The organism is Campylobacter concisus, from assembly GCF_902460715.1.
GTDB classification, from domain to species: domain Bacteria; phylum Campylobacterota; class Campylobacteria; order Campylobacterales; family Campylobacteraceae; genus Campylobacter_A; species Campylobacter_A concisus_AK.
The window spans coordinates 924733-982403 of record NZ_CABPUX010000001.1 but is presented as its reverse complement, the minus strand read 5'-3'; the positions used below and the strand labels follow the sequence as shown (position 1 = coordinate 982403).

Sequence of the window (57671 nt, the reverse complement as noted above, 5' to 3'; positions counted from 1 at the left end):
GGACAACTAGCGTAGTAAGAGAGCGCATAGAGGACGCCTTTAGAAGTAATGGCTACCAAGTCATAAAAAATGAAAACGAAGTAGATAAGGATACGATAAGCGTAAATGCAAAGATAGAAAAACTTTGGACTTACTTAACGCTTGGAGCGGTAAAAGTTGGTCTAAATGCCGATATAAGCACCACTTTAAGCGTAAATAATAAGGAGCTAAGCACGGTTGTAAAACGCAAAGAGGAGTACATGTTGGTAAATCAAAATGACTATGCAAATATCATCAAAAGCTCTCTAGCTGAGTACAAAGAGAAGCTTGCTAAGCAGATAAGCGAGCTAAATTTAGAATAAATTTTAGGCTAGCTACTAAATTTATAGTGGCTAGCTTTTAAATTTCAAGGCAAATTTCACTTTTTATAAGGGATTTTATCAACGGCGTTTGCTTTTTTAAAGCCATTTAGCCTTAGCCTGCAACTATCACAAAGCCCGCAAGCCTCGTCCTCGCTCTCGTAGCAGCTCCATGTAAGCTCTATTGGTGAGCCAAGCTCAAGCGACTTTGAGACGATATCAGCCTTGCTTAAATTTACAAGCGGTGTGACGATCTCGCAAGAAAACTCAGCCGATGTGCCTAAATTTATCGCCTCATTTATGCTTTTTATAAAGCTCTCTTTGCAGTCAGGATACCCAGAGCTATCCTCCTCGACCACGCCTATGTAGATCGCCTGCGCTCCTTCTTTTTCAGCAAGTGCTGCGGCGATTGAGATAAATACGCCATTTCTAAACGGCACGTAGGTGTTTGGCACGTCCTTGCTAACGCCATCTTTTCTTATCTGCATACTAGTATCAGTTAGCGAATTTCCGCCTATTTGAGCGATGAAGCTAACGTCTAAATTTATCTTTTTGACCACGCCAAGTCGCTCACAAATCTCGTCAAACGCGCGCTTTTCTCGCTTCATTGTTCTTTGATTATAGTCAAAATGAAGTGCGACCACATCATATCCAGCCCTCTTTGCCATCACAGCGCAAAGCGTGCTATCCATACCGCCGCTCATTATACAAACTGCTTTTTTCATATTTTGCCCTTTAAATTTGCTAAAATTATACAAAAATTTACTAAGGACAAGCCAAAAATGATACTTTGCGAAGAAAGTTATCCTGAAATTTTAGATCAAATTTGCTCACATCTAACGCCCGGTGAAGTTGAGTTAGTTTTTATCAACAAAGATGAGATGAGAGAGCTAAACAGATCCGAGCGTGGCATAGATAAAACCACTGACGTCTTAAGCTTTCCCCTTGAGTTCATCGTCCATGCCCCACTTGGCTCGGTAGTCATAAACAAAGATATGGTAAAAGAAAAAGCAGCCGAACTAAATCACAGCGAAGATGCCGAAACTGCGCTACTTTTCACACATGGCTTGCTGCATATCTTAGGCTTCGATCACGAAAAAGACGACGGGCAGATGAGAGAGAAAGAGTGCGAAGTGATAGCTAAATTTAACTTGCCAAAGAGCCTAATCGTAAGAAGCGAGGACGTTAGGCTCATTGATCTAATAAATAAAAAGGGCTGATAAAGCCCCTGATTTATACAGCCTCTTTTTTTGTCTCTAAATTTTCAACTTTTGGCGCAAAAGCCTTGTTTATCTTTCTTATCCAGATAACAAGCGAGATAAATAAGATAAAGTAAAGTATGTAGCTAGCGATAGGCCAGCTGGTGTTTGTGCCGCTATCTTTTATAGAGATGGCGTTTCTAAACTCGTTTAGCATAGAAATTCTATATCCATAGTATTTGATAGTGACGTTTTTATCGCTATTTGTAAAGCCTTGAGCCTTGGCTTGGATGTCGGCTGAGTTAAATTTAAAATAAAATGGAAACCCCCACGCCGTATCTTCGTTTCTATAAGCCATAACTTTTTCAGCATTTTTTGCATCTTTTGTGTAGATAAAATAGACATCTCTTACAGGCCCATCGGCTGGGTTTTTGGCGTCTATTATGCCATCTTTATCCATGCGTTTTACGTCGCCGCCAGTTATCTGCACGCTTGCGTAGTGCGGAAATGAAAAATCAACTAAAAACGCCAAAAACAGGTGCAAAAGCACGACAAATGTAACGCAAATTCTTTTTAAAAATGTCATCATTTCTATCCTTTAAATTTGCACTATTTTATGAAAATATAGCTTAAATAAAGGGGCAAAGCGTCCCCATAAATTTAAGCCTTTTTATTAAGCATAAATTTTAAAAGCTGAGCAAAGAAGCAGATGCCACCGATTATCAAAATCGTATCGCCAAGCATCCTTAACCATCTTAAATTTTGCAAGTGTGACTGTTGTAAAAGCTCAGCACTTCTTGCATACCACATGCCCTGCTCCAAGCTTGCAAATGCTTGATAGATGCCTATTGGAAGTAGTGAAAGCACGATCATTAGCATAAGTCCTGCATTTAGTCCCCAAAAGCCAACTTTCATCAAATTTTCATCAAATTCTTGCCCTTTATATAGATAAGTAGCCACAAGCCAGACAAAGCCAAGTGCCAAGAATCCATAAACGCCAAATAGCGCTGCGTGCCCGTGAACTGGCGTTGTATTTAGTCCTTGGATGTAAAATAGCGAGATCGGAGGATTTATCAAAAATCCAAAGACGCCAGCGCCTAGCATATTCCAAAAGGCAACTGCGATGAAGCAATAAAGTGGCCATTTAAGCGTTTTAGCCCAGCTTTGAGCAAACTGAAGTTTGTAGTGCTCATACGCCTCAGCGCCAAGTAAAACTAAAGGCACGACCTCAAGCGCTGAAAAACTAGCGCCAACTGCCATTATAGGAGTTGTGGTGCCTGCAAAGTAGAGGTGGTGAAATGTGCCTGGAATGCCGCCTATCATAAAAAGTGACGCACTTGCAAGCGTTTGAAATGTCGCAAATCTTTTTGAGACAAGACCCAGTGAGACAAAGACAAAGGCGAGCGAAGCTGTCGCAAATACTTCAAAAAAGCCCTCAACCCAAAGATGCACGACCCACCAGCGCCAATACTCCATCACTGGCAATGGGCTTCTTTGTCCATAAAATAGCCCTGCTCCGTAAAATAAGCCAACCGCAACCGCTGACATAGCAAAGATAGCTAGTAAATTTTTATCGCCTTTGTTTTTAAACCCGCCTGCAAATCCACGAAGAAGCAGAAGCATCCAGATGACAAGACCGACAAATAAAATAATCTGCCAAACACGTCCAAGATCGATGTATTCATATCCTTGATGTCCAAGCCAGAAGCTTAAATTTATAGGCATGATGTTTGCGATAGCTAAATATTCGCCCACAAAACTGCCAACTACAAGGATAAGTAGAGCGTAAAAGAGCAGATCAACACCAAGCTTTTGAAATTTTGGATCCTTGCCGCCATTTATGATCGGAGCTAAAAATAGTCCAGCCGCTAAAAATCCAGTCGCTATCCAAAAGATACTAGCTTGTATATGCCACGTTCTAGCAAGCGAATAAGGGATGTAGGCTGATAAATTTATGCCATAAAATTCTTGCCCTTCGACTGTGTAGTGAGCTGTAAAGCCGCCTATTAAAATTTGAAACGCAAAAAGAGCTAATGTGACAAAGAGATACTTTTTAAGTGCCTTTTGTGACGGCGTTAAATTTAGCTTTTTAAGCGGATCTTCGCTAATTGGCTCAAGCTTTTCATCATCTTTTTTGCCGTAAAATGAGCTAAACCAAACAAGAAGTCCAACGCCAGTTAGAAGTATCACGACGCTTGCGATCGACCAAAAGATATTCTCACTTGTTGGCACATTATCGATTAGCGGTTCGTGCGGCCAGTTGTTTGTGTAAGTTGCCTCGCTACCAGGCCTGTTTGTCGCTGTCGCCCAGGCTGACCAGAAGAAGAAGTTGTTTAGATCAGCTCTGTCGCTTGCACCTGGGAGCGTGTTTTCTTTCATTGCATACGCTTCTCTTAAAGATTTAAACTTAGGATCATCTCCAAAAAGCGCAGCATACTCGCTAGCTACTTGACTTATAGCTTTTAGTCTATCGGCGCTTAGCACAAATTTATCGTCCTTTACGCTATTTTCTCTATACTCTTTTTTAAGCAAAACCTTTAAATTTGCCTTTTGCTCATCGTTTAGATCAGCGTATTTTGAGTGATAAATTTCGTCTGCCTTTATCTGCAAAAATGCAACTAGCTCTTTATGAAGCCAGTCGGCACTCCAATCAGGCGCTTGATATGCCCCGTGCCCCCAAACAGAGCCAACCTGCATACCGCCTATGCTTTGCCAAGCCTCTTGACCTTTGTAGATACTCTCTTTGTCGATTACGACCTTGCCATTTTCATCAGTAAAATTTACAACTGGAGGCGAATTTCTATAAACCTCAACGCCGTAGTAGCCTAAAATACTAAAGCAAACTACCAGCACAGCAACAAGTGCGAGCCAGTATCTTTTGTATTCACGCATTGATTCTCCTTTTTTAAAATTTAGGAGAAAGTTTATCTCATTTCAAAATAGTGACTAATGACATATATCAATAAAAGGAGAATATTTATCCTATTAGTTTTATAGAAATTTACAAAATATGCAAATTTTTCACAATGTATATGCAAATTTTACATAACATTAATGTAAATAACAGTAATATATCAACCAAACTATTTCACACGAAAAAAGGAAAAAATATGCAAATGAATTTCATGCACAAAGTGGCTAAAATAGGCCTTGTTGCTTCACTTTTTGCGGCTCTTAGCCTAAGCGCAGCTGAGTCTGCTAGAAGCATCACAGATATGAAAGGCGTCAAAGTAAGCGTGCCTGAGAAGGTTGAGAAGATCGCTGCATTATGGAATGCAAACAACGAGATCATCCTAGCACTTGGCGGTATGGATAAGGTTGTAGCCACAACTGATCTGATCAAAACCAACAAGTGGTTTGAGCATGTCTATCCAAAACTTAAAAATTTGCCAGCTGCACTAAACGGCAAAGACCTTCAGATCGAAGAGCTTGTTAAGCTTGCCCCTGATGTTATCGTGGTATCAAGCAAAAACTACCAAGATGAACTTATCAAAAACGGCTTTAGCGCGGTAAATTTGATCTTTAGAGACTATCCAGATATGGAGAAAAGCATCTACGCAACAGCTGAAGTTATAGGCACTGATGACGCTAGAAAAAAAGCTGAAAAGCTTGCTAATAAAATCCACGATAACTCTGAGTTTGTAACAGCAAGAACAAAAAACATCCCTGACGCTAAACGTCCAAAAGTACTTCACCTTCTTGGCGGAGCGAATTTGCTAAAAATTGATGGTACAAACACTATCCAAAACACTTGGATCAAGCTAGGTGGCGGTGTAAATGCTATCCAAACTGAGGGTTCAATGATCGAAGTTAGCGCTGAAGAGATCATCAATGCAAACCCTGATATCATCATCGTTGGTGGCAATGACACAGACGCACAGATCAAAAAGATAAAAGAGCACCCTGCATTCTCTGGCTCAAACGCTGTTAAAAACGGCAAAGTTTATGGCAACCCAAAAGGTGTATTTAGCTGGGATAGATATGGTGCTGAAAACGTGCTTCAAATTTTATGGGCAGCAAAGACTATCCAACCAGATCTATTTAAAGATGTCGATATAAAAGCAAAAACAAAAGAATTTTATAAAGAGTTCTTAAATCACGATCTTACCGACACAGAGTATGGCTATATCTTAAAAGGCCTAAATCCAGACGGTAGCAGTAAATAAGATATGAAAAACGCAAATTTTTCAATAGTTGTTATCTTTTTAGCTCTACTAACGCTTCTTTGCGCCTTTGTCGCACTGGGCGTTGGTAGATTTTACATACCATTTAACGACGTCTTTAGCGTGCTAGCTCACAGCTTTGGTTTTGGAGATGGCGCAGCTAGCAACATCACAAACGTGATAGAAAATTTACGTATCCCACGTATCATCGCAGCTATCCTTGTTGGAGCTGCTCTTAGCGTGAGTGGTGCAGCCTATCAAGGCGTCTTTAAAAACCAGCTAGTTAGCCCTGATCTTCTTGGCGTCTCGGCTGGTGCTTGCGTGGGAGCTGCAACTGCCATTATCTTTGATCTATCGCTATTTTGGGTGCAGGCTTTTGCCTTTGGCTTTGGCCTAGCAGCCGTTGCTATCACGCTAGCCATACCAAAGATGATGGGTCGCACGAGCACGCTTATGCTAGTTCTTTCTGGTATCATCGTGAGCGGCCTCATGGGCTCAGTGATCGGCTTTTTAAAGTATGTCGCCGACCCTGAGACAAAGCTGCCTGACATTGTTTATTGGCAGCTTGGTAGCCTTGCAAAGCTCGATAGTGACAACTTAAAATACATAGCTCCTGTGATGATCATCTGCGCCATTTTACTAATCGCCATGAGCTGGCGTATAAATTTGCTCTCTCTTGGCGACGAAAGTGCGGCAAGACTAGGCGTAAATGTGGCTTTTGAGCGCGCTGTCATCATCATCTGCGCTACGCTTCTTACAGCATGCAGCGTCTGCATAAGCGGCATAGTCGCTTGGGTGGGACTTCTCATGCCTCACTTAGCGCGTATGTTAGTTGGCGCAAATAACATAAAAAGCATGCCTGCAAGCATATTTATGGGTGCGATATTTTTGCTATTTGTCGATACTCTAGCGCGCAGCATAAGCGTGAGCGAAGTGCCTCTTGGCGTACTTACTGGCTTTATCGGCACGGTATTTTTCGTCTGGGTTTTATGGCGAAATAAAAAGGTTGCATGATGCTTGAAGTTAGAAATTTAAACTTTAGCTACCCAAATGGGGCTGGCAAACTAGAAAATGTAAATTTAAAGATAGGCGCTGGGGAAATTTTAACCATACTTGGTCGAAATGGAGCTGGCAAATCAACAACTCTTGGGCTAATAAGCGGCTCGCTAAAGCCAGTTTCAGGAGAGATCTTTCTTGATGGCAAAAACGTAGATAGCCTAAGCAACAAAGAGCGCGCTAAGATCATGGCGTACGTGGCTCAAAGCGAGGTTACTGAGTATGACTACACAGGGCTTGAGTTTATCACGATGGGACGCGCGGCGCACCTTGGTATCTTTGCAAGACCTAGCCAAGAAGACGAAGAGATCGCTAGAATTTACACCAAAAAGCTTGAGATCGAGTATCTTGAAGATCGTTTCATCACGCAGATGAGTGGCGGTCAAAAGCAGATGTGTATGATCGCTCGTGCGATGGCGGCGCAGCCAAAGATGATCATATTTGACGAGCCAACGAGCGCGCTTGACTTTGGCAACCAGTATAAATTTTTACGCACCGTCAAGTGGCTAAAAGAGCTTGGCTACTCAGTCGTGCTAACCACTCACAACCCTGACTTTGCCGTGCTTCTTGGCGGATATGTCGCTCTTGTAAAAGGTGATGGCGAGGTTGGATTTGGCACGGTTGATGAGATCATTAGAAGCGAAAATTTAAGCAAGCTTTACGGACTAAATTTAAACGTGAGCTACATTGACGAAGTAAAAAGAAACTGCTGCCTCACTTATCCACTATAAATTTAAGCTCTCAAAAGATAAATTCTTTTGAGAGCTTTTGGATTAGTTGTTTTCTGAATTATTTTGTTTATTTATCAAGTATTGTCTCAAGAAAGCCACTTGAATTACTGCTGGTATAGTAACCCTATAAGCAGGACCTGCTACGTCAACTAACGTCCAAAGACCTGTTATAACCCAACCTATTGGACCAGCAAAAGCTCCTATTGTTCTTACAAGGGACGCATTTACTGCAAGACTAAGACCTCTGCCTAATAACATTTTAGCAATAGTATTTGCAATAATGAGAGCAATTTTATACATAGCAAAACCACTCACCAAAATGCTTGCCTGCATAGCAGCCGTTATCGCCTGCGGTTTAAAATCGGTAGTATTTAAGCCAAATTCATTTGCTACTTGTTTCAGCTCCTCTTCATTCATTTTCTCCAAGCTATCAGATAGAATTTTCATAAACATATTTTGTTCTATCATTTGTGTGTTTTGAGCCTTAGAGTAATTAACTTTAAGCTTATCGCAAACATCGCATAAAATTTCTTTGTATTGTACGCCACCGCTTCTAAATACATTCACAAAGCTATTACCACCAAAACATTGAAGTTCGCCCATAATAAGCTCTATATATTCTTTGTGGTCTGGATAAAATCTTTTAAACAAGTCATTGCTTGTAAGATCTTGCGTAATCCTTTCATCACCTTCTTTGCCTTTTATAATATCAACGAGATCATTTAGTTCGTTGCTATCAAGCTGCCTTAAAAACTCCAAATCTGAATCAAATTTGTAAGCCATTTCTACTCCTTTAAAGATAATTCAAAAATACTATATAAATAAACCTTAATAAAATTTAAATTTAGGTAATTATTTCTTAAATAATAATATATATAAGAAATAATTACTTAGTTGATAAGTAAGTGCATTTTAAAAAGAATTCCCATAAAAAGGCAAAAAATGGGAAATAATCTATCAAAAAGAGATATTGCAGGAATTTTAAAAATTGATACAAAAACTCTTTATAATTGGAGAAAAAATAAGCCAGAGCTTTATCGTCTGATCATGCTTGGTTTTAAATTTGATGAACTTTTAAAGCAAAGTGAGAAAAATTTAAATGAGTTAAAAGAGTTAGCAGAAGAAAATCAAAATTTTAGACTAAAATAGCCACTAAACGTTATTTTTAATTTCCGCCACTCTCGCCTTTGCAGCCTGCGTGATATCATCCTCGTAGTCATAGAAGTTAAAGGTCGCTCCGTGCTGAAAAAAGCCGTTTAGTATATCGCCGCTTTGGCGGTTTTTCAGATCAAGCTCGGCCACCTTAAAGCCGTCATTTGTCGCACAAAATTCTTTTAGCCTTGCTGGCGCCTCTTTTAGCTTGGTAAATAAAAAGCAGTACCCATCGCCACCATTTCGCCCCACCCTGCCTCGCAGCTGATGAAGCGTGGCAAGCCCTAGCCGCTCAGCGCCTACGATCACTATCGTATTTAGCCTTGGCAGCGAAATACCAACCTCAACAACCGTCGTCGAGAGCAAAATTTCACCCTCTTCTCTAAAACGCCTTAAAATTTCTTCTTTCTCTTTATCCTTGCCGTGCGTGACGAAGACATTTTTGAAATTCTTTAGCCAAAAGCCCTGCGCCTCGCTTAGACTTTGATAGCTTGAGCTCTCGCTGCTCTCGACTAACGGATAGATGATGGCTACTTGAAAGCCGCCCGCAAGCTGCTTTTTGATGTGAGTTAGCAAAAAGCCAAACTCGCTAGCGCCTAAAATTTGGCTCATTATATTTTTCTTAAACGGCATCTGCTTTAAAAAGCTAAAATTTACGATCTCAGACTGAATTAAACTTAGCGTCCTAGGTATTGGCGTAGCTGAAAACTGCACGAAATTTGCTCGCTCGTCCTCGTTTGAGGCAAGCTCCTCTATCTTTTTGCGCTGGTTTGAGCCAAAGCGGTGCTGCTCATCGACCATGACAAGCGGCGAGTTTGGCAGCTCGTGAAAGAGCAGCGCATGCGTGCCAACGATCAAATTTGCCCCGCTAAAGTCTATCTTTTTCTCCCCGCTTCGCACCAGCATCACGTTCATAAAAGGCGGCAGCAGCCTCTTTGCTTCATTATAAATTTGCTCGCTTAAGATGCTTGTTGGCGCCATCAAAATGGCACTTTGCGGATAGACGCTAAGAGCAGCTGCTAGGATAACTAACGTCTTTCCGCTTCCCACGTCGCCCATTATGACGCGCCTTTTTGCCTGCGTGGCAGCAAGGTCGTCTCTGATGTCATTTATGGCATTTATCTGATCATTTGTCGGCGTAAATGGCAGGCTCTTAAGCCAAGAGCTTATGTCAAAAAGCTTGATTTTTGGACTTTTAAAGTAGGTTTTTTTCGCACTTAGCTTTTTTATGTAGTTAAAAATTTCTACAAATTTTAAAATTTCTAAGCCCTCGCCCTCGTTTTTTAGGCGGTATAAAATTTGCACGCTTTGCTCATCTAGCCTTTGCAGATCAGCTAGAAATTTAGCCTCTTTTTCATTTAAGCCCTCGGACATTAAATTTTGTAAATTTAGATATTTTAAGATGAGTTTTTTTAGCTCTTCGTCTTTTAGCTCGGTCTTAAATTTAGGCACGATCTGGCCTATTTTTGTGGTAATTTTAGGATTAACGATCTGCCACGAGCCAAAGGCGTAGGAGCAAAGCCCATATATCGCCATCTCTTTGCCGACCTTAAAAGCGCCGTAATGCCAAGACTTTGCGTTAAAAATGACGATCTTTACGCTACTTTGCCACTGCTCGCAAAAGGCAAGTGCTGTCAGCATACCAGGGCGCGAGGCGAGCGAAGTGATCTTTACATTTATGCAGACCTGCCCTTCTCTTGGGCTCTTAGCGATCGTCGTATCCTCAAAGCCCTTTGGTAGCACAAGAGCAAGGTCGAGCAGGCTAAGCACGCCTATTTTTAGAAGTTTTGCTCTGTCGCTTGCTTCAAATTTCATTTTTTAAAACGCAAAAACTTAGCTCGTTTATCTCTGCGTGGGCTTTTATGAAGCTATTTAGTTCGCTTAGTGAAAGGGCTGAAATTTTATCCAAGTCCTTTAAAAATGCCCCGAGCTCGCCATGCTCATAAAACTCGCCTTGCGCGATATCAAGGCGCTTAAACAGCGTCTCAAGCCTAAGTGGCAACGAACCAAGTAAAAATTTCTTCGCCTGCTCAAGCTCGGCCTTGCTAACGCCTTTTTTGCTAAATTTTAAAATTTCCTCTTTTATAACAGCGATCGCCTCGTCTTTTTTCTCATTTTTTGTCTGCATGTAGCCGTAAAGCTGGCTGTAAGAGAGATTTAGCAAATTTCTAGCGTAGGCGCTGTATGCAAGGCCTCTTTTCACGCGGATCTCCTCCATGAGCCTCGAGCCAAAGCCACCCTCGCCTAAAATAAATGTCGCCACTGCCGCCTTGTATTTCTCTTCAGGTTTTACATTAAACGGCGCGCCAAAGTAGATGTAGGCTTGCTCGCTTTGCCTGATGATCTCGCTGCTTTCGCACTTGTTACTTGGGCTAAAGCGCTCTAGCTTTCGCACCTTGCCAGGTTTTAGGATTTCTAAAACGCTAGCCAGCTCTTTTGTCTGCTTCTCGTCGATGTCGCCACCAAGCACGCAAAGCAAATTTGAAAGGTCTAAATGCTCGTTTAAAAATTTGCTCACATCTTCAAGCGTGATCGCTTTTATGCTCTTTTTAGTGCCGATACTAGGCTCTGAAAGCACGCTTTTTGGATACAAAAGCTCAAAAAGCCCCTGTCTTGCTACGTAGTCAAAGTCGTTTTCATTTGCTGCGATCTCGCCAAGTGTGACGGTTTTGCACCTATTTAGAATTTCTTCTGTCAAATTTGGAGCGCTTATAAGCTCTTTTAGCTTGCCACACGCAAAGACAAAGTGCTCTTTTAGGCAGTTTAGATCGATGCAAAATGTCTCAAAGCCGCAGCTTGCATTTAGGCTAATCGCTCTTACTTCAAGCTCTTTGGCAAATTTAGCCGAGCCTAGCTTCATATCGCCCTCGTTTAGTAAATTTGCACTTAGTCTTGCAAGGCCTGCTAGTTTGCCATTTTGCGAGCTACCAGCTGCTTTGAAAACTAGTTTTAGGCTCACTACTGGCATCGCTTTTGAGCTTTCAAAAACGACTGGAATTTTTACATTTTTTACATTGATATCTAAAATTTTCATCTAAAATTTCTCCAAAATATCATAGTTTGTGTTGCGTTTGGCTGGAATTTCTCCGACATCTTTTATAAGCTCGATCATCTGGTCTTGATTCATCCTAAAGCTAGCCCCTGCGGCCTTTACGACGTTTTCTTCCATCATCGTGCTACCAAGGTCGTTTGCACCAAAAAGAAGCGCTAGCTGGCCTACGTAGCTGCCCTGCGTGACCCAGCTGCTTTGGATATTTTTAAAGTTATCCAAAAAGAGCCTTGAGACGGCAAGTAGTCTTAGATAGACGTTTGAGCTTTGCTTTTTTATCTCAGGGAATTCTTGTATGAGCTTTGTATTTAGTCCTTGAAAGCTCCAAAGTATAAAGGCCCTAAATCCAGCCGTTTCATCTTGTAAATTTCTGATATGCTCCCAGTGCTCGACGATCTCGCAAGTGCTCTCAACCGTGCCAAACATCATCGTAGCAGTCGTTTTTATGCCAAGCTCGTGCGCCTCTTTGTGTATGCGAAGCCAGTCTGCGGTGTCGCACTTTTTAGGGGCGATGATATCACGCACTCTATCACTTAATATCTCCGCTCCAGCCCCTGGCATCGAGTATAGACCCTTTTCGTTTAGGCGCCTTAAGACCTCTTTTGTAGAAATTTTTGAAATTCTTGCGATGTAGTCGATCTCAACGGCTGAGAAGCCATGTATCGTGATGCTTGGATAGTGCTTGCTGATGTAGCTTACAAGCTCCTCGTACCACTCGATCTTTAGCTTTGGATGAACGCCACCTTGAAATAAAATTTGCGTACCGCCAATGGCGATAAGCTCCTCGATCTTCTTGCCGATCTCCTCAAAACTTAGCACGTAAGCGTCCTCTTCTTTTGCGTGGCGGTAAAATGCGCAAAATTTACAATCCACCCAGCAGACATTTGTATAGTTGATGTTGCGATCTACAATGAAGGTCGTAATGCCTTCTGGATGAAGCTCTTTTTTTCTAGCTAGCGCCATCTTGCCAAGCTCGTGAAGCGGTGCATTTTCTATAAGATCGATGGCTTCATTTACACTAAGTCTTTTCAAATTTAACCTTTTATTTTGCTTATTTTTGGGCGAGAGTTTAGCCAAAAATGCTTTTAAATATGATAAATCAGGCGTTATGAAAAATTAATTTTTAAAGGCTAAAATGTGAGAAATTCTTTAAAGGAGCGAGTTATGAAAAAGATGATATTTGCCGTTATCTGCGGTCTATTTTTAGTTGGTTGTGCCAAAAACGAGCCAAAGCCAGCTGGGCCTCAAGGTGCAAGTTGTGGATGTGCTCATCATCAAAAAATGATGCAAGAAAATATGCCAAGCTGCCCACATCACGGCATGCAAGGTGCGATGCATGAGCAAATGCCAGCAGGCTGCCCAGCCCACGCAAAATAGATAAAGTGCCAAATGGCACTTTATTTTAATATAACCTTATCTCCCTTGGTACCTAAAACCTGCACTTTCTCGCCGTTTTTTAGCGCTCCGTCATACTTCCAAAGAGTGCCTTTAAAATAGACCATATTTTCTCTGATCTCGCCAACTCCTGGCTCATCTAAAAACTCTTCGTTAAAGCTCTCTTTTTTAGCCATAAATTTACTCTTTAACGGCGCCTTTAATAGCGCAAGCAAGATAAAGGCAAGCACTAAGACAGCTAAAATTTGAAAGCTCCACTCAAAATTAAAGCCAAAATTTACCGCTCCAACGATGATAAAAGCTAAGCCAAAAAATAGCAGATAAAATGAAAATAGCATAAGCTCAGCCGCGCACAAGAGCGCGCCGATGGCTATCATTATAAAAGGACTTATCACGCCTTATCCTTAGCTAAGAAATTTTTTAAAACGCTAAGCGAGCCAATTAGCTCAGTCGCCTCGTAAGGGACTAAAATTTTATCTTTTGAGCTATTCTTAGCTAGCTCGCTAAATGCCCCAACCCTGTCACGAGCAAGCAAAAATTCAGCCGCATTTGCGTTTTTGCTCATGCTATCATTTATCATATCCATAGCCTCTTTTTGAGCCGTTGCGATGGCGATTTGCTCGTATTTTTTCGCATCAGCCATACGCTCGATCGCCTCTGCTTGAAGCACTTTTTCTTGTTTTAGCGCCTCTGCGTTGCGGATGAGTGCCTCTTTTTCAGCCAAGGCCTTTAGCTCGATCGCACGCTTTTCACGCTCGGCTTTCATCTGCATATTCATCGCCTCTTCGATGCCAAGTGGGACAGAAATTTCAGAAATTTCAACCCTCATGATCTTTACGCCCCAGTTGCCAGCTGCATCGCCAAGAGCCACTTGAAGTGCGGCATTTAGGCGGTCACGTGAGCTTAGCGTATCATCAAGGTTCATCGCTCCTATCTCGCCACGAAGCGTTGTCATGGCTAAATTTGCAATGGCGCGCTTGTAGTTATCAACATTATAAACCGCCATTTTTGCGTCAAATACCTTTAAAAAGACGATGCCATCGACGCTAATATTAACATTATCTTTTGTGATGACTTGCTGTTTTGTGATATCAACGAGTTGCTCTTTTATAGTTATGATCGCCCTTATCTGATCGACAAATGGGATTATGATGTGAAATCCCCCGTCAAGCACCTTGTGAAATTTACCAAGTCGCTCGATCAGCAAGTTATCTGCTTGCGATACGATCTTGATGCCAGCTTTTAAAAACAAAAATGCAAAAATAACCAAAACAACGACTAAAACGCCAAATGTCTCAACTTGCATCTTCTCTCCTTTAATTTATAATTTGTTATTTTCTTAAGTATTATAATACATTTTAAATTTTATTTTCAAAAAGGATCAGCATGAAAAATTTTATCTTTGCACTAAGTGCGGCTCTACTTTTAGCAGGTTGCGCTACGTCAAACCAAAGCGCGAGCGTCCCACAAGGCAAATGTGAAGTAAAAGGTAGCTGCATGGCTCCAGTAAGCAGCATCGAAGGCACTTACAAGGCGTTTTTACCTTGCGCTAGCTGCATGGGCATAGACTCAACCCTCACACTAAAAAAAGACGGCACATTTGAAAGTGTGATGAACTATAAGTCAAAAGACAACTACAAAGCCGTTAGCAAAGGCAAATACTCGCTCAAAAATGGCGTTATCACAACCGTTGATGAGTATAAAGAGAAGAGCTTTTATAAGATCGAGGGTGAGAGCCTAAAGATGCTTGACATGGATCAAAAAGAGGTCACTGGCGAGCTAAAAGATAAATACATCTTTAAACGCGTAAAATAAATTTTAAAGGCAAAATGATATAATTTTGCAATTTTTAAGGAGTTGCAAATGAAATATCTTTTTGCCATACTTATCTCATTTTTCATCATTGGCTGCGCAAAAAATGAAAATTTAAAGCCACAAAATCAAGAACAAACACAAAAATCAAAAGAAGAAAAACCCCTAGTCAGAGACGAAAAACCCAAAAAACCAGAAAAACTAATACTTTCAAACTCTATCTACACGAGCTACTACACGACCTTGCCATGCTCAAACTGCGAGGGCGTGAAGACCATCCTAACTCTAAATAAAGACAAAACCTACACAAAAACTATGCTTACGATGGATAAGGCTGCTACTTTGGTAGAAAAAGGTGGCACATTTGATGTCGATGAGAGCGCTATCGTGCTAAAAGATGAAAGTGGCGCGCTTAGCTACTTTGTGCCAAACAAAAACTCACTTCTTCAGCTTGATGATAAGAAAAATAAGCGAGTTGGCGTGCTAGCTCAAATTTATAACTACGAGCCGGTAAATAAGGCATACAAAGATAGTTTTTTTGCTAGATTTTCTAAATTTAAAGACAAAAATGGCTTTTTAGAGCTCGTGCTTGTGCCTAGCAAAAATGGCGCAAAGATAAGCTTTTACTCATCACTAAAAGATGGCTCGCCACTTTGCAAATTTAACTCAGAGCTGCTTTATGACAAGGGCATTTTTTACCTTTTGGATGAAAAAGGCGTGGCTCTAAGCGTGCATAAAACCGCTAACGACATCTTCATAATCGCAAACGATAAAATTTGTAAAAATGCTCACATAAGCGGACACTACAAAAGAGAAAAAGGCAGGTCTAGCCTCTTTGGCAAGGGCTTTTTTGCAAAACTTACAAACGAGTCAGCAAATGCTGATGTGATGAAATTTTATGGCGCAAAAAACATAAAAAGAGACAATACTAAAAAAGAAAATAGCTACATCGTCACAAGCAAAAACGAGAGAATTTTTGAATACACCTTGCTAAATGGCATCATCACAAGCATCGAAATTTACTCAAACGAGTTTAAAACTCCAGAAAACATCAGCCTAAAATCAAATTTCAAAGATATAAAAAACGCCCTTGTTATCTCTAAATTTCAAAGCGACGCAAACAATATCTATCTAAAAATAGACAGCCACGACATGCTCATAAAGCTTAAAAATCCGCTCGCACAAGAGATAACGAACTTAAACCAGATCCCAGACGAGGCGCAAATAGAGCAGATAACTCTCATGTGGAACCAGTAGTTTGAAAGAGTATCTTAAGCTTTTAAAGGACGAGAGAAATTTCCGCCTTTTAAGCACCATCCAGCTCATGTGCTACTTTGGTGTGTGGTTCTCGCACACTGGCATCTTTACGCTACTTATCTCGCTTGATGCTCCTGTGTGGGCGCTTACATTAAGTGCGGCGATGGCGTTTATCCCAGGCGTTGTCATCGCTCCGTTTAGTGGCATTTTGGTTGATAAATTTAGCCCAAAACCTATGCTTGTTATCATGATGGCGGTTGAGACCATAAGCGTTTTTATGCTGCTTTTTATAAATTCGCTTGATTATTTATGGCTACTTTTGCTTATCATTTTTATCAGAAACGGCGTTGGTGGGATGTATTTTCAAGTAGAGATGAGCGTGCTACCAAAAATTTTGAGCAAAGAGAGCCTAAAGCTTGCAAACGAGATCCACTCCATCATCTGGGCGGTCTCATACACCGCTGGCATGGGGCTTGCTGGCGTTTATATACACTTTTTTGGCATCAAAAGCGCCTTTTTGCTTGACGGAGCTCTTTATCTTTGCAGTTTTGGCTTTTTATATCTTTTAAAGCTAGACGAGCTAAAGCCAGAATTTATAGAAAAACCTCTAAAAATGCTCAAAAATGGGCTTAAATACCTAAAAGAAAATAGGCTCATCGTGCATCTTATATTTTTGCACGCCTTTGTTGGCATCACCGCTTATGACGCATTGATCGCGCTTCTAGCCGATTATAGATACGCAAATTTACTCTCAACTTCGCTAGTTATTGGCCTGCTAAACGCCTCAAGGTCGATCTCGCTTATGTTTGCACCGGCCTTGCTTAGTAAATTTATGAACAAAAAAACTCTCATCTACATCTACATCGGTCAAGGGCTTGGTATCATCATCTGGGCACTCTCTTTGCGAAATTTTTATCTCTCGCTAATTGGCATCATCTTTGCAGGATTTTGCACGTCAAGCCTTTGGAGCTACACCTACACACTACTTCAACAAAACTGCCAAAAAGAGTTTTACGGCAGAGTGATCGCGTATAATGATATGGTTTTTCTTGGATTTAGCGCGCTTATCTCATTTGCGATTGGCTTTTTATACGAGCTTGGACTAAGCGTGGAGATGATCGCAACCTTTATGGGAAGCCTCTTTTTCTTTGGAGCCTTTTACTACCACGTAGTTTCAAAAAGGTATGAGATAAGATAGTTGCGTCTAAATGGCTAGAAATCTAGCCATTTATATTTGCTTACTTTCTAGCAGCTTTTACCGCTTCAAGTAGCTCTTCAAAGCCTGCTTTACTTGAGTGCTCGACATCTTTTAGTATCTCGACACCTGCTAAATGCCCCTTATCTTTGTCAGCAAAAATCGCCATAGCCTTATCTAGTCCGTGATGGACATTTTCGTGGTGCGCAGCTATGCTTGAGAGAGTTCTTGGATCTTTTATGATGGTATTTTTCACATCTTTTTCATACCACTTGCCAAATCTACACTCATGCACACTTTGAATTTTATTTATCTCGCCAAGCAAAACGCCTCGGTAGCCATTTAGCTTCATGTTGATGTGATCTATCTTGCCGTTACTTACATTGACCTCGTTTGTTACGTTTAGAGCTTGATTTAGGATGTTTTGCGTGTTGGCATTTACGCTTGAGATGTTGCCCTCAAAGCCACCTAAAATTTGCATCGCATTTGCTGAAATTTTAGAGAAATTCTCGCTCATTTCGATCATTGTGTTCGCACTTTGTTTAAGGCCATTTATATTTACTTCAACCTCAAGTGTCGCCTTTTGCGTGCGCTCAGCAAGCTTTCTAACCTCGTCTGCAACGACTGCAAAGCCTCGTCCATGCTCGCCCGCACGAGCCGCCTCGATAGCAGCATTTAGCGCTAGCAAATTTGTCTGATCTGAGATGTCTTTTATGAGATTTATGATCTCAACGATAGAATTTACGCTTCCATCAAGCGAAGAGGCGTCGTTTGAGAGATCGCCGCTCATCTGGCTCACTTGCTCGATCGAGCTTAAAATTTCAGCCGTTTGAGACTTTAGCTCGCCTGTTTCTTTGAAGGTTTTTTCATTTAAATAGTTTATATTTTCAAGCATTTTTAAATTTTCTTCGATGGTTGATTGCAAAAAATTCATACCATCTTGATAGCTAGTAAGCAGCAAATTTACAGCCTCTTGCTTATCCTTAGCTTGCTCTTTTGGCTCGCAAGTTTTGGCATTTTTTAGCTCATTTTTAAGTGCTAAAATTTCAGCCTTTAAAGCTTCATTTTCTCTTTCTAAAGCTTCATTTTTACTACCAAGCTCTTTGCTTTTGCTGTCAAAAAACATTTTTCATCCTTTAAAATTTGTAAATTACGCGTAATTATAACTCTTTTTACTTAAGCCAGTTGTCTAAAATTTTAATTTGTTCTTCAACGCTTTTGTTTGCCGTGCCGCCTTTTGAAGTGCGAGCCTCTTTTGAAGCGTGCAGATCTAGAAATTTAATGGCATTTTCATCTAAATTTTCATCTACACTTTTTAGCTGCTCTTTGTTTAGCTCACTTAGATCAAGCCCCAAGCTCTCAGCCTTTGCGACAGCTTTTCCGGTGATGAAATGAGCCGTTCTAAATGGGATATTTTTCTCACGCACTAGATAGTCCGCTAGATCAGTGGCACTTAGATGCCCGGTTTTTGTCGCTTTTAGCATATTTTTTTCATTAAATTTAGCCGTTTTTATCATCTCATTTAGGATAGTAGCCGAGCTTAAAATGGTCGCAACGCTATCAAAAACGCCCTCTTTATCTTCTTGCATATCTTTATTGTAAGCAAGTGGCAAGCCCTTCATCGTAGTTAGCAGCGCTACTAAATTTCCATTTACACGCCCAGTTTTACCGCGTATGAGTTCAGCGACGTCTGGATTTTTCTTTTGAGGCATGATGGAGCTGCCCGTGCTATAAGCATCACTAATGCTTACAAAGCCAAATTCTTGCGAGCTCCAAAGTATGAGCTCCTCGCAAAGTCTAGAAGCGTGCGTCATAAAAACGCTAATGTTAAATAAAATCTCCAGCGCATAGTCGCGGTCGCTCACGCTATCCATCGCATTTTGCGTGCAGCCTGCAAAGCCAAGCTCGCTTGCAACGATGCTCCTATCTATCTTGTGCGGCGTGCCTGCAAGGGCTGCTGAGCCAAGTGGACTTAGGTTGTTTCGCTCATATGAGCTAACAAATCGCTCAAAATCCCTTTTAAACATAAAAGCGTAGGCTAGCAAATGGTAGCTAAGGCTTACTGGCTGGGCATGCTGAAGGTGCGTGTAGCCTGGCATTAGCGTATCTTTGTGGTTTTTGGCTAAATTTGTAAGCGTGGCGATGAGCACTTTGATGAGAGATGAAATTTCTAAATTTTTCTTCAAAACGTAAAATTTAAAATCAAGCGCAACTTGATCATTTCTACTTCTAGCTGTGTGCAATCTACCACCAAGCTCAGCTCCGATGATCTGGCTAAGGCGCTTCTCAACTGCCATATGTATATCTTCATCTTCTAACTTAAACTCAAATTTACCTGCTCTTATCTCAGATAAAACCTCATCAAGCCCCATTATGATCGCCTCTGACTCATCTTTTTTCAAAATTCCGCAAATTCCAAGCATCTTTGCGTGAGCCTTACTTCCAACGATATCCTCTTCAAAAAGATTTTTATCAAAATTTATAGAAGCATTAAATTCCTCAAGTAGCTTCGAGCTAGCCTCGCTAAATCTACCCTCCCACATCTTTTTGTGTGCGTTTTTCTCTTCTTTCATAGCTTTGCCTTTAATTAGTTTTGCGTGATTTTAACAAAAAGGTGCTTAACTAGGCTTTTTAAGAGCGTTTTATAAAAATAAATTTTTGATCTAAAAATAGAAATGTAATATAAAAATTATGCTAGAGTATCAAAAGAGTTATATATATAATTTATTTTTAAGGTTATTAAAATATAATTCTCACTGCAACTTTTTAAAAACTATTTCAAGTTTTTTGATTTTTTGCCGATATAGTTTTAAATGAATAAATAAACCAAGAAAGGAAGGACGATATGCAAATAGATGCCAATATGAACTCAAATGTTTTCTATCACAACGGCTACACATCTATATCATCAAGTAGCGCTAAAACCAGCATATTAGTATCTTCTGGCTATGGTACAAAAGATATCGTTAGAAGCAATGATGTGCATGTCGAACAAAGAGAAGAGGTTAGACAAAAACCTACAATTATTAGAAAAGAAGATGTCACAGAGTTACAAAAAAATTTAGAAAAATTACAAGATCAAAGAAGTGATATAGCTGATCAAATTTCAAGCATCCAACACCTGAAAGATCGTGATTCTATGCAGATGCTTCATCATCTAAATTTAGAACAATCAAGCATTCAGAATAACATTTTAAGTATTAAAACTCAGATGACAGAAATGGTACAGGCTTAAGACTAAGCCTTACCGATAATAGTTTTTAAAACCAAACAAAAATCCTCTAAAAAGTATCCCATTGACTTATAGAAGTTACTGCTAGCATTTTGTTCAAGCTCTTTTGCAAGTTGCTCGGCATAAGGTAAGAAAAACGAGAGGCTAAAAGCAGCAAGAAGCTGCATAGACTCTTTTGCCGCCTCTTTTTTTAAGATATTTGCTATCAAAATGAGCTGATTTGAGATGCTATCAACCTCACCCATTTTTGGATCAAAATTTATAGCCTTGTAAAATTGCGCCAGATCATCTTTTGCGCTTGAGAAAAAATAGCTTGCTTCAAATTTTGCCTTCAAAATGACAAAATCATCACACAAGGCCGCACTACTCTCATCTTTGATAAATTTAGCGTAAAGCTCATTTCCTTTTATGTTCGCATCGCTCTTTGTCTGCGTTATCCACGCATTTGTCTTTTTGATACGCATAAAAGATGAGACACCCAAGATACCATTAAAATTTGTAGCAAGTGCAGCCGCTACAACGCTATAAAGCTCTCCAAGTCTCAAATTTAATCCTTAAGCTTCAAATATCTAAGTCTAAGTGCATTTAGCACGACAGTGACCGAGCTTAGGCACATCGCCATCGAGCCATAAACTGGACTTAGAAGCAGTCCAAATACCGGATAGAGCACGCCAGCAGCCACTGGTATGCAAATGGCGTTATACATAAATGCCCAAAACAAATTCTCTTTTATGTTGGCAATAGTCGCATTTGCAAGCTTTACAAGCCCACTCACGCCACGCAGATCATTTTTTACAAGCACAATATCGCCAGCGCCTTTAGCGATGTCTGATCCTGAGTTCATAGCGATACCAACGCTTGCTTCTTTAAGTGATGGCGAGTCGTTTATGCCATCTCCCACAAAGATCACGCCACCTCGGCTCATTAGCTCTTTTACTTTATTAAATTTATCCTCAGGCAGCATGTTTGCGTAGTATTCGCTCACATTTAGTTTGCTAGCGATATTTGCCACTACTTTTTTATCATCGCCTGAGAGGATCACGCTTTGTAAATTTAGCCTTGAAAGCTCGTTTATAACGCTATTTGCTTCATTCTTTAGCTCGTCGCTTAGCGTTAAAAAGCCGCTAAATTTTTGATTGACCGCGCAAAGTATGACGCCGCTTCCATCATTTGTAGACTCTTTTATCGCCAAACTATCAGCTTCATTTAGCAAGATATTGTTTGCTGCAAGCAGTTTTTCGTTGCCTATTATTATCTTGTTGCTCTCATCTTCATAGACGATGCCTTGACCAACTACGTTTTGAAATTTGCCATTTAGCTTTTGTAAATTTATGTAATTTTGTTTTGCATATCTTACGATCGCCTTTGAGATCGGATGTTCGCTTAAATTTTCAGCAGATGCCACTAGCTCCAACTCTTTTTCACTCAAATTTGAGCTTTTAACGCTGATTAGCCCCTTACTTAGCGTCCCTGTTTTATCAAATGCTACAAATTTAGCATCTTTTATCAGCTCTAAAACCTCTGGGTTTTTAATCAAAATTCCAGCTTTTGCGCCGCGTGCGAGGGAGCTTACGATGGCTATTGGCGTGGCAAGACCAAGCGCGCATGGGCATGAGATGATAAGCACGCAGATCGCGCAAGAGATCGCATAGGCGAAATTTCCACTAAAAATTATCCATATTAAAAATGTAAGAACTGAGATCGCCACGACGCTTGGCACAAAGATGTTTGCTATCTTATCAGCCAGCCGTCCGATAGGCATCTTTTTTGAGCTAGCGTCGCTTAACAAGCTTAAAATTTGCGATAGTAAGCTCTCGTAAGAACTCTTTGTTACCTTGACGCTTATGTAGCCATTTGTGTTTAGAGTGCCGGCAAATACGCTATCTCCTACCTCTTTATAAACAGGTAAGCTCTCTCCTGTAAGCATCGAAGCGTCTATCTCGGCGCCACCTTGGACTATCACGCCATCGCTTGGGACGTTGTAGCCATTTTTTACGATGACGATATCGCCTACTTTTAGCTCATTTACATTTACCTCTTTGCTCTGTCCGTCTGGCATGACCAAAAAGGCGGTCTTTGGTGAAATTTTAAGTAGCGTCTTTAGGTAGTCGCCTGCCTTTGCCTTTGAGCGCTCTTCAAGGTACTTGCCAAGCAAAACAAAAGCTATTATCATCGCTACGCCTGAGACATAGACGTTTTTTAGATCATCTGGGATGAAATTTGAAAAGATCACAACAAAAAGCGAATATAAAAATGCACTGCCGCTTCCAAGAGCTACAAGCACGTTCATATCGTAGTTTTTGTTCTTGACAGCCTCTATGGCGTGTGCAAAGAAGTCTTTGCCGCTAAAAACTAGCACCAAAAATGCAAAAACTAGCATGAGTAAATTTACTAGCATATTGTGAGGTGCGAACATTTCAAGCGCCATTATCACGATGCTTGCAATAAATGCAAATATAAATTTGTTTCTTATAGAGGTTATATGCTCGTCTCTTTTGGCTTCAAATTCATCGATATTTGTCGCCACAAAGTAGCCAAGCTTTTTTATCTTTTGCTCTAAAACTTCACGCACGCTAGCGTCTTTTAGGACAAACTCACCGCTTGCATTTGCGAAATTTACATTTGCATCAAGCACGCCATCTATCTTTTTAGAAACCTTCTCGATAGCGTTTGAGCAATTTACGCAGCTCATTCCCGCTATATTTAGCTTGACTTTTAAAGGCATATCAAAGCTCTTTTATCACGTCAAATCCCAGATCAGCCATTTCTGATTTAAATTTCTCAACATCGCCATCTTTTATATCGACGCTTACTTGCCTTGGCTCTTTGCTAAGATCGACTTTTATCTCGCCAAAGTCATCTTCAAGTGCGTTTTTTATAGTGTTTGCGCAGTTTTGGCAATGCACATTATTTACCTCAAATGTTTTCATATTATCTCCTTTATCATGTGGTCGTATTCGTGTAAATTTATGATCTTTTTGGTGTTAAATTTAAAGCCAAGGCTCTCGTAAAATTTACGAACTTTTGGCTTATTTACATCAACTATCAGCGAGACCTTTTTATGTCCTAGCTCTTTTGCTTTGGTAAATGAGTGCAAGATAAGCTCTTTTGCAAGCCCTTGACCTCTAAATTTCTCATCTACGGCGATGCTATCTATATAAAACTCATCATCAAAGCACTCTTTTTCTATCTGGGCATCTTTGCCAAGAGCCTTTAGATGCTGTGAAATTTCTCTATCAAGTTGCCATGCGTCGCCGCCAAAGTAAGCACACATCGCAGCGATGATCTGCTCGTCACGTTTATAGACATAGACATTTTTATAGCTAAGTCTATTTGTCTCGCTTTTAAAAAATTTCTCCAAAATTTCATCGCTTCTTGCAGGATCGTCGTAGCCACTTAGCTTGTAGGCGATATCCTCCATCGCTAAATTTAGTAGTTTTATGCAGACTTTTGCATCTTGTTTTTGAGCATTTTTTATCATGGCATGATTATATGCCTTTAACTTAAATTTTTACCAAATATTTTTTCAAATTTACAAATTAAGCGCTTTAGCAGGCAAACTAAAAATGTTTTAAAAAAGTATAAAATTTTTTTAGTTATAATCCGTAAAAAATTTATTTAAGGATATTTATGGGACGAGCATTTGAGTACCGAAGAGCGGCAAAAGAAGCTAGATGGGATAAGATGAGCAAGGTATTTCCAAAACTTGCAAAGGCTATAACAGTAGCGGCAAAAGATGGCGGATGTGATCCGGATATGAACCCAAAACTTCGTGCAGCCATCGCAGCAGCAAAAGCTGAAAATATGCCAAAAGATAACATCGATGCGGCTATAAAAAGAGCAAATGGCAAAGATAGTGCAGATATCAAGACTATCTTTTATGACGGCAAAGCAGCTCACGGCGTGCAAATCATCGTTGAGTGCGCTACTGACAACCCAACAAGAACGGTTGCAAATGTAAAAGCGATATTTAGCAAAAATGGCGGAGAAATTTTACCAAGCGGTAGCCTTAGCTTTATGTTTACAAGAAAGAGCGTTTTTGAGCTTGAAAAACCAAGTGCTAATATCGAAGAGATCGAGCTTGAGCTGATTGATTATGGACTAAGTGACATCGAAGAAGATGAAAACGCGCTATTTGTTTATGGCGATTACGCAAATTTTGGCACACTTCATGAAGGCATAGAGAAGCTAAATTTAGTAGTTAAAAAAGCTTCACTTCAGTACTTGCCAAATCAAACCGTGAGCCTAGATGAAGAGCAAATGCTTGAGGTTGAGAGGCTTCTTGACAAGCTAGAAGACGACGATGACGTCCAAGCAGTTTATACAAATATCGAGTAAAAAGGAGCAACATGCGTTTTGATGAGTTAAAAGTTTATGATATAAATTTAGACGAACTAAAAAAAGATAAATTTGCGGTTTTAAAGACAGAAAAAGGCGATATCAAACTTGAGCTTTTTGCCGAGGATGCACCGCAAGCTGTTGCAAATTTTGTCCATTTGATAAAAACAGGCTTTTATAATGGCCTAAATTTCCACAGAGTTATACCAAATTTCGTCATCCAAGGCGGCTGCCCAAATGGCACAGGCACAGGCGGTCCTGGCTGGAGGATAAAATGCGAATGCGACAACCAAAAGGTAAAACACGAGCGTGGCAGCCTTAGCATGGCTCACGCAGGTCGCGACACTGGCGGATCGCAGTTTTTCATCTGCCACAGCAAGCAACCTCATCTTGACGGCGTGCATACAGTCTTTGGAAAGTGCGTTGATGACGAGAGCTTAAAGGTGCTTGATGCTATCAGACAAGGCGACAAGATCCTCTCAGCAGAGATCAAAGAGAGCCTATAAAAGGGGAATTTATGGAGAGTGCAAAAACGCAAAAAAGTCTCTTTGTGAGACTATTTACCAATCTCGCCATTTGGGTTGTGATAGGTATAGTTGGCGGTGTTATCGTCGGTATGGTCGCACCTGAGCTTGGCATAGCGAGCAAGCCAGGCATTGATTATTTTATAAAAGCCCTTAAAATTTTAATCGGCCCTATCATCTTTTTAACGATCGTTTCAGGCATCGTCGGACTTGAGAGCTTAAAAGATCTTGGCACCATCGGACTTAAGGCGTTTATCTACTTTGAGATAGTTAGTACGCTTGCTCTTGCTGTTGGTATCATCTTTGGCGAGACGCTTCGTCCAGGACATGGCATGAACCTTGACTACACTCAGCTTGACGCCTCAAGCGTGGCTAAATTTACATCTCAAGCTGGAAATATGGACGCAAATAGCGGCTTTTTAGCGCACACACTTCATCTTTTAAGAGGCGCTGTGCCAGTAGATGACATCTTCCCTTATGTGCATATACTTGATCCATTTATAAAGTCAAACACACTTCAAGTGCTTTTTATGGCGATAGTCGTTGCCATCGTGCTTTCACTACTTGCTCATGATAAAAAGCAAGCTTGTCTAAAACCGCTTGAATTTATCCAGCACTACGTCTTAAAGCTACTTACTTGGCTTATGCTATTTAGCCCAGTGGCGGCCTTTTCGGCGATGGCTTACTTGATCGGTAAATTTGGCATCGGAACGCTTCTTGGTATGATGGAGCTTCTTGTTGTTATGGCACTTGCAAGCTGCTTTTTCATCTTTGTCGTGCTTGGCGTCATTTGCTACTTTGCCAAGGTCAATGTCTTTAAATTTATGCGCTTTATCTCAAAAGAGGTCTTGGTCGTTTTTGCGACAAGCTCGAGCGAGACAGCTCTTGCACCACTTATGCAAAAGCTAGAAGCAGCTGGCATAAATAGAGGCGCAGTTGGCCTTATCATCCCGACTGGCTACTCGTTTAACCTTGACTGCACCAACATCTATCTAAGCCTAAGCGTTATCTTCTTAGCGCAAGCCTTCAACATCCCGCTAAGTTTTGAGCACCTAATAAGCATACTAATCGTGCTAATGATCACAAGTAAAGGCGCGGTTGGCGTTACAGGATCGGGCTTTGTCGTCCTTGCTGGCACACTAAGCGCACTTCCAAGCACTGGCATACCAGTCGTCACCGTGGCTGTGCTACTTGGCGTTGATAAATTTATGTCAGAGATGCGTGCTGTTGGTAACCTTTGCGGTAATGCCGTTGGCTGCATGATCGTTTCTATCTGGGATAAAAAGGTCGATATGGAGAAATTTAGATACGCACTAGATCATCCAGACGAATTTCACTTCCACTCATAATAGAATTTTTAAGGGGCAAACCGCCCCTTTTTATCTTAAAATTTACTTCAAAACTTAAAGTGCTTATCCCCTATTTTTACAATATCCAATGAAAATTTAGAAATTTTATTTTTAAATATAGAAACTAATATTATAATTATTGAAAATTTTAATTTGGAGGAGTTATGAAGACATTAGGCATCATAGGCGGCATGGGACCACTTGCCACGGCTGATTTATACAAGAAGATCATCGATATAACCCCAGCAACTTGCGATCAAGAGCACCTACACATCGTTATCGACTCATACGCACAGATAGAAGATAGGACAAAATTTATCATGGGTGAGGGAGAAAGTCCACTTCCAAAGCTAATTCAAAGTGCTAAACTTTTAAAAAATGCTGGGTGTGAGGCGATGCTAATGGCTTGTAATACAGCTCACTACTTTGCCCCAAGCATCGAAAAAGAGGCTGGAGTGAAAATTTTGCACATCGCAAAAGTTACAGTAGATGCCTTGCAAAAGAAATATCCACACGCTAAAAATATCGCTGTCATCGCAACAAGTGGCACAAAAAAGGCTGGCGTTTATGATCAAATTTTAAAAGAGCGCGGGCTAAAGAGCGTGGATTTTAGCAAAGAGACGCAAGATGTCATCATGGAGTGCATCTACAAAGGCGTCAAAGCTGGCAAGCTAGAAGAGTATGTGCCGGTATTTTATGAAGTGCTTTCAAACATTGAAGCTGACGTTTATATCGCAGGCTGCACCGAGATACCGATGTTTTTACCATTTATCAGTAGCGAGTATAAATTTATAGATGCGACATTTGAGCTAGCAAAAGCTGGCGTAGAATTTGGACTAGAAAAGAGAGTATTTTGATTAAATTTAGCCAGATATCTGGCTAAATTTTCGTTTTAGCTACAAAAATCCTGCTACTTATACTAAATAACAAAAACTTTTTATATTAGAAATTTTAAGATTTGGACATTGCAAAATATTTTAAATTTATCTGTAGCGTTCAGGTAGATTTAAATTTATGATATTGAGCAATTAAAATTTTTGGCTTACAAAGTAGCTTTTAGCTGTAAATTTTAGAAACTCTCGTGAAATAGATTGTTTTGCTTTAAATTTAGCTGGAGTGTTTTGGCTAAATTTTAGCTCTAACTGCAAAGACCACTTGTATTAAAATTTCTGATGTCTGGAGATTAAATTTTTCAGGCTTATAAAGAGTAATTTTTTTGGTGAGAAAATTTTAGAAAGTCTCGTTAAATTTGACCGAGCTGTTTCGCAAAATGTTTTAAATTTTATATTAGAAATTTAAAAAAAGAGCTATATTTTATAGCTCTAAATTTTTTACTATTTGATAGTTTAAATTTAAAAGCCTTGCAGGATCTTCCCACAAGGCTATAATTTTATGCTGTTGGGCCAGCTTTGGCGTACTCAACGCCCTCTTTTACATCTTCGTAACGTTTGAAATTTTCAACAAACATCTTTGCAAGCTTGTCGCGTGAAATATTGTACTCAGCTGGGTGTGTCCATGTATTTATTGGATTTAGCAGTTTTGTCTCTACACCATCAAGCTCTTTTGGAATGGCGAAGTTAAATTTATCAAAATTTTCAAATTCGCATTTTGTGATGCTACCATCAAGGATCGCATTTATGCAAGCACGAGTTGCTTTTATGCTCATACGCTTGCCAACGCCGTAAGCACCGCCACTCCAGCCTGTATTTACTAGATAGACATTAACGCCGTGTTTATCGATCTTCTCACCAAGCAGTTTTGCATAGACGGTTGGGTGAAGTGGCATAAATGGCTCGCCAAAGCAAGCGCTAAATGTTGCTACTGGCTCGGTGATACCGCGCTCTGTGCCAGCAACTTTTGCTGTGTAGCCACTTAGGAAATAATACATCGCCTGCTCTTTTGTCAGCTTCGCAACTGGAGGAAGCACGCCAAAAGCGTCAGCGCTTAAAAAGATGATATTTTTTGGATGGCCAGCGCTTGAGCTTGGCTCGTAGTTGTCGATGTGATAGATCGGATAGCTCACGCGTGTGTTTTCAGTCTTTGAGCCATCCTTATAATCAACCACGCCGTTTTCGTCAGCTACGACGTTTTCAAGTAGCGCATCACGCCTGATCGCTGCGTAAATTTCTGGCTCGCTGTTTGGATCAAGGTTGATACATTTTGCATAGCAGCCACCCTCAAAGTTAAACACGCCATCATCGTCCCAGCCGTGCTCGTCATCGCCTATTAGTTTGCGTTTTGGATCGGTTGAAAGTGTCGTTTTACCAGTGCCAGATAGGCCAAAAAATAGCGCCGTATCGCCCTTCTCGCCTACGTTTGCAGAGCAGTGCATGCTTAGCTTGCCCTCAAGTGGCAACCAGTAGTTCATCATAGAAAAAATGCCTTTTTTCATCTCGCCACCATACCACGTGCCACCGATCACCGCGACATTTTCCTCGACGTTAAATATGACAAAGACCTCTGAATGTAGCCCATCAGCCTTGTAGTCATCATTTTTTGTCTTGCAAGCGTTATATACTACAAAATCAGGCTCAAATTTAGCCAGTTCTGCTTCACTTGGACGGATGAACATATTTTTTACAAAGTGCGCTTGCCACGCTACTTCGGTGACAAAACGGACTGATTTTTGGCTCTTTTTACTAGCTCCACAAAATGCGTCTTGGATAAAAATTTCTTTACCACTTAGCTGATCTTTTGCTTTTTTAAGAAGCTTGTCAAAAAGCTCTTTTGTGATAGGCTGATTTATCTTGCCCCAAGCGATATATTTTTGGCTTGGATCTTGCTTGACAAAATACTTATCTTTTGGGCTTCTACCTGTAAAAATTCCAGTATCAACCATAAATGTGCCGTTACTTGAGACTCTGCCCTCGTTGTTCGCCTTTTCAAGCTCAAAAAGCTCGTCGTAGCTTAGATTATGATTTATCTTTTTGATCTCTTTTAGACCTAGCTCGTCTAGTTTATTTATCATGTTGTTTCCTTTTAAATTTTCGTTTCTTTATAAATTCTGACCTAAAAGTCATCAAAATGTTAATCAAATTTCGCTTAACACTATCTTTTTAAAAGTGGCAAATTTATTTAAATCTAGCCACCACTTGATTGTTCGCGACGCTTTGACCTTTCTCTACCTCAACTGAGGCTATGACGCCATCTTTTGGGGCTTTAACCTCTATCTCCATCTTCATCGCTTCAAGCACGACTATAGCCTGACCTTTTTTGACATGGTCTCCTGCGCTTACTAAAATTTTATGCACAGCGCCTGGCAAGCTTGCAACGATGTCATTTTCTGTTGCGCCTGCTACTGCGCTTTTGGCACTTTTTACGCTCTTGCCTTCAACTTCAGTGATTGATTTTACCTGGATGCTGTCGTTAAAACCTTCGCTTACTTCGACATTGTAGCGACTACCATTTACGACGACGCTATATCTGCCACTTTGAGTTTGTCTGCCCTCATTTGCCTTAGCATTTGGATCTACTTTTCTTACATTTACTTTAGCTTCGCCTTTTAAGAACGCGATGCCTTTTTCTTTACAAGCTGCTGCTATAAAGACGTTTTCTTCGGTAACTTTGATCTTATTTTGTTTTAAAATTTCTTTTACATGCGCAAGTGACTTGCTCTCATCTTTATCAGCTATATCAACTGCGTGTTTTGTGGTTGGTTTTAGTCCTAGCTGCTCGCTAGCAAGCTTAATGATCTCTTTATCAGGCGTAACTGGGGTCTTGCCAAAGTAGCCAAGCACCATTTTGCCGTATCCCTCAGCGATCTTTTTCCACTTGCCAAACATAACGTTATTAAAGGCTTGCTGGAAGTAAAACTGACTAACAGGGGTCACTGAAGTGCCGTATCCGCCCTTTTGCACCACTTCGCGCATAGCAAGGATGACCTCTGGGAATTTATCTAAGATGTTGTTATCTCTCATCATCTGAGTATTTGCGGTGAGCGCACCACCAGGCATCGGTGAAAATGGTATTAGAGGGCTTACTTGCACAGCTTCAGGCGGTAAGAAATACTCTTTTAAACAATCATTCAAAACGCTTTCGTATTTTAAAATTTTCTCCACATCAAGGCCGCCAAGATCGTAGTTTTTGCCTTTTACTGCGTGAAGCATGGTTAGGATATCTGGCTGACTTGTGCCGCCACTTACTGGGCTTGCAGCTAGATCTATACCATCAACGCCAGCTTCTAGCGCTGCAAGATAGCAAGCGACACTTACGCCTGCTGTTTCATGTGTATGAAGTCTGATGTGAGTTTTTTCTGGGAGTAGCTTTCTAGCCATTTTTATGGTTTCATAGACCTTTTGTGGGCTGCTTGTACCACTTGCATCTTTGAAGCAAACGCTGTGATATGGGATATTTGCATCTAAAATTTCTCTTAAAATTTTCTCATAAAATTTAACATCATGAGCTCCCACACAGCCACTAGGCAGATCCATCATAGTAACGACAACTTCGTGTTTTAGCCCGTGATGAGCGATCCTCTCGCCTGAATATTTTAAATTTTCAACATCATTTAGTGCGTCAAAATTTCTAATAGTAGTGGTTCCATGTTTTTTGAAAAGTTTTGCGTGAAGGTCGATTAGCTCGCGGCTACCAGTATCAAGTGTGACGGTATTTACGCCCCTGCTTAGGGTTTGAAGGTTTGCTTTTGGTCCTACGATGCTTCTAAATTTATCCATCATCGCAAAAGCGTCTTCATTTAGGTAAAAATAAAGGCTTTGAAATCTCGCTCCTCCGCCAAATTCAAAATGCTCTATGCCAGCCTCTTTGGCTGCTTCAAGCGCGGGCAAAAAGTCGTTCATAAGCACTCTAGCGCCATAAACTGACTGAAAGCCATCTCTAAAGGTCGTATCCATAACATCGATAAATTTCTTTGCCATATTTCACCTCATTAAATTTATAAATTTACTAAAAAGCGGTCATAAAAAATGGCTAAATTTGATAGAAACTCAAATTAGCCATTTTGCTTGTTTTTGGTATTTTACAACCAAAAACTTTTATATCATTTAAAAAGTGAGAGTAAGAAGTTAAATAATCCGCCGTGGCTCGCATCAAGCATCGGCTTTATCTCCATTAAAAAGACGCAGAAAAAGATTAAAACTGCTACTTGGATGATGATGTAAGGCACCACGCCTTTATAAATAGCAGCTGTTTTTATCTCAGCAGGTGCGACCGATCTTAAGAAAAATAGACTAAAACCAAATGGCGGCGTCAAGAATGAAGTTTGTAAATTCATAGCAACTAGGATCGCTAGATAGACTGGGTTTATGCCAAGTTTTGCGGCGATTGGCACCAAGATAGGAAGCACGATATATGAAATTTCAACAAAATCTATAAAAAAGCCAAGTACAAAGATAACAGCCATACTAAAGATGATAAAGCCCCACTTCTCGCCTGGTAAATTTGTCATGAAATTTTCAACTATCTCATCACCTCCAGTGTAGCTAAAGACCATAGAAAAGGCAGTTGCACCAACAAGTATAGCAAAGACTAGAGCTGTAGTTTTTACGCTCTCAGCCAAAGCCTCTTTCATCATAGAAAATGAAAATGTCCTATAAAATATTGCCAAGATGATAGCGCCAACGCAGCCAAATGCTGAGCTTTCAGTCGGTGTAGCGATACCTGCAAAAATGGATCCTAGCACACAAATAACTAGCAAAAGTGGCGGAAAGATCGCAATTAGCGCTCTAACAATCTGCTTAAATTTACTAACGCCACTCTCATCTTTTACGATAGGAGCGACCTCTGGCTTAAGATAAGCAGCTATCAAAATATAAACTATATAAACTCCAACTAGCGTGAATCCTGGCACAATGGCTTGGTGAAAAAGCTCGCCAACTGGCACTGAGAAGATGTCGCCCAAGATGATAAGCACAATAGAAGGTGGGATGATCTGACCAAGCGTACCAGCAGCGCATATCGTGCCACATCCTAGGGATTGGTCGTATTTATACTTTAGCATTACAGGCAAGCTTATAACGCCCATAGCAACAACACTTGCACCTACGACGCCAGTTGATGCTGCAAGAAGAGCTCCAACTAAGATAGTGCTTATCGCGATACCGCCACGAATTTCACCAAATAGCATACCCATGCTCTCGAGCAGCCTCTCAGCTAGCTTTGACTTTTGAAGCACGACACCCATAAAGACAAAGAGTGGAACTGCTATGAAAATTCTACTCTCCATGATAGAAAAAATCCTATAAGGCATGAAGTTAAACATATCTTTAAACACTTCTATACTGCCAAGTAGCCCATCGCCATCGCTAAGGCTCTCTACGACGCTGCCAACCATGCCAAATATCATCGCAACCGCACCAAAGGTAAATGCCACTGGAAAGCCAATGCCAAGCATCAATAGCGCGGCTATAAACATTATTAATCCCGCCATATTTTCTCCTTACTAGCTTTCTTATAGCGATTTAAATTTTTTATAAAAAAGCCGATCGCAAAAAATACAAGCACATAAAATGAAAAAGGGATCATCGCTTTTATGATCCATCTATGGGTAAGACCGCCTGGATCTGCGCTGGCCTCTGCTGAGCTGTAAGCATCTCCTACAAATCCAAATGATAAATTTGAAACCAAAAGCGCAAATGGTATGACAAAAAATACAGTGCCAAGCATATTTACAAGAGCTTTATTTCTTTCTGAAAATTTAGCATAAAAGATATCAACTCTAACATGTGCGTCCTCTTTTAGAGCATAGCTCATGCCAAGTAGAAATATCACAGCAAAAAAGTGCCACTCAAGCTCCTGAAATGCAACGTTGCCGTAAGAGAAAAAGTATCTTGCCACAACGTTAAAAAATACGTCTATTATCATCAAAGCCATGACAAACATACAAATGTAGCCGACTATATCGCCAGCTTTGTCGAAAAATTTCTCAATCTTATCCATTAAAAACCTTTAATAGTTCATTTATCATGATGATGAGCACACAAACTGGTGCTACATATCTTAGTAAAAAATACCAAGCATTAAATACAAAATCGCTCATATATGGGCTAAATAGCACATATAAAGCATCTCTTTTCATAAAATATCCTACAAATATCGCTCCGCCGATGCCACTAATAGGTAGCAAGATATTTGAAGCGGTAAAATCAAGAAAATCAAAGAAATTTTTGCCAAAGAGCATAAATTTATCGCCAACATTTTCTATATTTGATAAAAGGCACAAAAATCCCACTATGAAAATCCCAGCTCCAACTATGCTAAGAGCCTTTCTTCTACTCATGCCATACTCTCTGATCAAGAAAAATACAAATGGTTCAACTATAGAGATCGCTGAAGTGATACCAGCAAAGATAAGTGCAGCAAAAAATGCCACCGCTAAAATTTGACCTATCACACCAAGCTTAGCAAATAGCGTTGGCAGTGAGATAAAGACAAGTCCTGGTCCTTGAGACGGAGTAGCTCCAAATTCAAATATAAAGGTAAAAATAACAAGACCTATCATAATAGCAAGTGCGATATTTATAAAGACGATACTTAGCGTTGAAGTGGCTAAATTTGTATCATCACTTAAGCTAGCTGAATAGGTAATGATCGCTGCCATGCCAAGAGATAGTGTCCAAAATGCAAGTCCAAGAGCTAGCAAGAGCGAGTTAAATGAAATTTTACTAAAGTCAGGGATGAGCAAAAACTCGGCTGATTTAGAAAAGCCATCCATCGTCATAGAAAATATAAGCATAATTAAAACCATGATAAATAGGCTTGGCATCATCCAAACATTTAGCTTCTCTATGCCGCTTTTTACGCCTTTTGAAAGGATGTAAAAGCAAGCTGCAAATGCTATAACAAAATAAAGCGTCTGCTCTCCAAGACCATGCGTCAAAAGATCGTTAAATATCACTTTTGAGCTATCTATATCACTTGGCAAGCCAGAAAAAGATAGGACAAAATACTTAAACACCCAGCCTATTATCACGATGTAATATGACGAGATGATAGCTGCTGTAACCATGGCTAAAATTCCAACCAGCTGCCATAAATTTTTATTTTTAGCTGCCAGCTTTCTAAAAGCATTGACACTGTCACTCTCGCTAAGCTTGCCGATACTAAGCTCTGCCATAAAGATAGGCACGCCGACTAGAAAAGTTATCAAAAGATATAGGATAATAAACGCCGAACCGCCGTTTTCACCAACCATGTATGGAAATTTCCATGCATTGCCAAGTCCGACAGCCGATCCAGCGACTGCTAGGACATAGCCTATTTTAGAAAATTGTTCTTTTGCCATATTATGAGATCTCCCTTATTAACACCACCAGAACTAAAAGTGGAGCCACAAATCTAATTAAAAAATACCAAATTTTAAATACAACCTTGCCCATATAAGGCACAAATAGCTCTTTTAAAAGCTCAAATTTCATAAAGTAGCCAACAAAGATAGCAAACAAGATACCACCAAGTGGGAGCATGATATTTGAGCTAAGGTAATCAAGCAGGTCAAAAAAGCTCTTACCAAAAAATGTAAGTGCATCTTTAAATTCGCTTGTGCCACTTAACGCACATAAAATTCCTAAAATATAAACCACGCAAGCGACGATTAGGATCGATTTGTTTCTACTAAAATTTAGGCTTTTGCTTAAGAAAAATATAAATGGCTCAACCATCGAGATAACCGAGGTGATGCCAGCAAAAAATAGTGATATAAAAAATGTAAATGCCAAGAAATTTCCAAGCAATCCAAGCTTAGCAAATAGCGTCGGTAGCGAGATGAAAGCAAGCCCTGCGCCTTTTGATGGCTCTGAGCCAAACTCAAATGTAAATGTAAATACGATAAGGCCGATGATGACGCTTATTATGATATTTGCAAAGACGACATAGAGCGAAGAGGTAAATAAATTTGTATCATCACTTAGACTTGATGAGTAAGTAAGTATGCAGCCAATGCCAACGCACATCGTAAAAAAAGCAAGTCCAAGAGCGTTTAAAACAGCTGCTTGATCTATCTTTGAAAAATCAGGCACTAGTAGAAATTTAGCCGCTTTATCAAAGCCCTCCATGCCAAAAGAGTAGCCAAGCATAAGCAAAAGTAAGATAAAAAGAGCTGGTATAAGATAGACATTTATGCGCTCGATGCCACTTTTTACACCTTTTGTAAGGATGAAAAAGTAGGCAAAAAATGCGATACTAAAGTATAAAATTTGCTCACCTATACCATTTGAAGTGAAATTTACAAAAAGCGCCTCTGAGCTTGCCATATCTTTAGGTAGCTCGCCAAAGCTTAAAATGACGTATTTTAAAACCCAGCCAATGATGAGCGTGTAAAACGAAGCGATAAATAGTCCAGTCACCATGATAACGCCGGCAAATTTCCAAGAGCTTGCCCCTTTTGTAGCTAGACTTTTAAACGCTCCAACCGTATCAAGACGTGAAATTTTACCCATCGCCATCTCAGCAAAAAATATGCTAAGACCAACAGCAAAGGCAAAAAATAGATATATAAGGATAAATGCCGAACCGCCGTTACTGCCGACCATGTATGGAAATTTCCACGCATTACCAAGGCCGATAGCCGCTCCAATTATCGATAAGACAAAGCCAATTTTACTAAATCTTTCTGCCATTATTTACCTGCCATCTGGTAGATCATTATCGCACAAATGGCAACTGGCACGACATATCTTAAGAAAAAGTACCAAATTTCAAAAAACGCTCTTCCCATAAAATCACCAAAGAGCAGATACAAACTCTCTTTTTTAAGTTTATAACCAACAAAAAAGCTAAATACGATAGCGCCTATTGGCATCATGATATTTGATGTAAGAAAGTCAAGCGCGTCAAAAAATGGCTTACCACAAACGCTAAAAGCACTTGATGTGTCTGAATAATATGAAAGTATGCAAAAGATGCCCAAGATATAGACAAAGGCACCTATGTAAAGAAGCGCCATTTTTCTTGAAATTTCAAATTTCCTAACCAAATAATAAGCAAAAGGCTCGATCATCGAAACCGCGCTCGTGATACCAGCAAACAAGAGCGATACGAAAAATGCTACCGCCATGACATTGCCAACGATGCCAAGCTTTGCAAAAAGCGTGACAAGCGAGATAAAGATAAGGCCTGGGCCACTTGCCGTGCTATCAGCCCCATAAGCAAATATAAAGGTAAATACGACAAGCCCCATCATAATGCCTATTAAGATGTTTATAAAGATGATAGAAAGCGTTGATTTTATTAAATTTGTCTTCTCAGGTAAATTTGCAGCATATGTTGGTATGACGCCAACGCCCATAGATAGCGAGAAAAACGCAAGGCCTAGAGCCTGTAAGATAACATCTGGCGTGATCGCACTAAAATTTGGTACAAACAAAAATTTAGCCGCCTTAACAAAACCATCTCCCATGCTAAGCGCGTAAAAAAGCATGCAAACCAGCAAGACAAAAAGGCTTGGCATCATCCATATATTTAGCTTTTCTATGCCACTTTTTACGCCTTTTGAAACGGCAAAAAAGACCATCAAAAAGACTAGGCTAAAGCAAAGCACAGCACTGCTTAGATCATTTGATAAAAGCGTGTTAAACTGCTCGCCTGCAGCTTTTGTGTCAGATAAAAGTGGCGAAAAACTAAGATAGATATACTTTAAAATCCAGCCAATAACAACCATATAAAATGAAGCTATAAGTATCGCTCCGATCATGAAAAAGCCAGAGAGCGACCAGGCTTTTTTATTTTTTGGAGCAAGCTTGTAAAGTGAGCTTACGATGTCGCTTTCGCCAAGTTTGCCGATGCTAAGCTCCGCTAAAAACGCCACAAACGCGATAGCAAATGTAAGAAGCAAATATAAAATTATAAATGCCGAACCGCCATTATTTCCCACCATCGTAGGAAATTTCCAGGCATTGCCAAGACCCACAGCAGAACCAGCCATAGCAAGGACAAAGCCTATCTTTGAAAATTTCTCGTTTATCATTGAAAACCTAAGATTAAGAATAAATTAAATTCTTTCAAAGATAGCATAAAAAAACTTTCATTTTTCTAAGCCAAGAATTTTTTATAGGCAATTTAAATTTTTAGTGTTTTTATTTGAAACAAAGTTTTGTTTTTGTAATATTACGGCTCATAAAGTTTAAGTAGGGGACAGATCCGAAAGAGCTTTAAAATTTTAAAGGAGCAACGATGAAAAAGATCGTGTTTTTAATTCTTGGTCTTGCTGCATTTGCATTTGGCGCTGACGGCGAGATGATCAGATCATATTCAGTTATCGCTGGCGGTATCGGCCTTGGCCTTGCAGCTCTTGGCGGTGCTATAGGTATGGGTAACACAGCTGCTGCAACTATCAGCGGAACAGCTAGAAACCCAGGTGTAGGTAGCAAACTTATGACTACAATGTTTATCGCTCTTGCGATGATCGAAGCACAAGTTATCTACGCACTTGTTATTACACTTATCGTTCTTTACGCAAACCCAATGCTTGGCTAAGCGTAAAGCTTAAATTTAGCCCCTCTTTTGGGGCTTTTGTTCTTTTTTGCGATCATGGTGGAATTGGTAGACACGCTATCTTGAGGGGGTAGTGCCGCTAGGTGTGCGAGTTCGAGTCTCGCTGATCGCACCATCTTATCTCTCTTTCTAAATCAAAATCTTAAATTTCTAAGCTATAAAAAAGGAAAATTTTATGTTAGATAAAAAACTTGCTTTAAAACAATTACAAAATGAAGCAGATGATACCGCTATATACTCACTTCTTGAAGCTAGCGAAAAAGACAATGAGAATAAAAAAATACTTCGCAAATTAATCACCGAAGAGAGGCGTCACTATGCTTTTTGTCAAAAGATAACTGGCGAAAGCAGAAGTGCAAATTTATTCAAAGTCATCTTCTATACGATACTTGTTAAAATTTTTGGCACATCTTTTACTCTAAAATTTATGGAGTCACGCGAAGAAAATGCAGAGAAATTTTATCTTGACATCGTAGATGAATATCCTGAAGCTCGTGATATTTACGAAGAGGAGATGAACCACGAAAATAGTCTAATCTCCATGCTAAAAGACACAAAGCTCGTAAATGCTGGTGGCATCGTACTTGGCATGAATGATGCGCTAGTTGAGCTAACAGGCACACTTAGCGGCATCGCGCTTGCATTTTCAAATACAAAATCAGTTGGCGCAACAGGCCTTATCATGGGCGTGGCAGCTGCACTCTCTATGGCTGGCTCAGCATATCTCGAGTCAAAAGAAAATCCAAGCGACGAGATCAAACCGCTTACCTACTCGCTCTACACAGGCGGTTCATACATCATAACAACGGCATTTTTGATACTTCCATTTTTCATCTTTACAAGCGGTCTTTACGCCGTCTTGTCGATGTTTTTCTTTGCACTGGTTGCCATCATCACTTACAACTTTTATATAAGCGTGGCAAAGGAGCTTAAATTTTTACCAAGAGTGATTGAGATGTGCGTGATAACTTTTGGCGTTGCGATCATATCTTTTGGCATCGGCTTTTTAGTCAAACACTACTTTGGACTAGATGTTTAATCCAAAATTTCATACCAAGTGTAACTATCGTCTCCAAAATTCCCACTAAAAAGTGGCTTTAAATTTAGATCAAGGCTCAAATTTTCACCAATTTTGAAATTTGAGCTTTGATAGATAAGTAGCCACTTTACATTTGCTAGCTTGCCCTCTTTTGCAAGCTTTAAAAACTCTCCTGCTCCTTCAAACATGCTAAGGCCTTTTAGATCAAGCTCTTTTTGAATGCTGACTTTGCGATCTGGCACGCCAAAAAGTGGCAATGTTTCATCAAATTTATCATTTCTTGAGTAGATTATGACGTCTGGGTTTTTGCCATTTTTTATAAGTCTGGTATTGAGCCTTGGTCGGTCTGTCCGCACTGTGTTGCCACCGATCACTAATGTGTCTATGACGCTTCTAAGTTTATGCACATGCGTGCGGCTAAGCTCATTTGTGATGATGCCACCACTTGCCACGCCATTTTTGCTAAGGGCGATTTTTAAAAAACTAAATCCACCTTTTTGATATGCTAAAAATGGCTCAAGCAGCTTATCGCAGCGCTCTTTTAAAATGCCAAATTTAACTCTCACTCCAGCACTTTTAAGCACATCTGCACCGCCACTTGCTATTTTGTTTTCATCATGGCTGCCAATTATGACCTCGCTAAAGCCAAGCTCTTTTAGCAAATTTGCACAAGGTGGCGTTTTGCCGTGATGCGAGCAAGGCTCAAGAGTGACGTAAGCTTTTGCATTTTTTAGTAAATTTGAGTGGTTATTTAGTATAAATTTGTAGCTGAATTTTGGCTCTAAAAGGCCAAATTCACCCTCTTTTATCTTAGAGCTAAATTTGGCATTATATGCTTTTATAAAATCATCTTTAAATTTTTCACTTTTTTTGCAAAGCGCAAAGAGTATCGCTGTCGGTTCAGCGTGTAAATATCCGGCCTTTTCATGAGCCTTGCAAGATAAAATTTGCCCACTTTCATCAAGGACAAGGCACCCAACGGCTGGGTTTGGATAGGTCAGGATCTGAAATTTCCAAGCCTCGCTTAAAGCAAGATCCATGTAAAATTCGTCGTTCATCTTAACAGACTATTTTCCTATATCTTTTATCTCATCTACAAGAGTTTTTGAGATCAAGTCAATATCGGTCGGCTCATCCTGCGCATCCCACCTAAATGCAGCGATCTCCGCCAAAACCGCCATCTCTTTAAAATAGCTATATTTTGTCGTAGAGACTGGTATAGCATAAGAGACCAAAAGCCTATCTGCATTATCATAAATTTTCACGCTATAGCTAAAGTGTGGCTTGTTTAGCGCCTTGCCACCCCAGTTAAACCATCTTTCATAATCCATTTGTATCTTTATCTTGAAGCTATTCTCGTCCCCTAAAATGCCCTGCTCTTTTAGATGTTTGTTTATAAATTCCACAAATTCATCACGAAGTTCGCTTTCGTTTTTGTAGTTAGGGTTGTATTCGTATCTAGTTGGCTGATTTGTCAATGTCAGGTTAAAATCGCTCACAATGTATTTAGCCACGCCTTTTTGTATCGGCGTTGGCTCAACATTGTATTTATATCTTCCCCCGCATCCAACGAAGAAAACACATAAAACTATTAGAAATAGTATTTTTACAAATTTCATATTTTATAAATTTACGACAAGCCGTCGATCTTGCCGTTGGCATCTATCCTCATATTAACTGCAGCTGGCACTTTTGGAAGTCCTGGCATTAACATGATCTTACCGCAAACCGCGACGATAAAGCCAGCTCCCGTTCTAATGTCAAGGTCTTTTACGCTAAATGTAAAGCCCTTTGCTCTACCCAAAAGCTTCGCATCGTCACTAAATGAGTACTGAGTTTTTGCGATGCAAACTGGCAAATGGCTCAATTTTAGCTCTTTTATCATCTCAAGCTTTTTAAGAGCAGCCTCTTCAAAGACCACCTCGCCAGCTCCATAAATTTCCTTAGCGACCTTTTCTATTTTAGTTTTCGTATCGTCACTCATCTCGTAGGTGAAATTTATCTTACTTGGCTTATCGCACGCCTTTAAAACTAGCTCGGCAAGCTCAAGCGCACCTTTGCCGCCTTTTAAGAAATTCTCACAAACTGCTACTTCTACGCCAAGCTCACGGCAGTACTCTTTTACGAAATTTATCTCTTCATCGGTGTCAAAGCCAAATTTATTAAGCGCCACAACCACGTTTTGACCAAATTTACCTTTTAAATTTTCGATGTGTCCGCCAAGGTTTTCGATGCCTTTTTTAAGTGCATTCATATCTGGTTTTGTGATCTCGTCTTTATTTGCTTCGCCGTTATATTTTAGCGATCTGATCGTACTTACAAGCACCACAGCGCTTGGTTTAATCTCAGCAACCCTGCACTTTATATCTAAAAATTTCTCCGCGCCAAGCTCCGAGCCAAAGCCAGCTTCTGTGATGACGTAGTCTGCTAAATTTAGAGCTGTTTTTGTTGCGATGACTGAGTTGCAGCCATGTGCGATGTTTGCAAATGGGCCGCCATGCACGAGCGTAGGTGTGTGCTCTAGTGTTTGAAATAAATTTGGCTTGATCGCATCTTTTAAAAGTATGCAAACAGCGTCCTCGCAGCCTAGATCACGCACGTAGATAGGCTTTTTATCGCTATCGTAAGCAACCATGATGTTTGCCACGCGCTCTTTTAGATCAGAAAGGCTTGTTGCTAGACAAAGTACAGCCATGATCTCGCTTGCGGCGGTTATATTAAAGCCATCTTCTCTTGGCACGCCGTCCGTTCTGCCACCCTGACCCACAGTGATAAATCTAAGCGCGCGGTCGTTCATATCCATACAGCGCTTCCATAAAATTTTCTCGATTTTTAGTGGGTTTTCTTGATAGAGGATATTATCTATCATCGCTGAAATGAGGTTATTTGCCGAAGTTATCGCGTGAAAATCGCCAGTGAAGTGTAAATTTAGATCCTCCATAGGTGCAAGCTGCGAGTAGCCGCCACCTGCTGCTCCACCCTTTATGCCAAAAACTGGTCCCAAAGATGGCTCGCGAAGTGCTAGGCAGACCTTTTTATTAAGTGAATTTAGTGCGTCAGCTAGGCCGATCGACATAGTCGTTTTGCCTTCGCCGTATGGGGTTGGATTAGTCGCGGTGACTAAGATGAGCTTTGAGTTTGATGGCTCAAGTCTAGGAGAAATTTTAGCCTTAAATTTGCCGTAAAGCTCAAGCTCGTCTTCGTTTAAGCCTAGTCTTGCGGCAACTTTACTGATGTGTTCAAGTTTCGTTTGGTGAGTTATCTCGATGTCGCTTAGCATTTTACCACTCCAAATATGTTTTTGCTTTTTTTATCTCACTGATGTTGATCTCAAAAATTCCCTCTTCGTTTTCTACTGCGATACTCTCTTCGTCCGCTTTTACTAGCCTTCCAGCAAATTTCTCAACCTCGGTTTGAATTTTAACTAGCTCGCCGATGCTTGATTTAAAATGAGATGGCTTGCTAAGCTTTCTCTCAAGGCCAGGCGAGCTAACTTCAAGGTTATAATCCCCGCTAACTGGCGGTGTCACGTCAAAGATAGGCGAGAGCAGACGGCTAACTTTTTCGCAATCATCAAGGCTCACTCCGCCATCTTTTGTGATGTAAACTCTAAAAATAGCCCTGCCATTTTCATTTGCTATCTCGCTGTCGTAAAGCTCTACGCCACATTCGCGTACTAGTTTGTCTAAATTATCCATTTTTGTTTAAATCCTTTGAAATTTTATCAAACAACTTATCCATATGGTTTTGATACTCTAATCTATCGTCAAATTTAAAGTGAAAATTTGGACATCTATACCAACCCTCAGCAGCCATGCAGTGGTTTTGCAAGTGCCTGCAAACTCGCTTTAAATGCCCCAAAATATACTCTTGCTCGCGCTCGTCAAACATCATCTTGTCAAGATAGACAAAGGCGTCGTATCTGCCCTTTTTGCACTCGACGTCAGTGACGCAAAGCCCCTTTAAAATGCTATCTTCAAGAGTGGCTAGAGCCTCTGGTATGAGCTCTTTTAGTACGCTCTCTGTTCTCATACGCTTTATTTCGTTAGCGTTCATAGAGTAGCTTTCTCCTTGACTTCTTTGAAGCTTTCGATGTAGTCATTTTCTCTGATGTCGTTGAAATTTTCGATACCAACGCCGCACTCGTAGCCTTTAGCAACCTCTTTAACGTCATCTTTGAAGCGTTTTAGTGAGCTTACCGAGCCCTCATAAACGACCACACCTTCTCTAATAAGACGAATTTTTGCCCCTCTGTTTATCGTACCCTCAGTGACGATACATCCAGCGATAGTTCCAACTTTTGGCACATGGATCACTTGGCGAACCTGAGCTTGACCAAGCTGCTCTTCTCTGATGATAGGTGACATTAGTCCGCCTAAAATCGCCTTCACATCGTCGATTAGGTTATAAATAACGTTGTAAGTTTTTATCTCGACGCCATTCTCTTTTGCCTTCTCTTTTATCTCGCCAGTTGGCCTTATATTAAAGCCAAGGATGATACAGTCGTTGCTTGCGCTTGCAAGCGCAACGTCGCTTTGCGTGATACCGCCAACACCTGAGTGGATCACATTTACTCTGATCTCGTCATTTGCTAGTTTTTCTAGGCTCGCTTTTAGCGCCTCGAGTGATCCGCCAACGTCAGCTTTGATGATTACTGGAAGTGTTTTTAGCTCACCCTCAGCGATTTTAGCGCTAAGCTCATCGATACTAACTTTCGTGCTCTTACTAAGCTCTTTTTGGCGGATATATTCAGCCTTTTTCTGTGCATATTCGCGAGCCTCTTTATCAGTTTTTACGCCTATTAATGTCTCGCCAGCCTCTGCTATCTCGCTAAGGCCTACTATCACGCCACATTCGCCTGGTTTTATCTCTTTTAGTGGCCTGCCTTGATCATCAAGCAAGCTTCTTATCTTGCCATACGCAATGCCTGCAACAACAGTGTCGCCAACGTTTAGCGTGCCGTTTTCAACGATAATGGTAGCTACTGGACCACGGCCTTTTTGAAGTGAGCTCTCGATGACAGTAGCCTTTGCGTTTGCCTTTGGATTTGCCTTTAGCTCCAAAAGATCAGCCTGCAAAAGCACGATCTCAAGTAGATCATCTATGCCCATGCCTGTTTTTGCAGAGATCGGCACAAATTCATACTTGCCACCCCACTCTGTTGGCATGATGTCAAGCTCAGCAAGACCGGTTTTTACTAGATCAGGATTTGCTGACTCTTTATCCATTTTATTTATTGCGATGATTATTGGCACGCCAGCGGCTTTTGCGTGGCTAACTGCCTCTTTTGTCTGTGGTTTTACGCCGTCATCTGCTGCAACAACGATGATAACTATATCAGTTACACCAGCGCCCCTTGCACGCATAGCCGTAAATGCCTCGTGGCCTGGAGTGTCGATAAATGTGATATTTTTGCCGTTTTTATTTACCATATAAGCACCAACGTGCTGTGTGATACCACCAGCTTCGCCAGCTGCTACGCGAGACTTTCTTATGTAGTCAAGTAGCGAGGTTTTGCCGTGGTCAACGTGGCCCATGATGGTTATAACTGGCGCTCTTGGCTGGAGATTTTCATCGTCTTTTATCTCCTCTTCATAGGCTGCAACGTAGTCAAATTCTTTTTGATCATCGATGATATTTACCTCGATATTGAACTCATCAGCCAAAATTTCTATCGCATCTTCATCCAAAAAGTCGTTTTTAGTTGTCATCATACCAAGCATAAATAGCTTGCCTATGACCTCGCTAGGCTGTTTGTTTAGCTTTTCAGCAAATTCGTAAACGCGAATTTCTTTTGGGATATTTATCGAAGTTACAGCTTCGCTGTTTTGTTTATTTTCAGGCTTTTTGTGTTTTTTTCTAGCTCTTCTTTGTATGCCGCCTTCGCCAAATGAATTTATCGTGTTATTAACGGTTGTTTTCATCGCATTTGGCTGTTTTGTCCTTTGCATAGGAGCTGGAGCTGGGGTTTTAAAGCTAAAATCAGGCAACACCACCACATCTTCATCTTCAAGCACGATGTCACCAAAGTCGCTTCCACCAAGCAAGTCCATCTTCTCAGCACTATCTTTTTTGCTTACAACTGTTACTTTTTTCTCTTTTTTCTTTTTCCTAGCCAAATTTTCATCGCTAGCAGAAAACATACTCTTAAAGTCGCTAATGTTAGTTACAGCCGCCTCAGCCTTTTTTTCCTCTTTTACAGGAGCTGGTGCCTCGTAATCTTTTTTCTTTTTAACTATCACAAGGCCGCGTCTTTTTTGAGTCACATCAGCCAAACTCTCTTTTGTTTTTGGCGCTTCTGCTGGCTTTTGCTCGACCTTTACAGGCTCTTCTTTTTTAGGCTCAGCTTTAGGTTTTTCTTCTGAAATTTGCACCTCTTTTTTAGGCTCAGCTTTTACCTTTTCAGGCTTTGGCTCGACCTTAGTGGCTGCCTTTTTAGGCTCAGTTTTAGGTTTTTCTTCTTTTTTTGCTGGCTCTTTTTCTGTCTCTTTTTTAGGCTCTTTTTTTGCCTTTGGCTCGCTCTTTTTCTTTTTAAATTTATCTGGTATTACGCCAGTTTGAACGTATTCATATATTGCTTCAGCCTCTTCAAGGCTCACAGCATTTGAGTGAGTTTTGACCTTTAGGCCTAGTTCTTGAGCTTTTTCGACTATCTCTTTACTTGGGTAGCCAAGCTCATTTGCGATCTCTGAAATCCTAACATTGCTCATTTAAGAGTATCTCCTTTAACTTCGGTGCGTCAAGTCCGAGGGCACCTTTAGTTTGTTTATCAATTATTTTTTTTAAAATTTTGTCGTCTTTTTGCAAACAGTCATCACATAGATAGAAACTGCGGCCATCTCCTTTGCCGCACTCCAAATTCTTGCCTACCAAGCGGTATCTTTTTAGCAAGTTTTGAGAAAATTTAACTTTGCAAGCGACGCATGTCCTTACTGGATTATTTTTATTCATTATACCTTTTTAAACTTGTTTTTAGCTTTGCGTAATTTCGTATCCATCGTTATCAAATGAAAAAATTTCAACTCTAAAATCACCAAATTTACTCTTTAAAACATCTTGTAAATTTTTAGCGTCATCTTTATAAGCGATGTTTAAAAAGCTTGAGCCTGAGCCTGAAAGTGTGCTCATTAGCGCTCCATTTTCATAAGCTACTTTTCGCACCTCAAAAAGCTCTTCTAAAGCGCTCATTCTGCGCTCTTCATGCATCATATCTTCACTTGCTATCCTCAAAAGATCGTACCTTTTTTCATAAAAACAAGATGTCAAAAATGCAGCGTGAGAGAGGTTATTTACGCACTCTTTCATGGTGTAGTTTTTTGGTAAAATTTGTCTTGATGATGCCGTGCTCATCGGCTTATTTGGGATGACAACAACCGCTTTTATATCATCGCTTAAATTTATTTTATTTGCATAGACACTGCCATTTTTTACGATAGCACTGATAAATCCACCGTGAACTGCTGGAGAGATATTATCTGGGTGGGTTTCATAGATGATCGCTTTATTTAAAATGACGCTTTTGCTGGCCTTAAATCCAGCCATCTCGTAAGCTGAAGCGATAGCACCAACGATCACTGCAGAGCTACTGCCAAGTCCTCTTGAAAATGGGATATTGTTTTCAAAAACGACTCTAAAATTTTCATTTTTGCCAGTTAGCTCGAGAAAAATTTCATTAAAAATGCTTAGAAAAATGTTGTTTCTCTTTAAATTTACGCTATCGCTTCCCTCGCCATTTATCGAGACCGAGCTAAATTTAGATGGTTCGATCTTTACGCTATTAAAAAGCTTTAAACTAAGCCCCAAAGCGTCAAAACCTGGTCCTAAATTTGCACTCGTAGCAGGGATTAAGATATTCAAATTTTCTCCTAAACAGCTTGGATGATATAATTTGGAAGTGTATCTGAATTTAGTTTTAATTCATCTAAATTTAAAGGCAACACAAATCTCACAGGCTCAACTTTTTCAAGTGAAATTTCGCCATTTTTCAAGACAAAGCTTAAATTTTTATTTGCCCTGATCGCTTGGCCGCCATTTAGACTAAAGCCACTTACTGCGTAAAATTCACAGCCCTTTGCCAAAGAAAAAGTCTTTAAGATGACGTAGGCCACCTTTAGCCCCATGAAGCTACCTGGCGTGTTTGCGTAGATGATCTTTGTGATGTTAAATTTAGAGGATAAATTTTCTAGGATTTTTATCAGAGCTTCACTGACATGCTCGTCAGTTGTGATCTCATCAAATTTTACGCCATCTTTATAGACTCCAACTAAAAGTGGAGTCGATAAAGAGACTACTAAAATTTCAATATTTTTTATGCAAATACCTTTTGATACTCTTTTAAAAGCTCGCCACTAAGTGTTGCGATCTCATAATTTTTCTCATCTGCCATTAAAGCAAGTGTTAGTTTGTGGTTTAGGTCGTGGCTGCCCGCAAATGCTGTGTAGTCACCTAGCAAAGGTGCTCCAAGCAAGCTCAAATCGCCAACTGCATCTAAAATTTTATGTCTTACAAACTCATTTTCAAATCTCAAACCTTCTGGGTTTAAAATGTGTGTATCATCGATAGCCACGGCATTATCAAGCGATGCACCAAGGGCTAAATTTTGAGCTTGAAGGCGTTGCAAATCTTTTAAAAAGCCAAAAGTTCTAGCACGAGCGATATTTTTTACAAATGAGCTCTTGCTAAATTCAAAAACATATCTTTGCTCGCCGATAACTGGGTGGTCAAATTTGATCGTATAGTCAAATTTTGGATTTCTTGAAGGCGAAGTTCGCACAAATTTTGACCCCTCAACCACCTCGACTTCGCGGCGGACAAGGATGACTTTTTTACCAGCGTCAAGGTATCTTATACCAGCTTCATCAAGCAACATACAAAAGCTTATCGCACTGCCGTCCATGACAGGAATTTCATTTGCATCAACTGAAATTCTAATATTATCAATGCCGTATCCATTTACAGCTGCCATTAGGTGCTCTATCGTGCTGATAAAGCCCTTTTCATTGCCAACGACGGTTGCCATTTGCGTATTTATAACGTTTTTAGGCTCAGCTTTAAAACTAATACCAAGATCTTCGCGGTGCAAAATAATACCTGAATTTGCATCAAGAGGTTCTAGTATAAGTCTTATCGGCTCACCCTTATGAAGTCCTATACCAACGGTCTCAACGCGTCTTGCGATAGTAGTTTGTTTCAAAAATTTTCCTTATATTTTTTTGTTCGCTTATGATAGCACTAAAAAATCAAATTTGCAAATTTAATTCTTATCTATCATCGCCTTTGCGGCATCTAAGACACTTGTCACATTGTCTTTTATCCACTTTTTATCCATCCATTGTTGAGGTCTTACCTCTTCTCCTTGAACCAAAATTCCAAAGTGAAGGTGATCTCCAAGCGCAAGACCGCTCGTCCCAGTTGTGCCTATTTGATCACCAGCAGCTACCATGTCGCCCTCTTTTACCTTCGCACTTGAGCAGTGTCCGTAAAGTGAGTAAAGTCCAAATCCATGATCGATCACAATGTTTAAACCATAAATTCCATTCTCAGAAGCTAGCACAACGCGACCTGCATTGCTGGCTATTATCGGAGCTGATGCCACGCTTGCAAAGTCAATACCCATGTGCCATGACTCACTTACTTGCTCGTTATTATATGTATAGAAACGGTGGTCGGCAAAATCAGCTACTTTTTTGCCATTTCTAAGCGGGTAAAATGGGATGATATTAAAGCCGTTTGTGATGTCAGTATCGACATTTGAAGTAAGTGCTGTTATCTTCTCTTCGTTTGAATTTCTTAGTGTTTCATTGACAAATTTCATCTTCTCAAGCCTTGAAAGAGCGTTTGGATCTTTGGCATATTGATCTGTTAGATCAACGATCTTTCCATCTAAAAATCTATCATTTAAAGCAATAGTTGAAGTTTTGTATTTTACATTTTCATAAAAATATCTCACGTGAGATTTGCTCTCATTGCCTGCAAAGTCTCTTGCGATGACCTCAGCGCTAAAGTTTTCAACCTGCACTGGCCAAGCTACAAGAGCTGCGTAAAAGCCCTCTTTGTAAAATGGCACGGCCTTAAATTTCTTACCAAAATTTGTCTGGACATAGACCTCTTTTAGCTGATTGTCAGTCGCTCTAAAGACGACAACTGCGCTACCGCCTTTTGAGATAGAGTAAGACTGAGAAAGCACGTAAAGATCAGGCTTAGAGGTATCAAGTACGACTTCAACTTTTTTGCTTGCTTTATTGCCTGTAAAAAAGCCCCATTTGCTAGTATCGACCGCTTCTATGCTCATCTCATAAGTATCTTTTTGAGCAAAAAAGCCAGTCTTTGGGAAGGTTAAATTTACATCAAGCTCAGTGCTTGGATTTTGTATGATTTGATTTAGTAAATTTAGGTCATTTTTGCCGTCATTTATGCTAATGCGCACAAATTTTATGCCGCTGTCATCCTTAAATTTGATATTCATAGGCGAGCGAAGGTTCCAATAAACCTTATCAGCAACGCCGATAATTGGCTCGTTTCGCTCAAAGTCTTTCGACATCAAAGCATAGCCAAAGCCACCAGCTAATATCAAAACAAGTAAAACTACAACAATACCAAAACCGCCTATTCCACGTCTATACATATATTATTACCTTAAATTTTATTTGCGAAATTTTACATTTAATCAATAAATTTTTAGTTAATTACAAAATTTCTCTTACAGCTCTAGCTTCGCTCATCCAATCAAAAAGCTCGTCCCAGCGCTCATCTTTTATGAGATCTTTGCACAAATTTAGCTCTTTTTCAAACATATTTATCGCGGCAACGACATTATTTTTATTTTGCTTAAAGATATCGCTCCACATAAATGGCGAACTCTTTGCGACACGTATCATGCCCTTAAATGTCGGTCCTCCAAGTGCAACGATGTGCCTTTTATCCTCTTCTTTTAAGATCCCGCTAGCAAGCGAAAATGCAATAGCGTGAGGCAAATGCGAGATGAGACCCACGTGATGATCATGCTCTTTTGCACTCATGAAAATGATCTTCATGCCAAGGCAAGAAAATAGCTCAACACTCCTTTTCACATGTTTTTCTGCGCTCTCAGCAAAGTCGCAAACTATGACAGTAGCCCCTGTGTAAAGTGACTTAAAGGCAGCCTCAGGACCAGAGTACTCAGTACCTGCCATCGGGTGAGCTGGGATGAAATTTTTACGAATTTTTTCTGGCACGGCTTCTATTATCTTTTGCTTTGTCGAGCCAAAATCAATGATCGTCGTATCTTCGCTAATGTCGGTTAAATTTTGCACGATGCTTACGATGGCTTCGACTGGCACAGCCAAAAAGATGATATCACACTTCTTTTTCATCTCATCGATGCTTAAAATTTCATGTACCAAGCCAAGTTCGAGCGCTTTTTTGCTGTGATTTTCATCTTTATCGTATCCGCTGACACATGAGATCAATTTTTCATCTTTTAGCGCAAGACCAAGCGAGCCACCCATAAGACCAAGTCCGATGATACCTATTTTCATAAAAAACCTTTAAAATTATAAAATTTAAATTTTTTAAAAATAAAATATGATATTATACGCACTTATACTAAAACTCTAGGTTAAATTTAATGAAAAAGAAATTATTTTTACTAGCATTAGCTTTAAGCGGTCTAAATGCACAAACAATTCAGTCAATAAATTTCAAAGGTCTAATCCACCTTTCGCCTGATGTAGCCACTCAGATAATGGGGCTAAAAGTCGGTCAAGAGCTAACTCCAAAGCTTAGCGACAAGGCTATCACAAATTTATACAAGCAAAATTATTTTGATGATATCTACATAGAAGATACAGGTAATGGCAATCTTTTAGTAAAAGTAAAAGAGAAGCCAAGCGTGGCCAGAGTCGATCTAAAGGGCGTTGTGACAAACGACAAAACTGCGATCGAGTCGCTAATCAACATCAAACCTGGCAATATGTACGATGAGCTAACTATCGAAAAAACAAAAGAGAGAATTCGCCAGTACTACGAGTCAAAGGGTTACTTTGACACAGTTGTAGATGTAGAAAAACAGCCAGTTGCAGACAACGACAGCTCACTTTTCATCACACTAAACATAAACCGCGGCGAAAATATGATAATCAAAAAGGTAAATTTAGTCGGCGCAAAAGAGTTTGACTATGATGATATCGAGCCAGTAGTTGCAAACAAAAGTAGAGAATTTATGGGCTGGCTTTGGGGCAGAAACGACGGAAAAGTTAAACTTTTTGAGCTTGAAAACGACCCAGCAAGGATTCAAGATAAATATTTTCAAAAAGGTTATCTAGACGCGACTGTTTCGTCACCTTACCTAAATGCGTCATTTGATAACTATACAGCTGATCTTACATACTACATCCACGAGGGCGAGCCTTATAAGGTTTCAAATGTAAGCATCACAGCACCTGAAGAGCTAGGACTTGATACTAAAAAGATCATAGACGACTTTAGACTTGAGGCTGGCGATACGATGAACTCAGCAAGACTTCGCCAAGATATGAAAAAGCTTGACGATATGGTCGCTGACAAGGGCTATGCATTTGTCAAAGTCTATCCAAAGACTGATAAATTTGATGAAAATAAAACAGTTGATATCGACTACGAAGTTGATCCTGGCGAAAAAGTATATATAAGAAATGTTCAAATTTCAGGAAACGATAGAACTGTTGATCGTGTCGTAAGACGCGAGCTATATCTAACTGAGGGAAATTTATATAGTAGAACTGACCTTCAAGACTCAAAAGATGCATTAAAAAGAACAAGCTACTTTGACGATGTCGAGATAGAAGAAGATCCAGTTGATAAAAACACAGTCGATCTAAAAGTAAAAGTAAAAGAGGCATCAACTGGCTCAATAAGCGGTGGTATCGGATACGGAAGTAGCGATGGCTTGCTACTAAACGCTGCTCTTTCTGACACAAACATCTTTGGCTCTGGCCTTCAAGGACAAGTAAGCGTTGATAAGAGCGATAGAGAGCTTTCTGGTCAGATAAGTCTTACAAATCCAAGAATTTTTGACTCAGAGTATAGCCTTGGCGGAACGCTCTATGCAAACGACTATGACTGGAGAACATATAAAGAGAGAAGTTACGGCTTTAGCACAACACTTGGTAGAAAATTAACTAGAAATTTAAGTGCATCACTTACTTATAATATCGAGCAAAGTAAAGTTACTTTAAAAGATGATGAACTAAGAGATATAAATAGATACACAGGTAAAGAAATTTATAGAGAAGGTAAGGCTATAAAAAGCGCTATAACTCCAGCTTTAACATATAACAGCACTGATGACTACTACTTGCCAAGACGCGGTATCATAGCTAGTACATCATTTGAGATAGCAGGACTTGGTGGTGATATGGATTTTGTTAAAAACCGCACAAATTTCAACTACTATCTAGGCCTTAGAGAGTACATCGACTACGATCTTATCCTAAGATATAAAGCAAGCTTTGGCAAAATTTGGGAGAGAGGCTATACTCCGATCAACGAAAGGCTTTACCTTGGTGGTATAAGAAGCTTGCGTGGCTATGAGAGCAGAACAGTATCTCCAAAGGTAAAATACAATGGCGACTACTATGAATACGGCGGCGAAACATCATTTAACAACTCAGTTGAGATGAGCTTCCCTATAATAGAGCGTGTCAAAATGCGTGGCGTTGTATTTTACGACTATGGTATGATCGGCGAAAATAGCCTAAATGAGATAAAAAGATCATCAGTTGGTACAGGTATCGAGTGGATAACACCTATCGGGCCGCTTCAACTGATCTTCGCAAAAGCTCTTAAACCTAAAGAGGGCGATGATACAAATACATTTGAATTTACTATCGGAAGACGCTTCTAATAAGATACTTTTAAGGGGCTAGTTTGCCCCTTAAATCCCCCACAAACAAACAAACTTTAAGTCATATAAGAAAAAGCAAGGCTAACATTAGATATAATCCCACAATTTTTAATATAAGTGGGTAAAAAGATGAATTTCTCAGACATTTTTTCAAAGATAAGAAAAGCTCAACCTCGTCCAGAAGAAGCACCTACACACTGGGTAAAATGCGACAACTGTCACTCACTGATGTATTACAAAGAAGTTGAAGCTTGTTTTAATGTATGCCCAAAATGCGGCTACCACATGAGATTAAAAGCTGATGATCGCATAAATTTGATCTGCGATGAAGGTAGCTTTGTAGAATTTGACGCAAATTTAAAACCAGTAGATCCTTTAAATTTTGTCGATAAAAAATCATACAAAAAAAGAATCACAGAAAATAAAGAAAAAACAGGACGCACAAGCTCAGTGATATGTGGCGAAGGCAAATGCAACGGACAAGAGATCCAGCTAGTTGTTTTTGACTTTGGCTTCATGGGCGGCTCACTAGCTTCAGTCGAGGGCGAAAAGATCGTAAGAGCGATAAAACGCGCGATCGAAAAACGCCAAGCCTTAATCATCGTAAGCGCATCTGGCGGTGCTAGAATGCAAGAGAGCACATTCTCTTTGATGCAGATGTCAAAGACTTCAGCAGCCCTAAAACTTCTTGATGAAGCAAGGCTCCCATACATTTCTATCCTTACAGATCCTACGATGGGTGGCGTTAGTGCATCATTTGCATGGCTTGGAGATCTAATAATCGCTGAACCTGGCGCACTAATAGGCTTTGCAGGACAAAGGGTCATCAAACAAACCATAGGCGCTGATCTTCCAGAGGGCTTTCAAAGGGCTGAATTTTTGCTTGAGCATGGCCTCATAGATGACATCGTGCCAAGAAGCGAGCACAAAAAATATATAAGCGATATGGTTAAATTTCTTACAAACAACAAAGCTATGATCTCTAAAAGCGAAGTGACAACTCCAAGCGAAGCTGGCTTTGAGCTAAAGCTAAAAACCAAAGGGTAAGTTTGGAAATTTCGGTTTTTAGCATTCAAAAATCATCGCGTGACAACTTTGAAAACGAGATACAAGAATATATAAAAATGAGTGCAAAATTTGCCAAGATAAACGACAAAATAATATTTAATGAAAAGATAGCAAAAGCTCAAAGCAGCGGTAGAAGCGAAGCGCTAAGAGCTTATGATGAAATTTACGAGCCAAATTTAAAAGGCTTTTGCGTGATGCTTGATGAAAATGGCTCACAGCTTGACAGCCAAGAATTTGCTCAAATTTTAAACTCAAATTCACAGATCAATTTTTTCATAGGTGGAGCTTATGGGCTTAGCCAAAATTTAAAAAACAAGGCACAAAAAGTCGTAAGCTTAAGCAAGATGACTATGGCACACAAAGTCGCCAAGCTCGTACTTTTTGAGCAAATTTTTAGAGGGCTTTGCATAAATGCAAACCATCCATATCACAAATAAAGGAATATAAAATGACTCAAAACGAGCTAAATTTTTTTAAAAAGCTACTTGAAGAGCGAAAATTACAAATCAATAAAAATATTTATGACTCATCAGTTGAAGTAAGCGGTCTAAGAGATAGTGGTGTAAGTGATGAATTTGACATCGCTTCAGTAAATACCGACCAACTTATAGAGCAGTCTATCTCAACCCAGCAAAGAGCCGAGCTTCACGAGATCGACGAGGCACTTGAAAAGATAGCAAATAAGACCTATGGAATTTGCGACATGTGCGAAGAGGAGATCGGCATCCCTCGCCTAAAAGTAAAACCGCATGCAAAATACTGCATAGCTTGTCGTGAGATAATAGAAAAAACAGCAAAAAACTAAGGAGAAAATATGAAAACCAGAAAATTTCTCGTCTACTGCATCATCTACACAGCAGTTGTTGCAGGACTTACCTATTCTCTTAATAGTTCAGACTTCACCTTTGAGCTCTTAGGTCAAGCCATAACCTTGCCAGTAGCTGTTTGGGTAGCACTTCCAGTAGCCCTTTTGGCACTTCTTGCCCTACTTCACATCGCATATCACGGATACGCCTTTTACAGATATAAAAAATGGATCAAAAAAGATAGCCAGCTCTACAAAGACCTTGCAAAAGAGACACTTCTTGGCTTTGAGAGCAACAAAGACTTTAAAACTGACACTTATAAGATCGCCTCACAGCTCACTCGCTCTATCTCACCAGTAGGCGAGCTTAAAGATGTTGGCGTTGATGACGGTGAGATAAACAACATCTTGCAAACCATAAAAAGCATAAAAAACAAAGAGATCGTCGATCTAAAGAAATTTAGACTAGCAAAAGATAGCAAGCTAAACATCCTAAATGAGCTAAACAAGATCGAGCAGCTGCCTACTTACTATCTTGATGTACTTAAAAACCAAGAGCAAAATGAGAGCCTTAAAAAAGCAGCCTTTGACAAGCTCATAAAAACAGCTTCATTTAGTGAGATCAAAAAAATCGATCCAGAGCTAGCAAGCGAAGATATAATGACCATTATCACGCGTTTTGTAAATGACGAGATCGATCTAAGTAGCGATGAAATTTTTGATCTTTTAAACAATGCAAAAGTGACAAAAGCACAATACGACAAGGCTGCTATCATGCTTAGAAGTAAGCTAAAACCAGATGCGTTTATCGGCATATTTGAGAAGCTAAAGAGCATCCACGCTGACGCTGACGAGGCTTATGTCTATGCGCTATTTGAACTTCAGATGCTTGATAAAGTAAGAGAAGCCATCGAAGGCAGTGATCCAGATGAATTTAAAGAGATAAAGGTTTTACTATTTTTGCGAGATAACGGCAAAATGGTGCCTAGTTCGCTATTTTTTAAATGATAGACTTTAGCAAAAAGCCACTTTTCTTAGCGCCACTTGCTGGTTTTTCTGACCTGCCATTGCGAAGTGTGGTCAAGAAATTTGGCTGCGATGTCACTGTTAGCGAGATGATCAGCGCAAATGCTCTGGTCTATGAGAGCAGTGACAAAACCCTTGAGATGCTTAAAAAATCCCCAAACGAAGATCCATACGTCGTCCAGATAGCTGGCAGTGATATAGAAAATATAAAAAAAGCCGTGCTGATAATCAATAAATTTGATGGGATTTACGGGCTGGATATAAACTGCGGCTGCCCTGTGCCAAAGGTCGTTAGACAAGGCGCAGGATCTGCTTTACTAAACGACCTAGACAAACTTCAAAGCATAATCTCAGCCGTAAAAAGCGTCTCAAACAAGAATAGCCTAAGCGTTAAATTTAGACTCGGTTTTAACGACAAAAACGAAGAGCGGATAGCAAAAGCCTGCGAAGAAGCCGGCGCAGACTATATCGCAGTGCATGGGCGCACCAGAGCTGGCGGATACAGCGCAAAGGTTGATTACGAAGCGATCGCTAGAGTAAAGGCAAGCGTGAAAATCCCAGTCGTTGCAAATGGCGATATAAACGCACAAAATGCAGATGAAATTTTAAATTTCACAAAATGCGACGCTCTAATGATCGGTAGAGCAAGTATCGGTAGCCCTTGGATATTTCACGAGATAAAGACCAAAACTAGCGTGGATAAGGCACTAAAGCAAAAAATCATCCTAGCTCACTTTGATGCTATGATCGAGCACTACGGCGAGCACGGACTTTGCATATTTAGAAAGCACCTGCACCAATACAGCAAGGGCATAGACGGCGCAACAACATTTAGAAACGATGTAAATTTCATCAAAGACGTGACAGCGATGAGAGAGCGCATAAGGGAGTTTTTTGCCTAGATGCAAGGCTACATCCTGCGCGTGCAAAAGGTCAGAGACGAGGACCTTTTAGTCTTTGTGCTAACGTCAAATTTGCTCGTAAAGTCGTATAGATTTTTTGGCGCTCGCCACTCAAACATCATGACTGGCTACAAGATCGACTTTGAGCTCGAGCAAGAGGCGAAATTTCTACCGAAGCTTAGAAGTATACTTCATCTTGGCTTTAAATGGCTGCTAGAGCGTGACAAGCTCATCATTTGGCAGCAGTTTATGCGCCTACTTTATGATCATCTAAAAGAGGTCGAGCAGCTCGATGAAATTTACTTTAACGAGCTTGATCGCTGTGCCAAACAGATGCAGCTGCAAAATCCAAAACGCCTCATCATCGAAAGCTACGTTAAAATTTTAGAGTATGAAGGCAGGCTTCACAGCGAGCTTGAGTGCTTTATCTGCGACGAGGAGATAGAAAGCGAGCTTTGCTTAACTCGTGGCTTTTTGCCCTCTCACAAGCACTGCCTTGATAGGAGCGAATTTGACGCTAGCAAGATCAAAAATTTCTTTGATACAAAAAGCACGATCGAGCTAAACGACGATGAGATAAACCGCCTTTATAAGATTTTACTTGACGGACTTTAAGCTTTTACCTTCGTCCTCTCATCAAATTCTTTTAAAACGTCCATTATCTTACTTGCTAGTCCTTCAAGTGTTTGATCTTTTTTAAGCTCTAAATTTCTAAGCTTTAAAATCCTAGCTAGT

General features: G+C 40.1%; 57 protein-coding genes, 1 tRNA gene and 1 pseudogene (1 of these 59 running past the window's edge). 25 read left to right on the top strand and 34 right to left on the bottom strand.

From position 1 onward, the window contains the following. On the top strand, window positions 1-341 hold the 3' portion of the coding sequence (locus F3G91_RS04855) for a flagellar biosynthesis protein (protein WP_107969204.1). It extends 304 nt beyond the left edge of the window; 341 of the gene's 645 nt are visible here — the last part of the coding sequence; the start codon falls outside the window, past its left edge; the stop codon is at window positions 339-341. Window positions 342-397: 56 nt separating this feature from the next. Here F3G91_RS04855 and queC read toward each other — a convergent pair whose 3' ends face one another. Next, entirely contained in the window at window positions 398-1096 is a 699-nt protein-coding gene (gene queC, locus F3G91_RS04850) for a 7-cyano-7-deazaguanine synthase QueC (protein WP_107969206.1), read from the bottom strand. A 24-nt stretch (window positions 1097-1120) separates the two neighbouring features. Between queC and ybeY the strand changes: the two genes are divergently transcribed. Further along, window positions 1121-1558 carry an rRNA maturation RNase YbeY gene (ybeY, locus tag F3G91_RS04845; RefSeq protein WP_149700863.1) on the top strand — a complete coding sequence of 146 codons (438 nt, stop codon included), beginning with the start codon at window positions 1121-1123 and terminating at the stop codon, window positions 1556-1558. Between the two features lie 13 nt (window positions 1559-1571). On the opposite strand, the gene F3G91_RS04840 is transcribed toward ybeY, so the two are convergent. Together F3G91_RS04840 and F3G91_RS04835 are read right to left on the bottom strand one after the other, a co-directional pair. Beyond that, on the bottom strand, window positions 1572-2126 hold the full coding sequence (locus F3G91_RS04840; RefSeq protein ID WP_149700862.1) for a DUF1523 family protein: 555 nt from the start codon (window positions 2124-2126) through the stop codon (window positions 1572-1574). Window positions 2127-2197: 71 nt separating this feature from the next. Beyond that, window positions 2198-4429 (bottom strand): nitric-oxide reductase large subunit, encoded by a 2232-nt coding sequence (locus F3G91_RS04835; RefSeq protein ID WP_149700861.1) that lies wholly within the window; start codon window positions 4427-4429, stop codon window positions 2198-2200. A gap of 218 nt (window positions 4430-4647) precedes the next feature. Here F3G91_RS04835 and F3G91_RS04830 point away from each other — a divergent pair, with 218 nt between their 5' ends. From F3G91_RS04830 to F3G91_RS04820, 3 genes are read left to right on the top strand one after another with little or no spacing between them, the layout of a single operon-like run. Beyond that, entirely contained in the window at window positions 4648-5703 is a 1056-nt protein-coding gene (locus F3G91_RS04830; RefSeq protein WP_103614926.1) for an ABC transporter substrate-binding protein, read from the top strand. Window positions 5704-5706: 3 nt separating this feature from the next. Beyond that, window positions 5707-6714: a FecCD family ABC transporter permease gene (locus F3G91_RS04825; RefSeq protein WP_021086405.1), complete on the top strand. Its 1008-nt coding sequence runs from the start codon at window positions 5707-5709 to the stop codon at window positions 6712-6714. Beyond that, a complete protein-coding gene (locus tag F3G91_RS04820; RefSeq protein WP_021089682.1) occupies window positions 6714-7487 on the top strand; it encodes an ABC transporter ATP-binding protein in 774 nt (257 codons plus the stop codon). Before F3G91_RS04825 ends, F3G91_RS04820 begins: the two co-directional genes overlap by 1 nt. Window positions 7488-7529: 42 nt before the next feature. On the opposite strand, the gene F3G91_RS04815 is transcribed toward F3G91_RS04820, so the two are convergent. Then, the gene (locus F3G91_RS04815; RefSeq protein WP_149700860.1) at window positions 7530-8270 is read right to left on the bottom strand and encodes a YaaW family protein; all 741 of its coding nucleotides are present in this window, start codon (window positions 8268-8270) and stop codon (window positions 7530-7532) included. Between the two features lie 159 nt (window positions 8271-8429). Between F3G91_RS04815 and F3G91_RS04810 the strand changes: the two genes are divergently transcribed. Next, a complete protein-coding gene (locus tag F3G91_RS04810; RefSeq protein ID WP_103558592.1) occupies window positions 8430-8636 on the top strand; it encodes a transcriptional regulator in 207 nt (68 codons plus the stop codon). 3 nt (window positions 8637-8639) lie between these two features. Here F3G91_RS04810 and recG read toward each other — a convergent pair whose 3' ends face one another. Genes recG through F3G91_RS04795 form a run of 3 tightly spaced genes read right to left on the bottom strand, consistent with a single transcriptional unit; the run spans window position 8640 to window position 12720 of the window. Then, entirely contained in the window at window positions 8640-10454 is a 1815-nt protein-coding gene (recG, locus tag F3G91_RS04805) for an ATP-dependent DNA helicase RecG (protein ID WP_149700859.1), read from the bottom strand. Continuing rightward, complete coding sequence (locus tag F3G91_RS04800; protein ID WP_149700858.1) at window positions 10444-11673, bottom strand: M16 family metallopeptidase; 1230 nt, start codon at window positions 11671-11673, stop codon at window positions 10444-10446. The genes recG and F3G91_RS04800 overlap by 11 nt, the downstream gene beginning before the upstream one ends. After that, window positions 11674-12720, bottom strand: coding sequence for a dehypoxanthine futalosine cyclase (locus tag F3G91_RS04795; RefSeq protein WP_149700857.1), 1047 nt, complete (start codon window positions 12718-12720; stop codon window positions 11674-11676). 132 nt (window positions 12721-12852) lie between these two features. Here F3G91_RS04795 and F3G91_RS04790 point away from each other — a divergent pair, with 132 nt between their 5' ends. Next, window positions 12853-13065 carry a hypothetical protein gene (locus F3G91_RS04790; protein ID WP_021092949.1) on the top strand — a complete coding sequence of 71 codons (213 nt, stop codon included), beginning with the start codon at window positions 12853-12855 and terminating at the stop codon, window positions 13063-13065. A 20-nt stretch (window positions 13066-13085) separates the two neighbouring features. Here F3G91_RS04790 and F3G91_RS04785 read toward each other — a convergent pair whose 3' ends face one another. Next, on the bottom strand, window positions 13086-13478 hold the full coding sequence (locus F3G91_RS04785) for an NfeD family protein (protein WP_103576761.1): 393 nt from the start codon (window positions 13476-13478) through the stop codon (window positions 13086-13088). Beyond that, complete coding sequence (locus tag F3G91_RS04780) at window positions 13475-14389, bottom strand: SPFH domain-containing protein (protein WP_009294606.1); 915 nt, start codon at window positions 14387-14389, stop codon at window positions 13475-13477. Before F3G91_RS04780 ends, F3G91_RS04785 begins: the two co-directional genes overlap by 4 nt. A gap of 80 nt (window positions 14390-14469) precedes the next feature. On the opposite strand from F3G91_RS04780, the gene F3G91_RS04775 reads away from it, so the two are divergent. Genes F3G91_RS04775 through F3G91_RS04765 form a run of 3 tightly spaced genes read left to right on the top strand, consistent with a single transcriptional unit; the run spans window position 14470 to window position 17350 of the window. Beyond that, window positions 14470-14898: a copper resistance protein NlpE gene (locus F3G91_RS04775; RefSeq protein ID WP_149700856.1), complete on the top strand. Its 429-nt coding sequence runs from the start codon at window positions 14470-14472 to the stop codon at window positions 14896-14898. A gap of 48 nt (window positions 14899-14946) precedes the next feature. Then, window positions 14947-16152, top strand: a complete 1206-nt coding sequence (locus tag F3G91_RS04770) for a copper resistance protein NlpE (protein ID WP_149700855.1) — start codon at window positions 14947-14949, stop codon at window positions 16150-16152. A 1-nt stretch (window position 16153) separates the two neighbouring features. Next, complete coding sequence (locus F3G91_RS04765) at window positions 16154-17350, top strand: MFS transporter (protein ID WP_149700854.1); 1197 nt, start codon at window positions 16154-16156, stop codon at window positions 17348-17350. 40 nt (window positions 17351-17390) lie between these two features. Here F3G91_RS04765 and F3G91_RS10710 read toward each other — a convergent pair whose 3' ends face one another. The 3 genes and pseudogenes from F3G91_RS10710 to argH all read right to left on the bottom strand — a co-directional run bounded on the left by F3G91_RS10710 (window position 17391) and on the right by argH (window position 19920). Then, window positions 17391-17699, bottom strand: a complete 309-nt coding sequence (locus tag F3G91_RS10710) for a CZB domain-containing protein (RefSeq protein ID WP_374220069.1) — start codon at window positions 17697-17699, stop codon at window positions 17391-17393. A gap of 54 nt (window positions 17700-17753) precedes the next feature. Next, window positions 17754-18062 (bottom strand): annotated as a pseudogene (locus F3G91_RS10705) (methyl-accepting chemotaxis protein); the annotation flags it as partial. A 457-nt stretch (window positions 18063-18519) separates the two neighbouring features. Continuing rightward, complete coding sequence (gene argH, locus F3G91_RS04755) at window positions 18520-19920, bottom strand: argininosuccinate lyase (RefSeq protein WP_149700852.1); 1401 nt, start codon at window positions 19918-19920, stop codon at window positions 18520-18522. Window positions 19921-20192: 272 nt separating this feature from the next. Here argH and F3G91_RS04750 point away from each other — a divergent pair, with 272 nt between their 5' ends. Then, complete coding sequence (locus tag F3G91_RS04750) at window positions 20193-20582, top strand: hypothetical protein (protein WP_012001374.1); 390 nt, start codon at window positions 20193-20195, stop codon at window positions 20580-20582. 2 nt (window positions 20583-20584) lie between these two features. Here the strand turns inward: F3G91_RS04750 and F3G91_RS04745 are convergent, their stop codons facing one another. The 4 genes from F3G91_RS04745 to F3G91_RS04730 are packed head-to-tail and all read right to left on the bottom strand — an operon-like array spanning window position 20585 to window position 24060. After that, window positions 20585-21124, bottom strand: a complete 540-nt coding sequence (locus F3G91_RS04745) for an oxidoreductase (protein ID WP_149700851.1) — start codon at window positions 21122-21124, stop codon at window positions 20585-20587. 2 nt (window positions 21125-21126) lie between these two features. Continuing rightward, a complete protein-coding gene (locus F3G91_RS04740; RefSeq protein WP_149700850.1) occupies window positions 21127-23304 on the bottom strand; it encodes a heavy metal translocating P-type ATPase in 2178 nt (725 codons plus the stop codon). Window position 23305: 1 nt separating this feature from the next. Further along, window positions 23306-23509 carry a heavy-metal-associated domain-containing protein gene (locus F3G91_RS04735; protein ID WP_009294304.1) on the bottom strand — a complete coding sequence of 68 codons (204 nt, stop codon included), beginning with the start codon at window positions 23507-23509 and terminating at the stop codon, window positions 23306-23308. After that, window positions 23506-24060, bottom strand: coding sequence for a GNAT family N-acetyltransferase (locus F3G91_RS04730; RefSeq protein ID WP_149700849.1), 555 nt, complete (start codon window positions 24058-24060; stop codon window positions 23506-23508). The genes F3G91_RS04735 and F3G91_RS04730 overlap by 4 nt, the downstream gene beginning before the upstream one ends. Window positions 24061-24209: 149 nt before the next feature. On the opposite strand from F3G91_RS04730, the gene F3G91_RS04725 reads away from it, so the two are divergent. The 4 genes from F3G91_RS04725 to cuyB all read left to right on the top strand — a co-directional run bounded on the left by F3G91_RS04725 (window position 24210) and on the right by cuyB (window position 27647). Next, the gene (locus F3G91_RS04725) at window positions 24210-24917 is read left to right on the top strand and encodes a YebC/PmpR family DNA-binding transcriptional regulator (RefSeq protein ID WP_012001371.1); all 708 of its coding nucleotides are present in this window, start codon (window positions 24210-24212) and stop codon (window positions 24915-24917) included. Between the two features lie 11 nt (window positions 24918-24928). After that, complete coding sequence (locus tag F3G91_RS04720) at window positions 24929-25423, top strand: peptidylprolyl isomerase (protein ID WP_021085768.1); 495 nt, start codon at window positions 24929-24931, stop codon at window positions 25421-25423. An 11-nt stretch (window positions 25424-25434) separates the two neighbouring features. Further along, entirely contained in the window at window positions 25435-26790 is a 1356-nt protein-coding gene (locus F3G91_RS04715) for a cation:dicarboxylate symporter family transporter (RefSeq protein WP_021084182.1), read from the top strand. A 164-nt stretch (window positions 26791-26954) separates the two neighbouring features. Beyond that, entirely contained in the window at window positions 26955-27647 is a 693-nt protein-coding gene (gene cuyB / locus F3G91_RS04710; RefSeq protein ID WP_009294309.1) for a cysteate racemase, read from the top strand. Between the two features lie 533 nt (window positions 27648-28180). On the opposite strand, the gene pckA is transcribed toward cuyB, so the two are convergent. The 7 genes from pckA to F3G91_RS04675 form a co-directional block, all read right to left on the bottom strand. Further along, window positions 28181-29755, bottom strand: coding sequence for a phosphoenolpyruvate carboxykinase (ATP) (gene pckA, locus F3G91_RS04705; RefSeq protein ID WP_188116801.1), 1575 nt, complete (start codon window positions 29753-29755; stop codon window positions 28181-28183). A 106-nt stretch (window positions 29756-29861) separates the two neighbouring features. Then, window positions 29862-31664: a biotin/lipoyl-containing protein gene (locus F3G91_RS04700; protein ID WP_103621147.1), complete on the bottom strand. Its 1803-nt coding sequence runs from the start codon at window positions 31662-31664 to the stop codon at window positions 29862-29864. A gap of 122 nt (window positions 31665-31786) precedes the next feature. Beyond that, window positions 31787-33175: a TRAP transporter large permease gene (locus F3G91_RS04695; protein WP_149700847.1), complete on the bottom strand. Its 1389-nt coding sequence runs from the start codon at window positions 33173-33175 to the stop codon at window positions 31787-31789. Next, the gene (locus F3G91_RS04690) at window positions 33163-33684 is read right to left on the bottom strand and encodes a TRAP transporter small permease subunit (protein WP_149700846.1); all 522 of its coding nucleotides are present in this window, start codon (window positions 33682-33684) and stop codon (window positions 33163-33165) included. Before F3G91_RS04690 ends, F3G91_RS04695 begins: the two co-directional genes overlap by 13 nt. Then, window positions 33677-35029, bottom strand: a complete 1353-nt coding sequence (locus F3G91_RS04685) for a sodium-dependent transporter (protein WP_004317243.1) — start codon at window positions 35027-35029, stop codon at window positions 33677-33679. The genes F3G91_RS04690 and F3G91_RS04685 overlap by 8 nt, the downstream gene beginning before the upstream one ends. A 1-nt stretch (window position 35030) precedes the next feature. Next, entirely contained in the window at window positions 35031-36362 is a 1332-nt protein-coding gene (locus F3G91_RS04680; RefSeq protein ID WP_149700845.1) for a sodium-dependent transporter, read from the bottom strand. After that, window positions 36362-37708 (bottom strand): sodium-dependent transporter, encoded by a 1347-nt coding sequence (locus tag F3G91_RS04675; RefSeq protein WP_149700844.1) that lies wholly within the window; start codon window positions 37706-37708, stop codon window positions 36362-36364. Before F3G91_RS04675 ends, F3G91_RS04680 begins: the two co-directional genes overlap by 1 nt. A 206-nt stretch (window positions 37709-37914) precedes the next feature. On the opposite strand from F3G91_RS04675, the gene F3G91_RS04670 reads away from it, so the two are divergent. The 3 genes from F3G91_RS04670 (at window position 37915) to F3G91_RS04660 (ending at window position 39274) form a co-directional block, all read left to right on the top strand. Further along, window positions 37915-38217, top strand: coding sequence for a F0F1 ATP synthase subunit C (locus F3G91_RS04670; RefSeq protein WP_004317263.1), 303 nt, complete (start codon window positions 37915-37917; stop codon window positions 38215-38217). A gap of 48 nt (window positions 38218-38265) precedes the next feature. Further along, window positions 38266-38350, top strand: a tRNA-Leu gene (locus F3G91_RS04665). Window positions 38351-38410: 60 nt separating this feature from the next. After that, complete coding sequence (locus tag F3G91_RS04660) at window positions 38411-39274, top strand: VIT1/CCC1 transporter family protein (RefSeq protein WP_149700843.1); 864 nt, start codon at window positions 38411-38413, stop codon at window positions 39272-39274. Here the strand turns inward: F3G91_RS04660 and ribD are convergent. The 11 genes from ribD to F3G91_RS04600 form a co-directional block, all read right to left on the bottom strand. Further along, window positions 39271-40332, bottom strand: coding sequence for a bifunctional diaminohydroxyphosphoribosylaminopyrimidine deaminase/5-amino-6-(5-phosphoribosylamino)uracil reductase RibD (gene ribD, locus F3G91_RS04655; protein WP_149700842.1), 1062 nt, complete (start codon window positions 40330-40332; stop codon window positions 39271-39273). The genes F3G91_RS04660 and ribD overlap by 4 nt on opposite strands. A 9-nt stretch (window positions 40333-40341) precedes the next feature. Next, window positions 40342-40773, bottom strand: coding sequence for a hypothetical protein (locus F3G91_RS04650; protein WP_149700841.1), 432 nt, complete (start codon window positions 40771-40773; stop codon window positions 40342-40344). A 131-nt stretch (window positions 40774-40904) separates the two neighbouring features. Next, window positions 40905-42554 carry a formate--tetrahydrofolate ligase gene (locus tag F3G91_RS04645; protein ID WP_149700840.1) on the bottom strand — a complete coding sequence of 550 codons (1650 nt, stop codon included), beginning with the start codon at window positions 42552-42554 and terminating at the stop codon, window positions 40905-40907. A 1-nt stretch (window position 42555) separates the two neighbouring features. Beyond that, the gene (rimP, locus tag F3G91_RS04640) at window positions 42556-42972 is read right to left on the bottom strand and encodes a ribosome maturation factor RimP (RefSeq protein ID WP_149700839.1); all 417 of its coding nucleotides are present in this window, start codon (window positions 42970-42972) and stop codon (window positions 42556-42558) included. Beyond that, window positions 42965-43330 carry a 30S ribosome-binding factor RbfA gene (rbfA, locus tag F3G91_RS04635; RefSeq protein ID WP_004317240.1) on the bottom strand — a complete coding sequence of 122 codons (366 nt, stop codon included), beginning with the start codon at window positions 43328-43330 and terminating at the stop codon, window positions 42965-42967. Before rbfA ends, rimP begins: the two co-directional genes overlap by 8 nt. Beyond that, window positions 43327-45984: a translation initiation factor IF-2 gene (gene infB / locus F3G91_RS04630; RefSeq protein WP_149700838.1), complete on the bottom strand. Its 2658-nt coding sequence runs from the start codon at window positions 45982-45984 to the stop codon at window positions 43327-43329. The genes rbfA and infB overlap by 4 nt, the downstream gene beginning before the upstream one ends. Window positions 45985-46246: 262 nt before the next feature. Then, window positions 46247-47131, bottom strand: a complete 885-nt coding sequence (thrB, locus tag F3G91_RS04620) for a homoserine kinase (RefSeq protein ID WP_149700837.1) — start codon at window positions 47129-47131, stop codon at window positions 46247-46249. An 8-nt stretch (window positions 47132-47139) separates the two neighbouring features. After that, a complete protein-coding gene (locus F3G91_RS04615; RefSeq protein ID WP_087582679.1) occupies window positions 47140-47502 on the bottom strand; it encodes a glycoprotease in 363 nt (120 codons plus the stop codon). Window positions 47503-47582: 80 nt separating this feature from the next. Further along, entirely contained in the window at window positions 47583-48467 is an 885-nt protein-coding gene (gene lpxC / locus F3G91_RS04610; RefSeq protein ID WP_103595024.1) for a UDP-3-O-acyl-N-acetylglucosamine deacetylase, read from the bottom strand. 60 nt (window positions 48468-48527) lie between these two features. After that, window positions 48528-49898: a peptidoglycan metallopeptidase Pgp6 gene (pgp6, locus tag F3G91_RS04605; protein WP_004317224.1), complete on the bottom strand. Its 1371-nt coding sequence runs from the start codon at window positions 49896-49898 to the stop codon at window positions 48528-48530. Between the two features lie 61 nt (window positions 49899-49959). Beyond that, window positions 49960-50790 carry a prephenate dehydrogenase gene (locus F3G91_RS04600; RefSeq protein WP_009294324.1) on the bottom strand — a complete coding sequence of 277 codons (831 nt, stop codon included), beginning with the start codon at window positions 50788-50790 and terminating at the stop codon, window positions 49960-49962. 89 nt (window positions 50791-50879) lie between these two features. Between F3G91_RS04600 and bamA the strand changes: the two genes are divergently transcribed. The 7 genes from bamA (at window position 50880) to recO (ending at window position 57551) form a co-directional block, all read left to right on the top strand. Further along, complete coding sequence (bamA, locus tag F3G91_RS04595; protein ID WP_012001352.1) at window positions 50880-53135, top strand: outer membrane protein assembly factor BamA; 2256 nt, start codon at window positions 50880-50882, stop codon at window positions 53133-53135. Window positions 53136-53264: 129 nt separating this feature from the next. Then, entirely contained in the window at window positions 53265-54182 is a 918-nt protein-coding gene (gene accD / locus F3G91_RS04590; RefSeq protein ID WP_103607608.1) for an acetyl-CoA carboxylase, carboxyltransferase subunit beta, read from the top strand. 2 nt (window positions 54183-54184) lie between these two features. Then, the gene (locus F3G91_RS04585) at window positions 54185-54640 is read left to right on the top strand and encodes a 23S rRNA (pseudouridine(1915)-N(3))-methyltransferase RlmH (protein ID WP_004317193.1); all 456 of its coding nucleotides are present in this window, start codon (window positions 54185-54187) and stop codon (window positions 54638-54640) included. A gap of 11 nt (window positions 54641-54651) precedes the next feature. After that, entirely contained in the window at window positions 54652-55008 is a 357-nt protein-coding gene (dksA, locus tag F3G91_RS04580) for an RNA polymerase-binding protein DksA (RefSeq protein WP_149700836.1), read from the top strand. 9 nt (window positions 55009-55017) lie between these two features. Next, complete coding sequence (locus F3G91_RS04575) at window positions 55018-56016, top strand: uroporphyrinogen III synthase HEM4 (RefSeq protein ID WP_149700835.1); 999 nt, start codon at window positions 55018-55020, stop codon at window positions 56014-56016. Then, window positions 56013-56936 carry a tRNA dihydrouridine synthase gene (locus F3G91_RS04570; protein ID WP_149700834.1) on the top strand — a complete coding sequence of 308 codons (924 nt, stop codon included), beginning with the start codon at window positions 56013-56015 and terminating at the stop codon, window positions 56934-56936. The genes F3G91_RS04575 and F3G91_RS04570 overlap by 4 nt, the downstream gene beginning before the upstream one ends. Continuing rightward, window positions 56937-57551 (top strand): recombination protein RecO, encoded by a 615-nt coding sequence (gene recO / locus F3G91_RS04565; RefSeq protein WP_021089681.1) that lies wholly within the window; start codon window positions 56937-56939, stop codon window positions 57549-57551. The last annotated feature ends 120 nt before the right edge of the window (window positions 57552-57671 follow it).

Coding starts and splice junctions, on each gene's coding strand:
- ybeY (WP_149700863.1), top strand. CDS start 1,121: ATGATACTTTGCGAAGAAAGTTATCCTGAAATTTTAGATCAAATTTGC.
- F3G91_RS04840 (WP_149700862.1), bottom strand. CDS start 2,126: ATGATGACATTTTTAAAAAGAATTTGCGTTACATTTGTCGTGCTTTTG.
- F3G91_RS04835 (WP_149700861.1), bottom strand. CDS start 4,429: ATGCGTGAATACAAAAGATACTGGCTCGCACTTGTTGCTGTGCTGGTA.
- F3G91_RS04830 (WP_103614926.1), top strand. CDS start 4,648: ATGCAAATGAATTTCATGCACAAAGTGGCTAAAATAGGCCTTGTTGCT.
- F3G91_RS04825 (WP_021086405.1), top strand. CDS start 5,707: ATGAAAAACGCAAATTTTTCAATAGTTGTTATCTTTTTAGCTCTACTA.
- F3G91_RS04820 (WP_021089682.1), top strand. CDS start 6,714: ATGCTTGAAGTTAGAAATTTAAACTTTAGCTACCCAAATGGGGCTGGC.
- F3G91_RS04815 (WP_149700860.1), bottom strand. CDS start 8,270: ATGGCTTACAAATTTGATTCAGATTTGGAGTTTTTAAGGCAGCTTGAT.
- F3G91_RS04810 (WP_103558592.1), top strand. CDS start 8,430: ATGGGAAATAATCTATCAAAAAGAGATATTGCAGGAATTTTAAAAATT.
- recG (WP_149700859.1), bottom strand. CDS start 10,454: ATGAAATTTGAAGCAAGCGACAGAGCAAAACTTCTAAAAATAGGCGTG.
- F3G91_RS04800 (WP_149700858.1), bottom strand. CDS start 11,673: ATGAAAATTTTAGATATCAATGTAAAAAATGTAAAAATTCCAGTCGTT.
- F3G91_RS04790 (WP_021092949.1), top strand. CDS start 12,853: ATGAAAAAGATGATATTTGCCGTTATCTGCGGTCTATTTTTAGTTGGT.
- F3G91_RS04780 (WP_009294606.1), bottom strand. CDS start 14,389: ATGCAAGTTGAGACATTTGGCGTTTTAGTCGTTGTTTTGGTTATTTTT.
- F3G91_RS04775 (WP_149700856.1), top strand. CDS start 14,470: ATGAAAAATTTTATCTTTGCACTAAGTGCGGCTCTACTTTTAGCAGGT.
- F3G91_RS04770 (WP_149700855.1), top strand. CDS start 14,947: ATGAAATATCTTTTTGCCATACTTATCTCATTTTTCATCATTGGCTGC.
- F3G91_RS10710 (WP_374220069.1), bottom strand. CDS start 17,699: ATGAAGCTAAATGGCTACCGAGGCGTTTTGCTTGGCGAGATAAATAAA.
- argH (WP_149700852.1), bottom strand. CDS start 19,920: ATGAAAGAAGAGAAAAACGCACACAAAAAGATGTGGGAGGGTAGATTT.
- F3G91_RS04750 (WP_012001374.1), top strand. CDS start 20,193: ATGCAAATAGATGCCAATATGAACTCAAATGTTTTCTATCACAACGGC.
- F3G91_RS04740 (WP_149700850.1), bottom strand. CDS start 23,304: ATGCCTTTAAAAGTCAAGCTAAATATAGCGGGAATGAGCTGCGTAAAT.
- F3G91_RS04735 (WP_009294304.1), bottom strand. CDS start 23,509: ATGAAAACATTTGAGGTAAATAATGTGCATTGCCAAAACTGCGCAAAC.
- F3G91_RS04730 (WP_149700849.1), bottom strand. CDS start 24,060: ATGATAAAAAATGCTCAAAAACAAGATGCAAAAGTCTGCATAAAACTA.
- F3G91_RS04725 (WP_012001371.1), top strand. CDS start 24,210: ATGGGACGAGCATTTGAGTACCGAAGAGCGGCAAAAGAAGCTAGATGG.
- F3G91_RS04720 (WP_021085768.1), top strand. CDS start 24,929: ATGCGTTTTGATGAGTTAAAAGTTTATGATATAAATTTAGACGAACTA.
- F3G91_RS04715 (WP_021084182.1), top strand. CDS start 25,435: ATGGAGAGTGCAAAAACGCAAAAAAGTCTCTTTGTGAGACTATTTACC.
- cuyB (WP_009294309.1), top strand. CDS start 26,955: ATGAAGACATTAGGCATCATAGGCGGCATGGGACCACTTGCCACGGCT.
- F3G91_RS04700 (WP_103621147.1), bottom strand. CDS start 31,664: ATGGCAAAGAAATTTATCGATGTTATGGATACGACCTTTAGAGATGGC.
- F3G91_RS04695 (WP_149700847.1), bottom strand. CDS start 33,175: ATGGCGGGATTAATAATGTTTATAGCCGCGCTATTGATGCTTGGCATT.
- F3G91_RS04690 (WP_149700846.1), bottom strand. CDS start 33,684: ATGGATAAGATTGAGAAATTTTTCGACAAAGCTGGCGATATAGTCGGC.
- F3G91_RS04685 (WP_004317243.1), bottom strand. CDS start 35,029: ATGGCAAAAGAACAATTTTCTAAAATAGGCTATGTCCTAGCAGTCGCT.
- F3G91_RS04680 (WP_149700845.1), bottom strand. CDS start 36,362: ATGGCAGAAAGATTTAGTAAAATTGGCTTTGTCTTATCGATAATTGGA.
- F3G91_RS04675 (WP_149700844.1), bottom strand. CDS start 37,708: ATGATAAACGAGAAATTTTCAAAGATAGGCTTTGTCCTTGCTATGGCT.
- F3G91_RS04670 (WP_004317263.1), top strand. CDS start 37,915: ATGAAAAAGATCGTGTTTTTAATTCTTGGTCTTGCTGCATTTGCATTT.
- F3G91_RS04660 (WP_149700843.1), top strand. CDS start 38,411: ATGTTAGATAAAAAACTTGCTTTAAAACAATTACAAAATGAAGCAGAT.
- ribD (WP_149700842.1), bottom strand. CDS start 40,332: ATGAACGACGAATTTTACATGGATCTTGCTTTAAGCGAGGCTTGGAAA.
- F3G91_RS04645 (WP_149700840.1), bottom strand. CDS start 42,554: ATGCTAAGCGACATCGAGATAACTCACCAAACGAAACTTGAACACATC.
- rimP (WP_149700839.1), bottom strand. CDS start 42,972: ATGGATAATTTAGACAAACTAGTACGCGAATGTGGCGTAGAGCTTTAC.
- rbfA (WP_004317240.1), bottom strand. CDS start 43,330: ATGAACGCTAACGAAATAAAGCGTATGAGAACAGAGAGCGTACTAAAA.
- infB (WP_149700838.1), bottom strand. CDS start 45,984: ATGAGCAATGTTAGGATTTCAGAGATCGCAAATGAGCTTGGCTACCCA.
- pgp6 (WP_004317224.1), bottom strand. CDS start 49,898: ATGTATAGACGTGGAATAGGCGGTTTTGGTATTGTTGTAGTTTTACTT.
- F3G91_RS04600 (WP_009294324.1), bottom strand. CDS start 50,790: ATGAAAATAGGTATCATCGGACTTGGTCTTATGGGTGGCTCGCTTGGT.
- bamA (WP_012001352.1), top strand. CDS start 50,880: ATGAAAAAGAAATTATTTTTACTAGCATTAGCTTTAAGCGGTCTAAAT.
- accD (WP_103607608.1), top strand. CDS start 53,265: ATGAATTTCTCAGACATTTTTTCAAAGATAAGAAAAGCTCAACCTCGT.
- dksA (WP_149700836.1), top strand. CDS start 54,652: ATGACTCAAAACGAGCTAAATTTTTTTAAAAAGCTACTTGAAGAGCGA.
- F3G91_RS04575 (WP_149700835.1), top strand. CDS start 55,018: ATGAAAACCAGAAAATTTCTCGTCTACTGCATCATCTACACAGCAGTT.
- F3G91_RS04570 (WP_149700834.1), top strand. CDS start 56,013: ATGATAGACTTTAGCAAAAAGCCACTTTTCTTAGCGCCACTTGCTGGT.
- recO (WP_021089681.1), top strand. CDS start 56,937: ATGCAAGGCTACATCCTGCGCGTGCAAAAGGTCAGAGACGAGGACCTT.